This window comes from Marinobacter halodurans, assembly GCF_004327985.1.
Lineage (GTDB): Bacteria > Pseudomonadota > Gammaproteobacteria > Pseudomonadales > Oleiphilaceae > Marinobacter_A > Marinobacter_A halodurans.
In genome coordinates, this window is the sequence record NZ_SJDL01000007.1 from 57,457 (window position 1) to 115,127 (window position 57,671).

Consider the following 57,671-nt stretch of genomic DNA (forward strand, 5'->3'; position numbering starts at 1 on the left):
CATGCCATATATCACCAAAGTGCGTACTGCTGTTGCGGCAACGGCCCTCTCACTCGGCCTGGCGGTGGCTCAACCCGCTTCCGCCGGTCTGTTTGACAGTCTTTTTGGAAACGATGACTACACCAAGACCCAGTATCCCATCGTGCTGGTCCATGGCTTCGCCGGTTTTGATGAGTTGTTCGGGTTTGTGGAATATTTCAACGGTATTCCAGACGCCCTCGCTGACGGTGGTGCGGACGTGTACGTGGTTCAGATGTCCGCGTCCAACTCAACGGAGGTTCGGGGAGAGCAGCTGCTGGCACAGGTTGAAGAGATTGTCGCTGCTACAGGGGCCGAGAAGGTCAACCTCATTGGTCACAGCCATGGTGGACCGACATCCCGCTACGTGGCGGGAGTCCGCCCGGATCTGGTGGCCTCCGTGTCCACTGTCGGTGGCGTCAACTGGGGTTCGGTGCTTGCCGATCAGATGGTCGAGGATGACACCTTCAGCAGTGCTGGTGACTATCTTTTCGAGCTGCTGGATATGGCGTCGGGAGGAGGGTTGCCCCAGGATACCGACGCGGCGCTGAATTCCCTGACAACGGATTATGCCGTTGCCTTCAACAAGACATTCCCGGGTGGCGTTCCTTCCACCTACTGTGGTGACGACGGAGCCCACGAGGCGAATGGCGTCCGCTACTATTCCTGGGGCGGTAATGTGGTTGAGACCAATAGCTGGGACCCGAGCGATTGGCTGTTGGCCGAAACCGGGGCCGCCTTCGGCGAGCCTAATGATGGGCTGGTGTCGGCATGCAGCCAGAAGCTGGGGCAGGTGATCAGCGTCGAGTACCACCACAATCACCTGGACGAGATCAATCAGGTGTTTGGGCTGACGGCCCGCAACGTTGCGGATCCGGTGGAGCTTTACCGCCAGCAGGCCAACCGTCTGAAGCAAGCCGGGCTCTGAGTCTACCCCTCAACGGATGCCCGTCGGGGGCCGGCCTGGCCCCCGGTTACGGGTTAACGGAGATGTATCGCCATGGAGCAGAAGTCATCCCGTATCCTGGTGGCGGGTGGTTTGCTTGCGCTGGTGACCGCAGTCACCGTCGGCACGCTCGCATTTTTCCAGGGCTCCCAAGAGCGTGCGGAGAAAACCGTACACCTCAAGCCTCACGTTGTTGCCCAGCCCCAGGACCTTTCCCGCGAGGTGCCGACATCCGGGATCGGGAAGCCGGCGCCGACCAGCGCGGAGCTGAAAGACGCGTTGCTGGACCTGCCTTTGGGGCATACCGTCACCGACATTGATATCGACGGCAATGTCCGGATCGATATGAATGGCAACCTGATTTATGATGAGGACTTGCGCCGATTCCTGGATTTCTTCATTGGTCTGACGAAATCGCCGGAGGATGAGGCGGCCATGAGGGAGGCCATGGCTATGGTCATGGACCGCAGAGGCGTCCCGCGGCCGGTACAGGCCGAGGTGTTTGGCATTCTTGAAAACTACCTGGCTTATCTGGGCGCGGCTGACACGCTGATGTCGGAGAATGGTGCGCTACAGACCCATATGAAAGCGGTCTTTGACGAGCTGTATAGCCTGCGGCGCCGCCACCTGGGACAGGATGTCGCTGAAGGCTTCTTCGGAGCAGAGGAAGCTCGCCTTCGTGCCATGTTCGCGCGCCAGCAGGTTCTGGCCTCCCAGAGCGTGAGCGATGTGGAGCGCGAGCAGGCCCTGGCCGCAATCGATCAGAACCTGCCGGAGTCGGCCCGTGAAGTCGCGCGGCGATCCCACCGTATTGTGAACGTACGGCACCAGGTCCAGGACATGAGGGAGCAGGGGGCTACCGACCAGGAGGTGTTCGCAGTCAGGGCGGCCAGCTTCGGGGTTGAGGGTGCTGAGCGTCTCGCCAAGCTGGACGAGGAACGCGAGCGCTGGCAAGAGCAACTGCAACGCTACCGTCGGCAGAAGGCGCGTATCGACGCCCAGTCACAACTCTCCGATGCGGCTCGCCAGGAGGCCATCGAGCAACTCAGGCGGGAATACTTCAGCGAGCAGGAACAGAAGCGGGTCAGTATCCTGGACCGCATTGACGCCTCGGGAGACGGGTCGTGAGTATTTCGGGGGCTGCCGCAGGACCTGCGCTCTACGTGTGGCGGCACCGCGTCATGTACGTCGGGCCCAGCTATGAAGCCCGCAGCCGTAAGTATGGCTCTGCCGCCCTGGTGGCCGGGCTGGATGCCCCGTTGACCTTCAACCTCCCAGGGGGCGGGCAGGTTAAGACGCCGTTGGCACTGCTGCCACCCCAACTGCCGACATTCTTCGGTGCGCATCAAAGCCGTATTGCTGTCCTTTTCCTGGACATGTTCCGTCAGGACTACTTTAAACTGGCGGACTGTTTTCCATCGGAGGAAGAGAGTATCCGAACCGGACTGGAGCGCGAGGAGTCGGTTTGTGCCCTGTTTCGGGCCATCGCCGATAAGGGGCTGGCAGGGGCGGGCGGGCCGTCTGCCCTGTTCAGCCTCCTTGGTCTGCCGGCCAACCCCCTGGCCGGGGCTGGCGAGTCGATGGACCCACGTATCCTGCAGGCGATCAAGCTGATGACCGAGGCCTCTCCCCAATGCCTGGGAACCTCCGAGCTTGCCTCAAGACTGCATCTGTCCATTCCGCGGGTGATTCAACTGTTCCGGGACCAGCTGGGAATGAGTTTTGGCGCTTTCCAGCGCTGGTACCGGTTGCACCTGGTCACGCTGGCGGTCTCCACCGGGCAGACGCTTACCGATGCGGCGCAGACAGCGGGGTTTGTGGACCTGGCCCACTACGACAACCTCTTTAAGCGGACCTTTGGTGTGGCACCCTCCATTTTCCTTTCCTCCCGTGCCCGGGTGGAGGTGGATGCGTCACTGTTGCCGCCGGAGCACCAGCCGGCCCAGTCCAGGCCCAGTATGGTGCCAGGGTAGTTCTGTAGTCCCTGGTGTCCTACCGGATCAAGATGACACGTTGCGCCCTTCAGGTCGTAGGTTCTGTCGATTTTCTGTTTATAATTTTCTGATTTTTAATGTTTTTTTGGTGAGTATCAATTTTCCTGAGACTCCTGTCCCAAAATCCCTCCGACTATCATCCGGTACAAGTCTGCGCTGACTGCTTCCCTCTAAAGTGTGGATCACGAATCCAACTGTCGCAGCCTGTTCTGTTCCATGACACGCCTCCGTTCGTCCTGTCATGAACCGGGTTGTCCAGACTGCTCACGATAACGAGGGATAAGTTAATGAGCATGCGCCAACACCATCCAGACTCCGCTTCACGATCGTCGATCTATGCTCGCTATTGCCCAATCAACCGCATCAGCGTGTTGGAAATCCGGCAGATGTACGACGTTTTTCGCCAGTACTACGCTTATACCGACATGGATAGTTTCATCCGGGACCTGAACGGGAAACATGGGGCGATCCTGATTCGTACCCGGGGCGAAAACAGGGTGGTGGGTTTTTCCACGATCGTGAGTCTCGATATGGCCATCGGCCGCATGAGAGCGCGTGGCGTGTTCAGTGGCGACACCATCATCGAGCGGGAATACTGGGGGACCCGGACACTGCAGATCGCGTTTTTCCTGTACGTGCTGAAGGAGAAACTCAGAAAGCCGTTTCGCCCCCTGTTCTGGCTACTGATCAGCAAGGGCTACAAGACCTTCCTGTTGCTCGCCAACAACTTCCATCAGTACTACCCACATCCTGATGGCGACTGTCCCGAACTGGCGCCTGTCGTCCGACATTACTGTGAGCGGCTGTTCCCGGGCCACTATGACCCGGATACGGGCGTCCTGGATTTTGGCGAAAACGCCCAGCATCTCAAGGAGGATGTTGCCTCGATTACGCCCGAGCTGCGGCAGCAGGTCCCCAAGGTCCGCTTCTTCGAGGAGCGTAACCCGACCTGGCGCCGGGGCACCGAACTGCCTTGCGTCGGTGAAATTACCCTGAAGACCCTGATGGGGTTTGTCCTCAAGGCAGGACGGGGGGGCCGCAGCCGGGCGGACCGGCAGCCCATCCCGGCGACGCCGGGAACCTCTCCCGCGAGGCAGGCATGATGGGGGCCTCCGCCAGTGGCCACTGGTTGTTGCGGCAGTTGGTCAGGCCGGGAGCCTCCTCGTTCCGCCGCAGTAGCCAGGCGCTCGAGCAGGTACAACGGGCCAAGCTGGCGGGTATCCTCCGGCAGGTGGCGAACAGTCCGATGGGCAAGCTCAACGGCATCGAACCGGACTGGAGCTGGGAGAGCTTTTCAAGGCGGCAGGCGGTTACCGACTACGCCGATTGGTCCCGGCCCATCGACAGCCAGATTCAATGCGGCACCGGCGGTCTTACCCGTTCGCCGGTGGTGCGTTACCAGCCGACCAGCGGTTCCAGTTCGGCCATCAAGTGGATTCCCTATACCCGGCAGTTCCTCACCGAACTGGACGGCGCCATCTCGCCCTGGCTGGCCGATCTTTACCGCCACTATCCGGGCATCGGCACAGGCGTCCATTACTGGTCCCTATCCTGGTTACCTTCCGACATGCGCCAGAAAGCCAGTGGCCAACTGAACGATGACATGAAGCTGCTCAGTGCCGGGAAGCGGTGGTTGGCGGGCATGACCCAGGCGGTGGACGAAGGCGTGGCGTTGGCACCCACATCCGACGACTCGCTGTTTGCCACGGTGGCGCTCCTGGCGTCGCAACGGAACCTGACGGCGTTGTCGGTATGGAGCCCGACCTTTGCCCTGGGACTCCTGGACAAGCTGTCCCAATGGCGGGAACCGCTGGCCGAGGTACTGCAATCCGGCTCCTGGGGACCCTATGAAGCCGCACTGGAACACCTGCCGGCACCGCGTAATGCCGAGGTCGCGGCAATGCTGAGGGCCTGGGACGGTGCGGCCAGTTCGTCGTTCTACCGCGAGCTATGGCCCAGCCTGTCGCTGGTGAGTGCCTGGGATACCGCGGCGGCACAGCCCTGGGCGCTCAAGTTGCGGGCGGCCCTGCCCCAGAGCAGCTTCCAGGGTAAGGGATTATGGGCGACCGAGGGAGTGGTGACCATTCCCCTCAGGGCCCCAGACTCCGGGACGGAGGACGCCCATCATGTCCTGGCGGTCAACTCCCATGCCTACGAGTTTGAAGATGAAGCCACGGGCCGGATCCTGCCACCCTGGGAACTGGAGCGGGGGCAACGGGTTGCTCCCTTGCTGACAACGGGCTCCGGCCTGCTGCGCTACCGGCTTGGCGACCATCTCGAAGTCACCGGGTTTCATGGTGAGTTGCCCGCCCTGAGATTCCTCGGCCGGAACGGAACCACCGATATGGTCGGCGAGAAAATCAGTGCGGTCGTCGCCCAGGCCGTGTTGGACAGGCTGCCCTGGCCGGCGGGTGTCCGGCCGGTGGTCCTGCTGGCGGCCAGTGAGCCCGGCCCCGGCAGTAAACCCTGTTACGTGTTGATGGTTGAAGCCCCGGCCGATATCGGCGAAGCGTCCAGCGGGCCCTACAGCAAGAGGCTGGCCGATGCCCTGGAAACCGAGCTATGCGGCAACTTTCACTACCGACTGGCTCGTAATCTCGGCCAGCTGGCGCCGGCTCGCTGTCGTTGTGCATCCGGTATGGCCTGGGCATACCTGTCAGCCTGTCGGAAACGTGGAATGATTGTGGGTAATGTCAAAGTGGAAGCCCTAAGGCAATGGGCCGGTACGTTGCCCGGTGCGGATGACCTGTCCGGATTCACGGAGTCGGTTGGACCCGGCGAACCCGATGGGCGGGAAACGCCGCTCCGGGAGGTGTCCACATGAGTGCCATCGGCGCCCGCGCGTACCATGTACGGTCAGCGCGCGAGGATGACAACGAGGCCATTCTCTCGCTACTGGAAGATAACCCCCAGCCGGGGCCGGTGAGCCTGGCGTTCGAGCGCGCGCCGGATTACTTCCACAGTGCCGCCGTCAGTTGCCGGCAGGCGGATGTCTTCGTGGTGGAGCAGCACCGGCCAGGGCAGTCGGCGCCCCGCATGTCGGGTGTGTTCAATATTGGCCGCCGGGACCTGTACGTCAACGGGACGATCCAGCCGGTGCGGTATGCCCATGATTTCCGCATTGCCCACGCGGCACGGGGAGGGGAGGCGCTCTGGGCCGCCTATGAGGGTGGCCGCGCCATCCTGGATGGCCAACGCTGGATACAGGCCGTGGTACTGGCGGATAACCAACATTTCCTGAACGCCATCCGCCGGCGCAGGAAGGGCATGCCCGCCTTCTACCCGGCGGGCGATATCGAAACCAGTTTGCTGTGTGGATGGCGCCGGCGCCCGCGCAACACCGATGGCCTGACCATCCGCATGGCCAATCGGCAGGACCTGGCCATCATGCAGTCGTTCTATGACAGGCTGGCGCCCCGGCGCCAATTCGCTCCTGCCTATCGCTTTGCCGACCTGATCGCCGGGGATCCGTTCTATCGGGGGCTGGACATATCGGACTACTGGCTGGCGTTCGATGGCGATGAGCTGGTTGGATTGGCAGGTACCTGGGACCAGAAAGCCTTCCGGCAGACCCGGGTTAGCGGCTACAGCCTGCCGATGCGCCTGGCTCGTCCCTTCTACAACGGATGGAGCCGCATACGTGGCGGTATTCGCCTGCCTGGCAAGGGGGATTGCTTCAATTACCGGATGGTCCACACCTTGCTGGCCCGGCAGCAGGATCCCTTGATCCTGGAGGCTATGTTGTGCCATCTGCACCGCTGTTTCCGGCCCTACTATGACGCCCTGGTCTGCGGGTTCTTTGACAGCGATCCGGGTGCCGGGGTTGCCGCTGGGTTTTCACGACGGGTTTTGCGCAGTCATCACTTCCTGGTGAGCTGGTCCGGGACGGATCCGACCACCGGACTCGACGGCGGGTTGATCCCCTATGCCGAAGTGGCCCGGCTGTAAGGAGGGGATATGGCCAAGACTGCGTCCAGAACGCCTCTCCTGACCCCGGGCCGGGTTTCGGTACTGACCCTGGGGCTGCTGACAGCCCTGCTTATCGCCGTTTACCAGTCTGCACCGGAACAGAAACGGGCGGCGCCGGCGGTGAAGAGCCCCGAGTTCGAAGTGCTGGAAGTCCAGCCGCGAACCTTGGCGCTGACCCTGGCAAGCCAGGGTATTGCCGAGCCCCGGCGAAGGTTGCGTCTGGCATTCCGGACGGAAGGGGAAATTGTGGAAGTGTCACCCGCCTTCGAGAACGGTGGCTGGGTTGAGAAGGGGCAGGATCTGGCCCGGCAGGAGACCTTGCCCCTGGAATTGATGTTGAGCCAGCGCAAGCATGACCTGAGCTCGGCCCGACTGCACATGGAGCAGGCCCGGGCCAGGGCCCGTATGGCCAGGAGGGACGTTGCGCCGAATGCCACGGCCTTTGCCCGTCATGAACCCCAACTGGAGGAGGCCCAGGCCCGGGTTGAGGCTGCCCGGCTCGCGGTCAAGCGGGTGGCGGCGGACCTTGCCCGGGCAACACTGAAAGCGCCGTTCTCCGGGCGTCTTGAACAGGTGAACATCAGCGTCGGTGAGACCGTCGCAGCCGGGGAGGTGCTGGGTGAACTGTACAGTGCCGGTGACATGGAAGTGCGCCTGCCCCTGCGGGATCGCTGGTTGGTGCTGCTGGATGGCGACGGGGAAGTGCCCGGTTCCGGCAAGGAGCCGCTGTCGATTCCCGTCACGCTGGAAGGCCGGTTTGCCGGTCGGGTCCGATCCTGGCAGGGGGTGATTACCCGCCGGGAGGGAGGGGTAAGCCGCAACCAGATGAGTTGGCTGATCGCGGAGGTTCACCCCGACGCACACAGGGTTCCGCTGGAACCCGGCGTATTCGTGGAGGCGGGCATCCATGGCCGGCGGTTTGACGATATGGTGGTGCTGCCCCGTTCCGCCATGATCCCGGGCGAGGGGGTCTGGGTGGTCGATGAATCCGGTCGGTTGCAGCGGCGCCGGGTCAGCGTGGTATACAAGGAGGGTGACCGGGTATTTATCACCGGGGGACTGGCCGCTGGCGAGCGGGTCCTGCTCCGGGGCACCGACCTGCTGTCGGAGGGCATGAAAGTCCGGACCCGGTTACAGGATCCCTCCGGTGGCGTGGCGATGAGCACTGCGGGATCAAGGCGATGATCGAGCGCTCCATTGCCCTGTTCATCGACCGGCCGGCCGTCGCCAACCTGCTGGCGATACTCCTCCTGGCCGGCGGCTTGCTGGCCCTGCACCAGACCCGCCAGGAGACCCTGCCCAATGTGCCCCTGGAGCGGATTGGTGTGGTGAGCGAGCTCCCCGCAGCTTCCCCCAGGGAGGTGGAGCAGCGCTTGTGCTATCCCCTGGAAACGGCGCTGGCAACGGTCGAAGGGGTGACCAATATTCGCAGTGAGTCCCGGGAGGGGCTCTGTTCGATTACCGTGGATGTGGTGGAGGGCGAGTCCTCCTCCGATGTGCGTTCCCGAATGGCCGCCCGGGTCCAGACGCTGACTGACCTGCCCGGGGATGCGACGGTTCCCAAGGTCGAGGAGGTGGTATTCCGCAACCGGGTTGCCCGTCTGTTGGTGGTCGGTGACGTGGAGCCGAGGGTCCTGCATGAGGTGGCCTGGCGATTGCGTGGCGAGCTTCTCGCGGTCCCGGAGATTGCCGATGTTCGTTTGGAGGGATTGCCGGATCGGGAGATCAGCCTCACGGTAGGCAGGGACAGCCTGTACCGCCATGACCTGACCCTGACGGGCATTGCCCGTGCCCTGGAAAACGGGCTTGGCCGGATTCCGGGTGGGCTGATGCGCGGTCGCGACAGGGAGGCTCTGGTCTCCGCCGGGCATGCGGTCACCACGCCTGACGCCTATGCCGACGTGGTCATCCGACGGACTGACGATGGGGAAGAATTGCGCTTTGGTGATATTGGCCGGGTGGAGGACGGCTTTGGTCGCGACGCGATGGCGGCCTGGCTCGATGGCCACCGGGCCGCCGCCCTGGATGTCTACCGGATTGGCAACCAGGATGTGATGGACACGGCCGAGGCGGTGCACCGCTTCGTCGATGGGGCGAAACTGCCGGCTGGCATCTCCCTGCAACTCTGGCAGGACGACGCCCGCCAGTACCGGGATCGCTCCGGGCTGCTCTGGAGCAATGCACTGCAGGGGCTGGTGCTGCTGGTCTTGCTGTTGGGGCTGTTCCTGGGGTTGCGCCTGGCGTTCTGGGTCGGGGCCGGTATTCCGGTGGCCATGATTGGGGCCTGCATCATCCTCCCGCTCACCGGCGGCTCGCTCAATACCATTTCGCTCTTTGCCTTCATCCTGGTGCTGGGGATCGTGGTGGACGACGCCGTGATTGTCGGTGAAAGCATTGAGCATGAGGCTCGCCATCACGGGCATTCGACCACCGCAGTCAGGATAGGGGTGGTACGGGTCGCGTTGCCCATTGCCGTGGCCGTACTCACCACGGCCCTGAGTTTCGTGCCCATGCTGTTCCTGCCCGGCCCTGAAGGCGAATTCATGCGGGTGGTGCCCATCATCGCCATCACCGTGCTTGGTCTCTCCCTTGTCGAGTCGCTCTGGATTCTGCCCTCGCATCTCAATCACGCGGTACGGCGACGTACGGGCATGGCATCCGGGTGGAGCCAGCGGATGAACACCGGGTTCGATGCCGCCGTGAGCCGTTACCTCGGCGCGGCAGTGGCACCCATGTTGCGCTGGCGCTTGCCTATTGCACTGGTGTTCTTCGGCCTGTTCCTGTTCTGCGCATCGCTACTGCACAGCGGCTGGCTGGGCGTCACCATGTTCTCCAATGTGGCGGGAGACCGGGTGATGGCCGACCTCCGGTTCGCCGAGGGAACCAGTAGCCAGCAGATGCTTGAGGCGACCCGGGCGTTGCAACAGAGCGCGATGACGTTGCAGGAGGCGCTGGGTGACGAAGGGCGTGCCTCGCCGATTACCGCCATCCTTGCCGAGCAGGGGCGCCGGGATAATTACTCCACGGCCCGAGACCCTTCGGCCCACCTTCGTGTGCGGGTATCGCTGGCACTGCGTCCCGGTGACCGGGACCTGTCACCGGACGACATCGCCCGCCGCTGGCGGCGGGTATTCACGGCGCCGGAGGGTGTCGTCTCCGTGCGGTTCCATACCAGCCTCAACCGGATCCGGCCTGATATCCACATCAATCTCTACCACCCGGATCCCGACACGCTGATGACGATGGCCGGAGAGCTCGAGACAGCCTTGGGGCAGTTGGATGGGGTATTCGAGATAGACAACAACATGCGCTCCGGATTCACCGAAATTGGTTTGCAGGTCCGGCCGGGCGCCAGGTTGGGCGGGCTGACGGAGGAAGAACTGGGGCGCCAGGTTCAGGCTGCATTCCAGGGTACGCAGATCGACCGCTTGCCCCAGGGCGACCACGATGTGCCCGTGGTATTACGTTTGCCCCAGGAACAAAGCAGCAGTCTGTGGCAGCTTGGGCAACTGCCGGTGCATCTGGAGGGGGGCGCCGTAGCGCCGTTACAGGTGCTGGCGGAGCTGAAGGTACACAGGACATCGGCCATCATTCCCCACTATGACGGCAAGCCGGCGGCCACGGTAACCGCGTATGTCGACCCTGCGGTGTCCTCGCCAGGCCGGGTCATGGCCCGGTTGCAGGATGACCTGCTGGGGGAGTTGGCCCACCGCTGGCCAGGGGCGCGCTGGCAGCAGGCCGGCAAACCTGTGGCGATCAACCTGTTCCTGAATTATTTGACAACCAGCTACGTGTTGGCGCTGCTGGCCATGTTCTTCGTGTTGACCATGATGTTCGGAAACTACTCGCAACCGCTGCTGATCGTCGCTGCCATTCCGTTCGGGATGGTGGGCGCGATCCTGGGGCATGCCTTGCTTGGCCTGGATCTGACCCTGTGGTCTGTGATTGGAATGGTCGCCGTCAGTGGCGTCGTGATCAACGACAACCTGGTGCTGATCGACCGCATCAACCAGCTCCGGCTCGAGCGTACCGGAATGCGACAGGCCATTGCCCTGGCCCTTGCCCAGCGTATCCGGCCCATCCTGTTGACGACGTTGACAACCTTCCTGGCGGTGGCACCGCTGGCATTCGAGACCAACCCCCAGGCCGGCTTCCTGGTGCCAATGGCGGTATCCCTGGGCTTTGGCGTCCTGTTTGCCAGTGCCACCACGGTGATATTGGTGCCCTGCCTGATCGTCCTGGGGCAGGACGGAGCCGTATGGGTTCGCGGGCAGTGGTTCCGCCTGCGCCGGGCAACCGAGAAGGACTCGGTGGAACAGGCCTATAGAGCGGGTAAATTCGCCCGCCGTGGCGGGCAGATGGCGGGGAACCCCTATCGGGATGCGGTGTTGGCGGCCAGTTGGGAGGCTGGTTTCAATGATGCCGACCGCTCCGGTGGCAGCGCTTGAGCCGTGTGGTGGCCCGGACCAGGGCGGCTCTCCAGACTAAAGGGGGCCAGTTACGCCTTTTCCAATCACCCCGCAGCGGTATCTACTCGAATATTCAGGCTTTATAGTCTTCGATTCCCCCCCATCCATTAAAAGGTGGGCAAAGCCTTCATTCTGTGCTGTCTTTATAAGGGGGATCATTACGAGGCCTGATTGGGACGATTTATTTTCTGGAAGAACCATTCACCCAATACAGGCTTGCCCGCCAAGGTTGCTACACTGGTAATAGAGGCGCGCCGGGAGTCTTGCGTGCACAGGGAGTGAAGAGGGTCTGTAGTGAGGCGAGCCTGGAACATGATCATGTGGCGCTGTTGGACGCTGATTCTGGCGGGAGTAGGGTTCCTGGTGGTGTCAGTTGGTGTGGCGGCGCAGCCCGTACCGACGGAATCGCGTACCGTCACGGTGGTGACGGGCGACTGGCCGCCCTATGTCACCCAGGCGGAGCCCGATCATGGCCCCATGGCCCAAGTCATTAGCCGTGTGTTTAACGACGCCGGCTACCAGGTCAAATACATATTCCAGCCGTGGAAACGCAGTAAGGAGCAGGTCCTCAAGGGGGATGCTGACGTCCTCATGCCGGCCTACTGCTCACCGGATCGCGCCGATATCTATCTGTGCAGCGATACGGTCATTACCGGCAAACAGGTTCTGTTCCATCGCGTCGACACGCCCCTTCACTGGACATCCGTGGAGGACCTGCGTGGTTACATCATTGGGGGCACGCTCGGCTATTACTACGGCAACGACTTTGAGACCGCGGAAAAGCGGGGCGAGCTACAGATCGTGCGTGTCGCCAGCGATGCGACCAACATGCGGCTGCTGATGAAGGGGCGCATTCAGCTCTATCCCCAGGACAAGGCCGTCGGATTTGCCATGCTCCATGAGCTCTATCCTCCAGAGCGCTGGCCGGAAATTACGGCTGATGACAAACCGTTGCACAAACAGTCCCTGCACCTGCTGTTTACCCGGGAGACGCCCCGGGGGGCCAAACTGAAACGCGTCTTCGATAACGGCCTGACGCACTTGCGGCACACCGGCGAGTTGTCGCAGATCATGAGTAACCTGACCCGGAAAGACCAGATCATGCCTGTGGAGAAGGAGCCGGCAGACGCGGCCCAGACCTCCCGGCCCCCTCAGCTTGCGCCAGTCGAATAGACCCTGTCAGGCCAGAGGGGGCCGGAAACAGCGTCAGCCCCGATGCGCCGCCTCGATTGCCGCGATGTCAATCTTGCCCATCTGCATCATGGCCTCGAAAGCCCGCTTGGCGGCGACACGGCTTTTTCGCAACAATAAAAACCGAGTCCTTCTTCGGCTGCCACTCGTAATCGATGGCGAAGCCGGCGCGGGTCAGCATGGCGAGCAGCTCTGCCTTGCTGAATCGGCTTACGTGGGGGCAAGACCCAGCCGCTGCATGGTCGGGATCAGCAGCCGCCAATGGAGTTTCAGGTCGGCGATCAGAGCGCTACTGGACACGAAGATCCCACCCGGTTTCAGCGCGTCCCGGACCCGGCAGACGGTCGCCTCAACGTCTTCCAGGAGGTGCAGGATGTTGAGGCCGAGTACGGCATCGAAGCGTTCCCCCGCCAGGTCGAGGCTATCCAGGGTGCCCTGCTGGAAGCGGATATTGGTGATGCCGGCGTCCCGCGCTTTCTGCTCGGCGATCTCCAGCATCCTGCCGGAGATGTCGGTCGCCAGGATGTGCTGGATATGGGGCGCATGGTGGATGGCCGTACTGCCCGTACCACAGCCGAACTCCAGTACCTGCCAGTCCGGTCGGAAGTAGCCCTGGGTGACGGCCAACTTGCGTTGATAGGTCGGTTCATCCCTGACCGGGCTTCTGGCGTAGCGAGGCGCGGCTTTGTCCCAGAATTCCTTTGGTTTCTTCACATGAATGGTCCCGGATTGGCGCAGGCCTGTTTCAATGTAGTCGGAGGGTGTCCGGATGGCCAGTCGCTGTCCGGCTGGAGTCATGGCGTGTGGCGATACGGAACCAGGCATAGTAGCGTTTGATCATCGGGATCCGGCGGCAGGCATCGCCGGAACAGGAGGGGAATATGTCCGCTGCACTCATGATCAAGACACTGCTGGTTTGGCTGGGCATCCTGGCGTTGGCGATCGGCAATGGCGTCCTTCGCGAGGCGCTGCTGATGCCGGTGTTCGGCGCGCCGGCGGGGCTGGTGCTCAGCGGCGTCCTGTTGTCCGGCCTGATTCTCGGGGTCGCCTACGCGGTGCTGCCGTGGTTCGGGCGACTGCCGTTAACCCGGTATTGGGCCATCGGTATGACCTGGCTGTGCCTGACCCTGGTGTTTGAGTTTGGGTTTGGCTACCTCGTCCAGGGCAAGTCCTGGCCCCAGTTGTTCGAAGCCTATACCTTCCAGGGCGGCAATATCTGGCCCATTGTGCTTCTCGTCGTTGCGACGGCGCCGCGAGTGGCGGTCTGGCTCAGGCGCCCCTGAATGATGGCCGGGTAAGCGTATTGCGACGGGGAGGTGGTTGACTTACGGGCACAAAAAAAGGCAGCCGAAGCTGCCTTTCTCGAAGCGGGTTGTGTGCTAATCAGATAGCAACAACGTTTTCCGCCTGCGGGCCTTTCTGGCCCTGGGTTACGGTGAACTCAACCGCCTGGCCTTCTGCCAGGGTCTTGAAACCGCCGCCCTGAATGGCGCTGTAGTGAACGAAAACGTCCGGGCCGCTTTCGCGAGTGATAAAGCCAAAGCCTTTTGCTTCGTTGAAGAACTTAACGGTACCGTTAGTCGTAGACATAATAAATTATCCTGAACTCAATATTTTAAATGGCCCTCAGCGCATCGGTATGATGCCCGATCGGCGTTGTGCGGAAACAAAAAACACGCGGAATCAAAAACAGGACGGTGCACTACTGACTACGACAATGTAACGTCTTATTCTGAACGGCTTTGCTCTATCGTTTCTACCCGATGCACTCTACGCTGAAGTGCCAGGGAATGCCAAATATATTTTATAGGCATTAACCCTGAGCGGTCGGCGTTGGTTGCGGGCGGGATTCCGAGCCGCCCTTCGACACGCCAGGGCGATGGTCACCGGTGACGGCTTGGCCCCGCGTCCATTCACCGCTTTGCTATCCCGCCAGTGCCGCCCGGACCTTCTGGCTCAGGTGGCCCATTTCCACCCGGCCCAGCACCTGTGGGCGCAGTTGGTTCATGACCTTGCCCATGTCCTGCATGCCCTGGGCGTCGGTGGTGCTGATTGCCTTGTGGATGAGACCGTCCAGCTCGTCTTCGGTGAGGGCGGCCGGCATGAATTCTTCGATGATGACCATTTCAGCCCGTTCCCTGTCGGCCAGTTCTTCGCGGCCGGCATCGTCGTACTGGCTGGCGGCATCGCGGCGCTGCTTCAGCATCTTGTCCAGTACTTTCAGCACCTCGTCATCGCCCAGCTCGCGGCGTTCATCGATCTCGATCTGCTTGATCGCCGCCTGGGCCATGCGCAGGGTCGTCAGCCGGTCCTTGTCCCTGTTGCGCATGGCCTCCTTAACCGCACTGGTCAGCTGTTCCTTAAGTGATGGGGACGCCATAACTGTTCTCCTGTAGGGATGTTGGGAAAGCTACCTTAGCGTAAAACACATCCGCCGGGGCATACGAAGTGTCAAAAAACGCGAGGGTTTCCGCGTGCCGCATGGGTTCGACAGCCCCGGCCACCTGGTCGATACTGAACGGGCAGGTCCACCGTATCCGGTATTTGGCGGAAGGAGGAGAGCCGGGATGTCAGAAGGGGAGCCGCTGGTCGGCAGAGTCTGTGAGAACGGGATTACGACGCTCACCCTGAATCAGCCACAGCGCCGTAACAGCCTGTCGATGGCCATGCTGGAGGCCTTGTCTGCCGAACTGGACGCGCTTGCCGGTGACGCGGCGACCCGGGTCGTCGTCCTGGCGGCGCAGGGGCCGACCTTTTGCGCCGGGCACGACCTGCGGGAGATCCGGGAGCAGTTTGATCACCCGGACTTTCAGCTCGCCCTGTTCAACCAGTGCAGTAAGGTGATGCAGCAGATCGTGGCGCTGCCGAAACCGGTGATCGCCAGGATTATCGGTGTGGCAACGGCCGCGGGCTGCCAGCTTGTGGCCAGCTGCGACCTGGCCGTGGCGGCTGATACCGCCCGGTTCGCGACGCCCGGCGTCAACATCGGGCTGTTCTGCTCCACACCGATGGTGGCGCTGTCCCGGAACGTCTCTCGCAAGCACGCCATGGAAATGCTGCTGACCGGGGAGATGATCAGCGCCGCGAGGGCCGAGGAAATCGGCCTGGTGAACCGGGCTGTCGATGAACAGGTGCTGGATGAGACGGTATACCGGATGGCCCGGACCATTGCCGACAAATCCGGTCACACCCTCAGGATCGGCAAGGAGGCGTTCTACCGGCAGCTGGAAATGCCGTTGTCGGACGCCTATGCGTACACCTCCAGCGTGATGGCGGAAAACATACAGGCCCACGATGCCCGGGAGGGTATCTGCGCGTTCCTGGACAAGCGCAAACCGGATTGGAAGGATTGATAGTCAGGAAAAGTTCCGCGCTGGGAAGGCTTGGTGTGTTTCGCCCATCCGATTCATTCCGCTTCCTGTTTTTTTGATCCACAGAACACGCGAAAGGAGAACGCAATGGGCAACAAGATCCCGGTGGAATCGCCGCTGGTCATCCTCCACGGTGACGAGATGGCCCAGGTGGCTTTCGAGGCACTCCTGAAAACGTTCGTGACGTCGAGGCTGGACATCAAGCTCAAGGAGATTGACCTCTCCGCCGAGAACCGTCTGGCCACCAACGGCCAGGCGGTGACCGAAGCCATCGAGGCGATCAGGGAGTACGGCGTCGGCATCAAGAACGCGGGAATTACCGTCAACCGCAGCCAACTGGAAGAACTCCTCAAGAAGTACCCGGATGTCGACGGCGACGCCCTGGATCCGCTGGCCACCAAGTCGCCGAACGGGGCCATCCGCAAGGGCATTGGCGGCAACATCACCCGGGAGGACATCCAGTTCCGCAACCTCCGCGTGCGCCGGCCCGACTGGATTGGCCGGGACATCAAGGTGATGACCATGGACAACGGCGGCATCAAGGACAGCTTCAACGAACTGGCCCGCGCCACCGGCATCATCAAGCTGATGTTCGTGGGGAGCAGCGGCGACCCGGAAGAGTTGCACCGCCGCGAGATCAACAAGGGCGACCCGCTGCTGCTGGCCACCAACGACATGGCCGACGTCCGGGACTGGTCGCGCCAGTTTTTCCAGCATGCCATCGATGAGAAGCGGGACATCTACCTGGGCCTGAAGGACACGGTGATCCCGGGTTACGACGGTGCCATGCGCTCCGTCATCGAGGAGGTCTATAAAGACGAGTATCGGGACAGGGTGGAAGCCCTCGGCCTCAAGTTCCACTACGAGCTGATCGATGCCCAGGCGGCACGGCTGGTGTCCAATCCGCCGGAGCGGGCGTTGTGGGGCGTGCCGGACAACACCACCGGGCGCAAGCTGTTCAAGCTGGTCGATCAACTCAAGCGCTACGGCATTCCGGATCGCAACGCCCATGTCTCCATCTCCCGGATGAGCGCCGGCGGTGGCGACCAGTACGGCAGCTTCAACGCGCCGGCCCGGGAAGACGGCATCGTCAAGGTGGTCGTGGACGGCGAAGAGCGACATGCCCGGCACGTCAGGAAGGGCGACCCCATGCTGCTGATGTCCAACGACCGCGGGGCCATCAAGGACTGGGTCAGTCAGGTGTTCCGGGATGCCTCGCGCAAGGACAAGGAGGTGTATTTCGGCCTGAAGCGGGAATACATGGAGTACGACGAGGTCTTCAGCAACGTGATCACCGAAGTCCGCCGGGAGCTGGCCAAGGAAGACACGCCGCCGCCGTCGTTCATGATCATGCGGCCGTCCCGCCAGTTGATCAAGATGATCACCGACCCGCCCCGCAATGCCCTCTACCCCTCACAGAACCTGGACGGGGATATTTTCTCGGACATTTCCGCCGCCCTCGGGGGCAGTCTGGCCACCGCCAGTTCGATCATCGAGAGCAAGGACGGCGCCATGCTCTTCGAGGCGCCGCACGGCACCGCCCACGATCTCTATCTCAAGTACCGGGAGAGCGGCGGCAAGGAAGCCCATTTCAATCCATCGGCCCTGATCTATGCCCTGGGCAACGCCCTGGAAACCCTCGGCCACCGGGACGGCAACCGGGAGCTGACAGACTACGCGGGCCGGCTCAAGAAGGCCCTGAAGGACACCGTGGCCGATGGTGTGATCACCGCCGATCTCAAGGGTAAGATCACCAACCCGGAGTCGGAAAAGGTGGTGGACCTGTATGGGTTTATCGAGGCCCTCCAGGAGCGGCTCTGAGGTACGGCGTTGAACTATTGGACGGCGGGACGGTCTGCAATCGAGTTTGCTGCGGTGATGCTTCTCGCCCGTGTGCGCGTTTCTGTGGCCGGCCATTGGCGCTGGGCGCCAAGCCCCCCGGAACACGGACAGTTGCGTGACTTTGCCGGGAAACGGGTTGTAAAATAGTAGGTTAGGTTGAATCTGTAAGTGCTAAAAGGGTGAGTTCGGCAATAGGGATCATGCTAGAATAACCAGACAAGCACCAATTAAGTGCAGCAATAATAGCGTGTATGCATGACAGGGGGAGCGCCATTGAAGCCGTGGTTGCGGATGCTCGCCGGCCGTCTGCGTCTCAAGGCGTTGGGTGCTGCCTTGTGCGTGGTGCTGATTGCCTGTTTCGGCAGTTGGGTCAGCCTTCGCTATACCAAAACCGTCATGACCTCCGTCACCGATACGACGGAAACCTACCTTCCGCTGCTCACCCATGCAATCGACGCTTCCGATGCCATGCGCCGGCTGACGAGCCGGGCCCATGCGCTGTTGCTGTCCTGCGAAGCCGCCGATGGCGCCCGCCAGGTCTTGCCGGACGGATCCCTGTCGACAGAGTTCGAGGTCATCGAGAGACTCACCGCTTTCCTGCAAAGCGTGGGTATCCGGGAATATGAGGTCAAGGTCACGTCGGCCAAGGACGAGCTGGTCGATGCCTTCCGGGCGCTCTCCAACATCTGTGACACCCAGGCGGGACTGCAACGATCGTTTGAGGACCAACGGGCCCAGGCCATGGCCGCCATAGCCAGCCTGGGCGGCATCATCAACCGCTTGCGCCAGGACTACCGGCCGCCGTCCGGCGCAAGTGGGAATACCCAGGCGATCCTGCCATTTCTTGAGGTCCTGTCCGCAAGGCTCACCGAAGTCGAAAATGAGCTGGCCCAGTCCCATTCGAACTCGCAGGTCAAAGCAGGCGACGCTCTGGTGGTGAAGACACGCGATGCGGTGAGCGGACTCAGTGCGGCTTTCGAGGATGTCGGGCCCTTGCTGGACGACGACGGTCGCACCCGGGAGCGCGAGCAGATCCGCGGCCTTATCGACTCACTTTCACGGACCATACTGGGACCGGGCGGAATCCGTGAGATATGGAACCGGACGAGCCTGTTCTATTCCGGCACCGTCATTACCCGGATGGCCCTTACCCGGGCCGATATGGCATTGGCCTGGGCGCTGCAGGGAATGGAGAGTGAAGCTCGCAGCCGTTACCGGCACGCCCTTGATGAGACCCGCTCCACGACCGAAGAGGCACGTTGGGTGGTCTCCAGCGTTACGGTCGTGATCGCGCTTGTGCTGCTGGCTGCCGGTTGGATGGTGGCGGCAAGGTTGACGCGACCCATCGAGCGACTCAAGGCGTTTGTCATGAAGTTGCGTGGCTCGGAAGATCTCTCCCATGCGGTGCCGGAACAACTGCTGCGCAGGAAGGATGAGATCGGCGCGCTGGCCCAGACATTCAACAGCCTTATCGCTGACCTTGCTGATGCCCGTAAGCGCCTGCTGTCGGAATCCCGGGCGGAGATCCAGACCCAGTACGAGCGTTTGTCGGCTGCGATCGAGAGTATCCCGCAAGGTTTGTGCTTGATTGACGCCGACAGCCGGCTCCTGGTGAGCAACAGTCGGTTCATGTCCATCTACGACCTGTCTCCCGGTGACCTGAGGGTGGGCACGGCACTCAGCGATGTGATTGCGACCTGCCAGGAAAACGGTGCGATGCCGATGGATGGTGACAGCCCGCGCGGCCAGGCCGCAGACCCGGGGGCATCGATTTTCCAGCGGCCATTGCTCCTGCTCAATTTTCGCAATGAGCGCACCATTCTCATACGATCGGCCCGGACACCGGAAGGTGGCTGGGTATCGGTGCATGAGGACATCACCGAAAGGCGTCGGCAGGAGAAGCAGATTGAGCACCTGGCCTATCACGATACGCTGACCGGCCTGGCTAACCGTCGGCTGTTCAGGGACACCTTTGGCGAGCTGTTGGCCAGGGATCGTCGCCCATGTGGGGTTGTCCTGCTCTACATGGATCTCGATATGTTCAAGACGGTCAACGACACGCTGGGCCACCCGGTCGGCGACCAACTGCTCGTCGCGGTTGCGGAGCGGCTGCAGGCCTGTCTGCGTGATACGGACCATGTCGCCCGGGTGGGCGGTGATGAGTTTGCCGTGTTGCTGACCGATAACCCGACCAACGATGAGGCGATTCGCGTATCCGGCCGGATCATTGAAAAGATTGCCTTGCCGTTTGACATCAACGGCCATGAAATTGTCATCGGCATATCGGTTGGGATTGCCATCAGTCCGCGGGACGGGACTGATCCGGATCGGCTTATGAAGTGCGCGGATATGGCCATGTATCGGGCCAAGGGCGAAGGGCGCAACCGCTACTGTTTCTTCGAGCCGGAAATGGGCACCAAGATCCACGCCCGGCGAACCCTGGAGCTGGAACTCCGCAAGGCCGTTGAGATGGGAGATCTCGAACTCTATTACCAGCCGCAGGTTGAGAGTGGTAGTCGCCAGATAGCGGGATTCGAAGCCCTGATCCGCTGGCACCACAAAGAGCGGGGGGATATTCCCCCGGAAGAGTTCATCAGTGTGGCGGAGGATTCCGGGCTGATCACCGAAATCGGGCGCTGGGTGCTGGAACAGGCCTGCCTGGAGGCTATGAGCTGGCCGGATTCGATCCAGGTTGCCGTCAACGTCTCCCCCGTTCAGTTCCGGTCCGCCAAGGCGCTGCTGTCAGACGTGAGGTCGGCCCTGCTGTTATCGGGACTGCCGGCCCATCGGCTTGAGCTGGAGATTACCGAAGGTATCCTGATGCAGGATACGGCGGCAAATCTGGAATTGCTGGACTCGCTGCGTCGAATGGGCGTCCATATTGCGATGGATGACTTCGGCACCGGTTACTCAAGTCTTGGTTACATCCGCAGGTTCTGTTTCGACCGAATCAAGATCGATCGTTCCTTCATAAACGACGTCACGACCTCAAAGGACAGCCAGGCGGTGGTACAGGCGGTATGCGGTTTGTGCTCCACACTGGGTATCCAGACCGTGGCAGAAGGGGTCGAGAATGAGCAGCAGTTGCAGTTCCTTTTCGACGAAGGCTGCTCCCTGATACAGGGTTATTACATCGCCAGGCCCATGGCCGTGGCAGACCTTCAGCGACTCATCGTGGACTGGACCGCAGCGTTGTAACGTGACGGGCAGCAACGGGTGACCGGGAGGAGTAACTCCGATGGCTTCCAAACAGGTAAACCGGCGCGCGTTTCTCAGCATGGCTGCGAGTGTCGTCGGGCTCAGCTGTTGCCCGGCATTGCGGGCAGGCGGGATCCCGCTGCGGTTTATCTGGTGGGGAAGTGCCGAGCGGGCGGACATCACCCGGCGGGCCGTGTCGCTTTTCGAGGCAAATCATCCAGGCGTGACGGTCGAGACGGATTATCTGGAGTGGCTGGACTACTGGCAGCACTTTGTCACGTTGGTCGCCAAATCGCAGACGCCCGACCTGATTCAGATGGATTATCGATACCTGGCGCTCTATGCCCGGCATGGCGTGCTTCTGCCCCTGGACCGTTATCTGGGGAATCAACTGAACATTGCCTCTTTCGGCCCGCACAATATCGACGCCTGCCGGGTGGACGGAGATCTCTACGGCGTTAATCTCGGTATCAACTCGTCCGCCGCCATCCTGGATACCGGGGCGTGGGCGGATGCCGGTGTCGAACCGCCCGGTTTCGGGACCACCTGGGAGGCGTTTGCGCAGAAGTGCGAAGCGTTTGCCAAGGGAAACAGGCGCGACAACGTCTATGCCACGCCCGACGCCTCAGGGTCGCTGGCGGTGTTTGAGAACTGGCTGAGGCAGAAGGGCAAAGCGCTCTACGATGCCGATGGCCAGTTGGCCTTCACGGCCGCGGACGTCTCGGACTGGTTCGAATACTGGGCGGGGATACGCCGCGTCAATGGGTGCGTTCCGGCCGACATCCAGGTGTTGAGCAAGCACTCTTTCCAGTCGTCGCTTCTGATCCTGGGTTATACAGCGATGGATTATGCCCATTCGAACATGTTCCTCAACTACCAGGCACGGATGGCCCAGTCACTTGACCTTATCCCTTTTCCTGTCTTCGAGGGCGGGGCGCCCGGTCATTACCACAAGCCTTCCCAGATGCTCTCTGTTGGCGCCAGTTCGGCCAGTCCAGCCATCGCCGTCGAACTGGCCAACTTCCTGGTGATGTCGCCGCCGGCTGTCAGGATACTCGGTGTCGACCGGGGAATACCGGCTTCTCCGGCCATGCGCCAGATACTGCTGCCGCAGTTGGACGTGGCCGGCCGGAAGACGATCGCCTACATCGACAGACTGGATCCGTTCATCGGGCCGCTGCCGGACCTTCCACCCCCCAATGCCGGCGAGGTTGCCATTACATTCCAGAGCATCGGTCACGAAATCGCTTTCAGGCGCCTGTCCCCCCGCCAGGGCGGTGAACAGCTGTTCCGGCAGGCATCGGCCATATTGGCCCGTTGAACGGGCCCGCGTCAGGCCGACCGGTTCGATGTGCGGTGGGTCCCCTGTCCTCGTGGCTCCGCGCAGCGGTCCCGCCAGGAGGACTGAAAGCGTTGTCGAATTCCGGGACGGCCATTCGACGAATGGGTAGCTCTCGTCAGGAGAGATCCTCAAACAGCACAAGGAGATTCATTATGTCCGGTAATACGATCCGCCTGCATCGTGTTCTGAGCGGCAGTCCCGACCGCGTCTATCGTGCCTTTATCGATCCGGATGCCCTGGTGAAATGGCTTCCGCCCCACGGCTTCGCCGGCCACATCGACGAGATGGATGCGCGTGAGGGCGGCGGCTACCACATGGCCTTCACCAACTTCACGACCGGGAAGAAGCACGCCTTCCGGGTGCGTTACCTGGAACTCAAACCCGGCGAACTGATTCGCCACACCGACCAGTTCGACGACCCCAACCTGCCGGGGGAAATGCAGGTGACCATTCACCTGAAGCCTGTGCTGTGTGGGACGGAGCTGACCATCGAACAGGCCGGCGTGCCCGAGGTGATCCCGGTTGAGTTCTGCTACCAGGGATGGCAGGAATCGTTGAGCCTGCTGGCACTGCTGGTGGATCCGGAGATTCCGGACGAGGCCTGACGTGGCCGGGGCTGCCCTTCCCGCGGTGCTCCGGGTTCAGCCCCGCCTCCGGCGACGTCAGGGCTTGAACCGGTTGTCCGGCCCTGACGGGGGCCTGCACCGCTAAAACGGGCATTGGCCCCATGCCTGCCTGGCGTACCAACCTCCCGCCAGCCGCTCTCCGGCCCTGAGTAACCCGGCAGGCCAGTTCATCTTGAGTGGGACACCAGCGGGCCGGTTGCCCAACACGCCATTCAAGGCAATGTCGAACGGCGCACGGACCTCCATCTTAATGATGCCGAAAGCGGCATTGGCAAATTGTTGAAAGACCACCTAGGTTTAATGGTTAAGGGATTGCTCAAGCCGGAAGAGATGTTGCCCATGGATTTGGTCAGTTTTTGGCTGGATGACTACTGTTACGCATTGGAGCTACAGGGTGTGCGCCAGTCCTTCCGGGCCGTCGCGCCTCATCCTCTGCCCGAAGGCCCCAGTAGCATTACGGGCATTGTGAATGTTCACGGTCAGGCCATCCCCGTCGTCAACCTGCGTTCGAAGTTAAACCTCCCTCCCCGCAACCTGGCTCCCGAAGATAGCCTGATCTGGGTTGAAGCCGCGTCCCAGGATCTTTTGCTGGCGGTCGATCGAATGGGTGAGGTGTTGCAGGTGCCCGATGAACAGATCGTTGATGTGGCCCAGATGCCCGATGATGTTGAGCTGTTCAAGGGAATCGTGAGCCTGGAAGAGGGCATCCTGTTCATACCGGATTTGGGCCGGCTCCTCGATATCCGCGAGCGGGAGATCCTTCAGCATGCGATGGGGTCATGAGGTCATGCCGGTTGGCGTGGATCCTGATTTGCTGGCTGCCTGCCAGCGAACGGTGCGTCGTCGATGGGGGCTGGATTTCCCCGTCAAACGGTGGCCCGATCTGGAGCGCCAGTTGATCAACCTCGCATCGGCACTTGAACTGGGATGCCCGGCCACATTCGCCGCCCGCGTTGCCGAAGGGCAGCTCGTCGAACGGGAATGGCAGGCGTTGGCATCGGCACTGACGGTGGGCGAAACCTATTTTCTGCGTGACCAGGTGTTTTTCGAACACCTGATCCGTCATGCACTGACGCCTCTCATCGCCCGGCGACGGGCCGAGGGACATAAGCGATTGCGAATATGGAGTGCTGGCTGCTCCAGCGGCGAGGAAACCTACAGCCTTGCCATTTTCCTCCGGCAATTGCTGCCAGACATGGGTGACTGGTCCCTGCGGATTCTGGGGACCGATATTGACGAAAGGGCCCTGGCCAAGGCAAGAGCCGGGCGGTACGGCGCCTGGTCGTTCCGTCAGGTGGAACCGGCCTGGCGGTCCCGTTATTTTCGGGCCGTTGACGGGAAGTACTGGCAAATTGAGGACGACATCCGACAGTCGGTGGAGTTTGCCCACCTTAACTTGTCCGAGCGGGGGGATTTTGAGCGCGAGTGGGCAACGGCGGAGTGTGACCTGATCCTGTGCCGATATGTCCTGATGTATTTCCAGCCCGACCAGGCTCTTGCAGCGCTGCGACGACTCAAGGATTACCTGGCACGCGAAGGGGTGCTGGCGGTGGCCGCGGTCGAGAGTCTGCCGGTCGATGCTGCCGGACTTTCGGCGGTGCCCGTTCCCGGCGCGTTGCTGCTGCGCGCGGTGGATGCTCCTGGCACTCTCGCGCCGCCTGTTCATGGGGTGGCGGACCGACTGGACACGGCCGTTTCGGTTGCTCCCGCCGCACCGACTGCCCCGCCTTCGTCAACGGGGCCATCGCCGGTGAAGGAAGCGGTTTCCCGCCAGTCAGAAACGGCGCGTCCGGCTCTGCCGGTATCGGAGTCCGGGGGAGTGGCGGCGATGTTGCAGACAGCGCGGGAGTTGGCTGACCGGCATCAACTGAGTGCCGCCTTAAAGACGTTGGATGACGTTGTGGCCCGGGACCCCACCTGCCTGGATGCCTATTGGCTGTTGTCCGCGGTGCGACTGGAGCAAGGCGAGCGGGAAGACGCCCGTCGCCAACTCGGATTTGTGCTCTACCTGGCTCCGGATCTCGCATTGGCGCATTACCAGCACGGCCTGGTGTGCCAGGGGCTCGGCCGGCATGACGAAGGGCGGAGGTCCCTGAAAAACTGCCTGCGGCTGCTGGCTGATGCCTCGCCGGACGAGCCAGTACGGGAGGGCGAAGGCCTCACCGTCGGCGACCTGCGCACGCTGGTGGAAACCGCATTACGAGGATTCGACAGTGAGCAATGAACGGTCGGAATGGGATTGGGACGCCGTAAAGCACGCCTTACGGCGGGCGCTGGAGAACGAGGCTGTTGGGGGAGAGCCATCCGCCGAGTCAGCCCAGCAGGAGCTTCGGCGGCGTGCGCGCGAGTTGGCCCGGCCGTGGTCGCTGGAGGACAACGCCGAGACGCTGTCCCTGCTGCCCTTCGAGATCGAGGGGGCCTGCTATGCCCTGGAGCCGGACTATGTGCTGGAGGCCTTTGCCGCGGAGGCGTTAACGCCGATTCCCTGTACCCCTGGCCATGTGGCGGGCCTGATCGTGTTGCGGGGGCGGATGCTGCCGGTGTTGGACCTGCATGTGGTGCTGGGCATGGCGAGCCAGACCGGAGAAGGGCGCCGGAAGGTCATTGTGCTCAGCGACGGACGGATGGAATTCGGACTCCAGTGTGATCGAGTCCTGGGAACCTACGAGCTGCCGCTGGCCCAGTTGCAGACGGAGAACCGGGGCCACAGCCCCTATATCAAAGGCATTACAACGGATCAGTGGGCCGTCCTGGACGCTGGCGCGCTGCTGGGAGACGTTTCACTCGTGGTCGATAGAACGGTCTAGGATGATGTTATGAGTGCATTCAAGAACTTGAAGACACGCAACAAGCTGTTAGCCACCTTCGCGCTATTGGCACTGGTGTTCACGGTGGCACTGCTTCTGGCCTATCGCAATCTCCAGGAAATGCAGCAATCCCAGCAACGTCTCGTGGACGAGCAATTCGGGCTATTGCTCCACCTCAAGGACATGCGGGTCGACACCAACGCTCTGCGCGCCACGCTGGTCACCAGCGCCCTGGAACAGCGTATGCCCGAGACGCAAAGGGCTGGGCTGCGTGAGCGACTGAAGGACCAGACCGAGTCGGTCGACTTCCTGGTGCGCCAATCGGCCGGTGACAGCCGTGTTGCTGGTCTGGCGGAGACTTATAAGCAGGTCTGGGCGGAATTTGCGGCCGCCGCCACCGACGAGATCCTACCCCTGCTGGCAACGGGACAATATCGCCAGGCGCGAGAGGTGATCCTTGGCCCCCAATCCGATCGGGTGGAGCGGCTGCGTGAGTTGGGCGATCAGATCGTGGCGGTTGAGAATGCGCATATCGAGCAGTTGATGACCCAGAACAAGCAGCGGGTGGAGAGCCAGCGCAACGGCATGGTGGTGGTCTTCTGTGTGGTGCTTGTGCTGATGGTGCTGTTGGCCTGGGTGATGGCCCGGTTGATCGCGGGACCGTTGGAGAACCTGACTCGCTGGGCACATCAAATCGCCGATGGTGAAGTGTCGAGCCAGCGCCCCTCGGAGGCCCGCCGTGACGAAGTTGGCCTGCTCAGCGAAGCGTTCTTCGACATGAGTCGATACCTGTCCGACCTGGCCCGGAATGCGGAGCGGATCGCTGAAGGGGATTTACGCGAGGACCCGGAACCCAAGTCCGAACGGGACGCCTTGGGGAATGCGTTCTACCGCATGGTTACCAACTTGCGGGCCACCCTGCAGGACATCCAGGAGGGCAGCATGGTGTTGGGGGCCGCCAGCCAGGAAATCCTGGCCTCCACCTCACAGGTGGTTTCCAGCGCCCAGGAAACCGCCACTTCCATCAGTGAGATCACGACCACCGTCGAGGAAGTGAAACAAACGGCCAGCGTCGCCAGTGACAAGGCGCGGCATGTCAATGAGTCCGCTGAGCGTACCAAGCAGGTTTCGAAAGAAGGTCAGGCGGCCATCGCATCGTCCATGGACGGTATGCGCCAGATCCGCGAACAGATGCACGCGGTGGCCGGGAGCATCGTCAAGCTGAGCGAGCAGAGCCAGGCCATTGGCGAGGTGGTCGCCACGGTAAACGACCTCGCCGAGCAATCCAACCTGTTGGGCGTGAACGCGTCGATCGAAGCCATGCGCTCGGGCGAATACGGCAAGGGCTTTTCCGCCGTGGCGCAGGAGGTCAAGAGTCTCTCGGTACAGTCCAAGCAGGCGACGGCCCAGGTTCGTGCGATCCTCAATGACATTCAGAATGCGCTCAACAAGGCGGTCATGCTCGCCGAGCAGAGCAGTAAAGCAGTCGACAACGGTTATCAGCAGGCGGAGGCCTCGGCGCAGGCGATTCTCACCCTGAAGGAAAGTATCGAGGAATCGTCCGGTGCCGCGGTTCACATCGCCGCGTCCAGTCAGCAGCAACTGGTTGGTATGGACCAGGTGGCCACCGCCATGGAGAACATTAAACAGGCCAGCCAGGAGAACGTGGAAGGGACTCAGCAAGCAGAGCAGGCGGCCAGAAACCTCCACGACCTGGGCAAGAGACTCAAGGGGCGGGTCAGTCAGTTTCAACTGGGTACCGCCAGTGAATTGGACCCACTGTCTGAGGGGCGAATGATGACTTCGCCTCCTGTTGGGGACCTCAGCAAGAAGGTGTGAACCATGGCGAGTTCCAGGCGGGCCATTCAGGGCAGGCTTATTGCGGCTTTTCGTACCGAGGCGGGAGAGCGCATCACCGACATGGCGGATTGTCTGGCCCAGTTGGACCAGTCACACGACGAGGCCTTGCTGGAACAGCTTTTCCGGGATATCCATAGCCTCAAGGGGGCCGCCCGCGCGGTGTCTCTGTCGTCTATCGAGTCCTTGTGCCAGGCCTGGGAGGGCCTGCTGGCTGCCATACGCAAGGGGCGGCTGGAACTGAATGACGACCATATCGTGCTGGGTCGCAAAGCCTATCAGTGCCTGAGCCAGATGCTGAATGACCTGGACCAGCCCGAGCCGCAATCGTTACCGGCCCTGTGTCGCTCGTTACGGCTCGCAGGCGACGGACGGAAGGAAGCCGCACCGCCGGTAGCGGATGATGCCGCGGCGGTTCCCGGGGATCGTTCAGCAGTGTCGGCAGCAAGCCACCATCCTGCCAGGATCGGCGGCGACAGTCAGCTTAAGGTCAAGGCGGACCGCTTCGACCAACTGATCTACATCGCGGAGTCATTGCACCAGAGCAAGCTGGAGGCGGGGCAGTACCTTCAGATGGTGGAAGAGGCGCAAGGGCGTTTCAGCGAATGGCACAGGATGAGCCAGGAAATCGCCTCGGCGCGCCAACGGCTGGATCGGGGCAACGAGTCCGGTGATGTACAGGCCGTGAGTACGCTTGTCGCCTGCACCCAGCGGATGGAAACGTTCCTGGCTCGGTGGGAAAACCACCTGAACAAACTGGCCAGGCAATCGCGTCGTATGGAGCACAATGTCGCAGCGATTTCCGACCAGGTCCGGCAGGAGCTGCAGGAGATCCTGATGTTGCAGTGTTCGGAAATCGTGCATGGGGTTCCCGCCATGGTTCATGAGATTGCCAATGCCACAGGGAAAGCCGTCAACCTTGCCATCAGCGGTGAGTCCCTTCATGTCGACAAGCGGGTGCTCGATAGCCTCAAGAGCCCGCTGCACCATTTGCTGCGCAACGCGGTCGATCACGGTATCGAGACTCCCGAGGCACGCAGGCGTGCCGGAAAACAGGATAAAGGCAATATCAGCATTTCCTTCGTACATGGCAATGGCGGTCGTTTTTCGCTTGTGGTGGAGGATGACGGTCGTGGGTTGGACCCCGGCGAAATCAAGACAAAGGCTTTGGCTCTCGGCGTGATAGACCGGGAAATCAGCGAGGAAATGAGCAATGCCGAGGTGGCAAAACTGGCTTTCCGTTCGGGATTGAGTACCAGCAGCATCATCACCGACCTGTCCGGTCGTGGATTGGGCTTGGCGATCGTGCGTGATCATATCGAGGCGCTTGGAGGACAGGTGGACGTGGACAGCCAGCCAGGGCAGGGTTGCCGTTTCACGTTTCATCTCCCTACTACACTGGCCACCTATCGAGCCCTGCTCGTCCAGGTCTCGGGGCGGTCGTTGGCGATTCCGGCCACGCATGTGGAGCGGGTATTGAGACTGGCGCCTGAAGCGCTCAAGAGCGTCGAGGGGCGGCTCAATGTTCGGGTGGGGGATGCGGTGTTACCGGCCTGGCGTTTGCGGGATGTCCTTTCCCTGCCGGCACCGGATACGACACGCCAGTCATGGGTTCGTGTGGCGGTGCTGCAATGGGGCGATGTGCGATTCGGCCTGCTGGTCGACGAGGTCGAGGGTGACCAGGAAATCGTGATCAAAGCGTTGGGGCCTTTGTTGGCGCGGGTGCCCAATGTGATGGCCGCGACACAGCTGGGCGATGGTCGCATCGTGCCTATCCTGCATCCGCAGGACCTATACCAAACAGCGTGTGGCACCACATCGGCCCCCGTGGCCGAGCAGGAACAGGCTGGATTGCGCGAGCCGCCCAGCATTCTGGTGGCTGAGGACTCGGTGACGTCCCGGGGCTTGATCAAGACCATCCTGGAGAGTGTCGGTTATCGGGTTGAGACGGCGAGCGACGGCCGGGAAGCCTGGGAGCGGCTGCAGGAGGAGCCCTATACGGTGTTGGTGTCGGACATTGAAATGCCGCGCATGGACGGCTTCGAACTGACCGCACGTATTCGCGAACACCCTGATCTTGCCGAATTGCCCGTCGTGCTGGTTACGGCGCTGAAAAGCCGGGAGGACCAGGAAAAGGGGCGGCAGGTGGGGGCCAACGCCTACATCGTAAAGAGCAGTTTCGATCAGGGCAACCTGCTTGAGATTGTCCGTCAGTTCGTCTAGGGCGGCGGACTCTGGGAGGGAATGTGGATGTCTTAATCGTGGAAGACTCAGTGGTTGTCCGGCAACTGATCCGACACATTCTGGAGGAGGCGGATTGTCGTGTGATTGGCGAAGTGAGCAATGGCGAAGAGGCTGTTGCGTTCGTTGCCCGCCAACGCCCCGATGTCATCGCGATGGATATTCACATGCCGGGAATGAATGGCTACCAGGCTTCCCGGCGCATCATGGAGACGCGGCCCGTCCCCATCGTGGTGGTGACGTCCAGCGAAAATCTCGCTGATGGCACGACCGCCATGCGGGTGCTGGAAGCCGGGGCGATTACGGTCGTACAGAAACCCCAGGGGCCTGGCCATCCCGATTTTGAGCAACACGCCCGGGAACTGGTCAGGACCCTTCGCATTGCCTCTGAAGTGAAGCTGGTGCGTCGTATACCCCGGCGCGACGCAGTTCCGGAAGACACCTCCCTGAATGACAGGTTAACGCCCAAAGTGATTGCCATTGGTGCCTCCACGGGAGGGCCGCAGGCCATCAAGGCACTGCTGGGGCAGTTGCGGGCGGACCTGCCCTGGCCCGTGCTGATTGTCCAGCATATCGCGCCCGGCTTTCTGCCCAGTCTGCGCGAATGGCTCAACGAAACCTGCGCGTTGAACGTACGGATCGCGGAACAGGGAGAATCCCCGCAGGCGGGGCAGGTGTATTTGGCACCCGATGGCGCTCACATGACCCTGGATGCCCGCCAGCGCATCGCGTTGGTGAACTGTAATGGGGACGGTTACCTGTGCCCCTCGGTCGCAAGGCTTTTCGACAGCCTTGCGCGCCACGTTGGCGGGCGGGTGGTGGCGGTCCTGCTTTCCGGTATGGGCAGCGACGGCGCCGCGGAAATGCGAACCCTGCGACAACTGGGAGCATTGACCGTGGCACAGGACCCGACGACCGTGGTGGTCAACGGCATGCCGGGCGAAGCCGTCAGGCTGGAAGCTGCGGAGCAAGTGCTTACACCGAGCCAGATCGCTGAGTGGGTTGCAGGTCTCTACCGTACTCATGGTGAAAAAAGCCTGTAATGACGTTGTATGAGCTGAACCCAAGCCATTCATAACATTGTGATCAGGAGAAGATCGAGATGTTAAGCGGCACTGATATTCTGGTCGTTGAGGACAGTTTCACCCAGGCGTTAGAGCTTCAGGCCTTTCTGGAAGAGCATAACTGCCATGTGCGGTTGGCAGGCAATGGTATCGAGGCACTGGATGAGGTTTCGAATGCCCAGCCTGATGTCGTGATCAGTGATATCGTGATGCCGAAGATGGACGGCTATGAGCTGTGTCAGTCCCTGAAGGAAAACGCCGAAACACAAGCTATCCCAGTGATCCTGGTGACCTCCCTGATCGATGCGACGGACGTGGTCCATGGCTTGGCGTGTGGGGCGGATAACTTCATCACCAAGCCATACGACGAGAAGTACCTGCTGACGCGCCTGCGTTACCTGTTGGTCAATCGTGAATATAGGGCGCATGAGCGGGTCCAGGTAGGGATTGAGGTGGAACTGGAAGGTAAACGACACTTTATCACCGCCGCCCGTCAGCAAATCCTGGACCTGCTGATCTCGACATACGAGGAAGGTGTCCGGATCAACAGAGAACTCAAGAGCAAACACGAGGCCTTGAGTCAAAGCAACATCCTGATCCACAACCTGCTTGAATTCACATCCAATCTCAGCGCGGCCAGCAGCGAAAAGGATATTATCGATTGCGGGTTGAAGAAGGTCCTGGCGTTCTCCGGTGTGGAGGCCGCATGGCTGATGATACCCGGTCACAAATCCGGGAAAGGCGGCTGGGTGCTGGCAGGCTTTGCCAGCCATGGCATGGCACAGGAGGAGGTTGCTCTCTGCGTACAGGGATGCCCGTGCCACCATGCGTTCGGTCGTGACCGGATCGACGATGTGGTCGACACTGATCGGTGTCCGGCCCTGGCGCACCGCTTCGAAAAGCAACACCACGCCACGATTCCCCTTGTACTGGGCGCTGATCTGATCGGGTTGCTCAACGTGGTACAGGAGGGCGGCGAGTGCTGGGAGAGGCAGGATGTCCAGGCCATGCAGTCCATCGGATATCAATTCTCCACGGCCCTGGGCCGGGCCCGCCTGCACGATAACCTGGAAAGCCTGGTCGAGAAGCGGACCAGGGAGCTGGAGCAAAGCGAATCCTTGCTTCGCAATATCCTGGAAACGCTGCCGGTTGGGGTCTACGTTGCCAACCCGGATGGCACCATCCTGCTGCAGAACCCGGAAGCCGGAAGAATAGTCGGGGGGCAATCCTGGCAGCTTTGCCAGTACCTGAATGGGTGGAGCGCATCCGGCAAGCCGATCGACGATCGCCGTTGGCCGCTTGAGCGGTCCTTGGAGACCGGCGAATCGTACCTGAACGAAGTGGTGGCGTTGCGGGTTGCGGATGGCGCCGAAAAAACAGCGATGGTGTCCTCCGTGCCCCTGAACGACACGAATGGGGAAAAAGCCTCTCTGGGTGCCATTGGCGTCATCCAGGATGTTTCAGCGCAACGGAAGGCTGAAACCGAATTGCGATTGCGCAACCAGGCCATCGAGGCCAGCGTTAACGCGATTGTCATTACCGACGCCAATCAGGGCGATCACCCGATTGTATATGTCAACCCGGCATTTGAGCGCATCACGGGCTACACCTGCGAGGAGGTAATAGGGCGAAACATCAGGTTTCTCCGGCGTGATGAGGATCAACTGGGTGTTGAAAGCATTCAACATGCTATCCGGGCCGGTACCGAAGGTCACGCCCTGATACGCAATTACCGGAAAGACGGATCTATGTTCTGGAACGACTGGCGAGTGGCGCCGGTCGTCGACTCGGACGGGCATGTCACGCACTTTGTCAGCGTGTTCAATGACGTCACTGAATCCTACCGATACCAGGAGCAACTCGAATATGCAGCCAACTTTGATGAGCTGACAGGCCTGCCCAACCGCAACCTGCTGATGGATCGAATCCAGCAGGCCATCGCCGAATCCGGGCGGCAGGACAAGGGGTTTGCCCTGGCATTTGTGGACCTGGACAACTTCAAGTACATCAACGACAGCTTCGGACATGCGATGGGGGACCAACTCTTGCAGGAGGTTGCCCGGTCGCTACGAGACTGCTTGCGTCCGACCGACACGCTGGCCAGGCTGGGCGGTGACGAGTTCGTCGTTTTGCTGAAGAACAAGCCGGACGCGGATTCTGTCAGTGCGGTCTTAGCTCGGTTGTCATCGGCGATCGCTGAATCTAAGCGGGTAGACGGTCGCGAGGTGTTGGTGACTGCAAGCATGGGGTTCTGTTTGTACCCGCAGGATGGCAACGACGCAACCAACCTGCTCAAGCACGCCGATAATGCCATGTATCAGGCCAAGGATCTTGGTCGCAACCAGATATGCAGTTATACCAAGGAAATGAATGAACTGGTCCGGCATCGCGTCGAACTGGAGCACGCCTTGCGATACGGGATCGAGCGGGGTGAGCTGGAACTGTTCTATCAACCGCAGCTTGATGCGAAACGACAGCTCATTGTGGGGGTGGAGGCGCTGGTACGCTGGCGGCATGACGAGAAACTGATATCGCCTGGGGCGTTCATCCCGATTGCCGAGGAAACCGGCCTGATTCTCGACCTGGACGCTTGGGTTGTGCATGAAGCGTGCCGCCAGGCTAAGGCCTGGCAGGATCAAGGGCTTTCGCCGGTGACCATCTCTGTCAACCTGTCCGCCGGCCAGTTTCGACGGGCACGCTGTGTGCCTTTGATACGGGACGCCCTTGAGAGAAGTGGTCTGGAAGCGCGCTACCTGAAGGTGGAAGCAACTGAGAGCATGGTCATGAAGAATACCGAGGATGCTCTGGACACCATGCGACAGCTTAAGTCCATGGGCATTGAACTGGCCATGGATGATTTCGGGACTGGCTATTCCTCATTGAGCTATCTCAAGCGTTTCCCCTTCGACCAGATCAAGATCGACAAGAGTTTCGTCGACAATGTGACCGAAGACCCTGAAGGTGCTGCCATTCTCCGCTCCGTTATCAGCCTGGCTGACACCCTTGGCATGCAAACCGTAGCAGAAGGGGTGGAGACAATGGATCAGTTTGCCTACTTGACTCGTATCGGATGTGACCAGATTCAGGGCTATGTCTACTCTCCTCCGATACCGCGGGAGGCATTCGAGCACTTCCTGCAGGAAGATCGGAGCTGGGATACGAACAAGGGGTTTGTGCCGCAAACGGGGGAAGCGCGTACGCTCCTGATTGTCGACGAAGATGTCCATGTGCAAAACGCCATCCGGCGTGAATTGCGCAATGAACACTATGACCTGCTCACGGCAGCCGATCCGGAAACCGCTTTGAAACTCATGGCGAGACAGGATGTGCATGTCATCCTCGTGGATCAGCGTATGCAGCAAATGGACGGTATTACGTTCCTGCGCAAGGTGAAGTCAATTCATCCGGCAACGGTCCGCATGGTGTTGAGCGGGTATACGGAAGTGGAAAATCTGGTTAACGCGATCAACGAAGGGGCTGTCTTTCGATTCATCACCAAACCCTGGGAGCCGGACCACCTGCGCAACAGCTTGCGCCAGGCTTTCCGGGAAAACGAACTGGTTCAGGAGATCAACGCGCTACGGTCCAGGCTGGAAACCCTGGAGGGCAAACAGGGCCCGGCTCCTTAGTGTCCCGTTTGGTTAATTCGCTGATCTACTGAGCGCCTGAACGCTTTGAGAGCAAGGCGCGGTAGCGAAGGTTTGGTGGTTCCAAATCGAGCTGGCGCAACACCGCTATCAAAGCGTTCAGGCGCTCCCGAAGGGCGCACCGCTGGTGCCTCTGAACCGGTGTTGCCAGCCCTTGATGTGGAACCACCACACCGGCGGACTGGCGCCTTGGCCAGAGGCACCAGCGGTGCGCAGTAGGTCAACGAATTAACCAAACGGGACACTAATGTCCCGGCATCGTCCAGGCTGGTGCCCGGGACATGGTCTGCCTGGCGGCGACGAAGGACCACAAACCTGTCGCAGGAATCCGCCCTGAACCATACTGAGCCGTTACATACAGCGCAGTCTCCCCTTCGGACAGTCCCTTAAAGGCCCTCCCGGGCAACCAGACTGCTCCGGATCAATGGTTTGATGCTTGAACCCTGCACGATGATGGAGAAGATCACGACGATGTAGGTGATCAGCAGCAACAGGGTGTGCAGGTCCACGCCGTTGAAGAAGATCCTGCCGCTGGGAATGGACGCCGCCATGGCCAGTGCCAGGCCTCCCCGCAGACCGCCCCAGGTGAGGATCGCCACGGAGTGCTTGTCATAACGGCGGAAGCGCCGGAACGCGAGGTACGGTAGACCGACACTGACGAATCGGGCCAGGAGCACCGTGGGCACGGCCAGCAGTCCCAGCAGGATCTGTTGCCAGGTGACGGGCAGGGTGACCACCAGCAGGCCGATCAGCAGGAACAGGAACGCATTCAGCACGCCGTCCACCGCATGCCAGAAATTACGGATGTTGCGGATGCTGCTGAGGCGGGCCATCGACGCCGACTTGGCCCGGGTCACGTTGCCGACGAAGATGCCGGCAACCACCATCGCCAGCGCGCCGGAGACGCCCATTAAATTCGCCAGCGCAAAACCGGCGGTGGGGATGCAGAAGGTCAGCAGCAGGCGGATGTTGCCGTCGTTGCTCTTGATGAGCAGGAAATGCGCCACGATGGCCAGCAGCATACCGAACAGGATGCCGCCCAGGGCCTCGGTCAGGAACAGGTCGGCGATGTTGCCCAGCGTGGGCTCGGCGCGGGTAAAGGCCAGGGCAAAAATGGTGGTGAACACCACCAGGCCGACACCATCGTTGAACAGGGATTCGCCCTCCACCTGGATCGAGATGGACGGCGGCGCTTTCATCTGCTTGATGATGGCCAACACCGCGATCGGGTCCGTGGGGCTGATCAGCGCACCGAAGAGCAGGCAGTAGATCAGCGGCACGTCCCAGCCCATCAGCTGCATGACCCAGGAGATCAGGAAACCCACCAGGAAGGTGGAGGCCAGGGTGCCGAACAGGACCAGGACCGTGATTTCCCAGCGGTGCCGGCGCATGGTCCGCAGGTCGATTTCCAGCGCCCCCGCAAACAGCAGGGGCCCCAGCATCCCGTCCAGCAGCAGCGACTTGAAATCAATGGTGCCCAGCATCCGGGACACGGCGACGGCGGTCTGGTTGCCGAGCACTTTTACCGCAGCGATCAGCAGCAGTGAGATGACCACGGCACCGAAGGTGATGGCGATGGTCGTTTGCATGTTCAGGAAGAACTGATTGGCAAAGGCGACCAATACCGCAGTCGCGGAAAGGAAACACAGCAGATACCACGTATCCATGACTATCCCGGGTGAAAATCGGTGTATCGTTGGACGGTTCCGTCCGGTTATTCATCGTTGTCCAGCATTCGGTACGAACCGAGCGGCAGGGCGGGGCAACCGGCGCCAGCTGCGGGCGCCGTATTGGCGAATGCCGATACAGGTTCATCAACGATCAGAACGCCGGGTGTGGATCGAGACCGGGTGTGCTTCCCGGCGCAACAAATCCGGCGAGGGCCATGATACCGGATCGGACCAATCCTGGGTTCATCCATCATGACCTGGCTGAACATTGCGGATTCCTGCCATTTCCGCAGGTATCTGCGCTGGACGATGCGCCGTGATGTCCAGCCCGTGCCGGTCGTGATTGTAGGGGAGCTGTGGGGCGGCTGTGGTTGATTAAAATCAATCAGGGGCACGATGTTGGGTATCGCTTCGGGTTCAACGCATTCTCAGGAACGGATCAAGCGGCCATAATTCCCCTTTCCACGAACCGTTCCGCCGTCCCTCATTTCACAGGCGTCGGTTTCCTGCTGCTTGCCCGTACCGACAAGGCGAATGATGACCCGATCAATCCATGAACCCAGTGCCCACGGACTGAAAGGCGGAAAAGGATTCACCCGCATCCTGAATTCGGCCCGCTATTCCATGCAGGGGCTCAAGGCGGCGTTTCTCAACGAAGCGGCCTTCCGCCAACTGGTGTTGATGAACCTGATCCTGATTCCGATCGCCTGCTGGGCGGATGTGTCCCGCGCTGAACGGGCCATCCTGATCGCGGCACCGCTGCTGTCCCTCGCCATCGAACTGCTGAACTCGGCCATCGAGAACATTGTCGATCGGGTGTCGATGGAGCTGCACCCACTCTCCAAGCAGGCCAAGGATATGGGCAGCGCGGCCCAGTTTGTGGGGCTCGTCATCATTACCGTGTGCTGGGGGGTGATTCTGCTTTAAGGCATTGTCGCGGTTCGGGGGCTTCCGGGCTGCGCCGTCGACGGATCCCGCCAGTGGCGACGGGGGCGGCCTCGCGAACCGGGTGAATCACTGACCTTTGCCAGCCTTCTCATCGACGGTGTGTTGTAACGCCCAGCGACAGAACTCGTCCACCGGCATCGGTTTGGCGAACAGGTAACCCTGAACCCGGTGGCAACCCAGTTCGCTGAGGCGCTCCAGGGTGGCCGCATCCTCCACGCCCTCGGCCACGGTCTCCAGGTTCAGGGTGCGGGCCAGCTTCAGGGTGTTCTTGACGATCTCCAGGTCATTGCGGCTGGAGGTCATCTTGTTGATGAAGCTGCGATCGATCTTCAGTTCGTGGATGGGCAGGCGGCTCAGATAGGCCAGGGACGAGTAGCCCGTGCCGAAATCATCCAGCGCAATTCGGCAGCCATGGTTGGCAATGAGCAGCAGGGAATCGATGACCGACTCCATGTTGTGCATCATCGCGGTTTCCGTCATCTCGAAAATCACGCGATCCACCGGGATGGCGTGTTCCTTGATGCTTGCCAGGGCATCGGGCACGAAGTGACTGTCGGTCAGGTTCTGGACCGACAGGTTGATGCTGCAGGTGATGTCCAGATTCCGTTCCCTTAGCAGGTGCATGGTTTTCCAGGCCTGGGCGATGACGTAGCGGGACAGCAGGTCCATCAGGCCGGCATTCTCCGCGATCTCGATGACCTCCCAGGTGGGTACCGGCCCAAACCGCGAACTGTGCCAACGCAGCAATACCTCGGCGCCGACGAGTTCCAGGCCAATGCTGTTCATCTGCGGTTGCAGGTAGAGTTCGATTTCTCCGTCCTCGATGGCCTGCGGCAGGGCGGTCAGCAGATCCAGCCGTCGCCGGGCGAAGTCGGAAATCTCCTCGCTGTAGACCTGCACCGGAACCTTCCTCGACTCGCTTCGGTCCCGTGCGGCGGATGCATGCTGGTAGAGGATCTCCGTGCTCTCGCCGTGATCCGGGGCGACCGCCACGCCGCAATGCAGGTTCATGAGCACGGGCAGCCTGACGGAACGGAACGACACCTCGTGGTGCCCGACCACCTGTTCGATAAAGGGGGGCAGCGCACCTTGCAGTTGGTTGACGTCGATCAGGAACGCGGCCGAGCCGAACTCCGGAATGGCGATGTAGGCGGGTTGTTTGGTCTCCAGGCAGATCCCGCCACCCAGCATGGCCAGCGTATGGTTCAGTTTCTTCATCAATTGGCAGAACATGTCTTCCGCCAGGTTATGGCCCATGCTCGACGCGATGTCCTTGACCTGCGGGTAGTGGACCAGTGCAAGTGCGACCCTTTGGCCCTGGCTGATCACGGTTTGCAGCTGCTGGTTAAGCAGGGTGCCGTTGGGTAGCTTGGTCGCCGAGTCGTGCATGGCCTGGTCGAGGGACTGCATTTCCAGGTCCCGGACCTGGCGCTCGGCCATTTGCTGGCTGTGGAGGGCGGCCAGCTTGCGTGCCCGTTCGTCCTTGATGCGGTGGGCCAGGGCGAATGACAGCAACAGCACTTCCGCGGCGGAGCCGGCCTGCATGGCGTGGTTGGTGAGGAGGTTCACCGGGAGAAGGTTGAACACGTTCATCAGGTAGAGAGAGGCCCCCAGGGCAAAGGCCGTCCAGGCCATGACGAAATAGCGGGCGCTGGCGACGCCGGCCGTCAGGGCCGCCAGTCCCACCGAAATGACCAGCACAATCACCAGGGTGCCCAGCAGGCCGGCAAGGAGAGCTCCATGGATGGGGTCGATCCAGGTGTAGACAATCAAGACCCCGGCCAGGCCGGCCGCGATATTCAGGACGCGCTCCCAGCCTCCTGAAATCTCCTGCCACTTCAGGAAGCTGCGAGCAAACATCAGGGCGAACAGGGAGACCAGCGCGGTGCTTGTGGGCAGGGCATAGCGGGTCAGCAGCGGCTGTCCACTCCAGATCCAGGCGCTGCCGACACCGGAAATACAGAGCATCAGCAGGCTGATGGAGCCGATGTAAAGCACGTAGTAGCCGTAGGCCGGATCCCGGATGGAAAGAAACAGGAACAGGTTGTAGGTGGCCATGGCAACCAGGATGCCGAAATAGATGCCCCAGTAGAGACTCTCCCGGGAAAAGTCATTCGTGAGGCGCTCTTTGCTCCACAGCTCCACCGGCACCTGCAGCGATGTGGCTGACTGCGCCCGCAGGAGAAGGCTCACCGGGCCGCTGAGATCCTGCGGCAGGGGAAGCGCCACCTGGTAGCTCTGGGCCTGCCCCCTTGGGTTTAGGGTCTGCTGGCGGCTGATGTGGTAGATCGGCGGCAGTTGGCCGTCACGCAGGATGTAGAGGTCCGCCTCTTCCAGCAGGGGATAGGGAATCACCAGATACCAGGGTTGGTCCAGGGGCTGCGGGATATCCAGGGATGCCTTGATCCAGACGGGCTGATCGGTGAATCCCAAATTCAGCACGCTGTCATCGCTTTTTTCCTGCCATGTCCCCTGTTGCACGACCTGCTCAAGGGGCTGGCCAGGGCCCAGCCGATAGGCGATGCGATCGTTCAGGCTGTACTGGCCGGTTCCCCCCAGAACGGTCAGTCCCGCAGCGCTGGCAGACAGGGCGCACAGGAGCAGCGCCGCCATCAGTGTTGTTGTCCATCGGCAGAGATTCACCATGGGGCGGTCCCGTTTATCCTACTCATCCAGCGGCCTGACCAGGCGGCCGGTGAAACCGAGAAATTCCGCTTCCTGACAAAATCCGGAAAAGCTGCCTTCCGCCACATCCGGCCGGCGAAGGAGCACCAGGGCTTCGACCAGACACCCCGGGATATCCCGGTTGTTCCAGTCCGGCATGCGTGGCCACATCATGAATTGATCGTGTGACAGCACAATCTTCTCCACCTCAATCTGGTTTTCCCGCAGGCGTTCCCTGACCTTCAGGCTGATGCAGGGATGGGTGTCGTCCGCAATCAGGGCCCCCTCGGGCATATGCTGGTAAAGGTCCAGCACCGCATCGCCTTGATGGGTGAGGGCAATGTAGAGTGTCTCGTCGTGCAATCGCTCCAGGGACGAGGTCTGCAGGACTTTACCCTGATCCGTGTTGATTTCCTGATCCTCCTCGTAGCGTGGATCAAGTCCGATGACGGTTTCAAACAGACTGGTGAGATCCCGGCAGACGGCATTGCCGATTCGTCCGGCGCCGCCCAGGACCACGATGCTGTCCTGATGACGGTACTGTGGCCGCTCGTGCATCTGCCGCGCGATGTCCCAGATCATGTAACGCGTTCCCAGACTGCCCTCGACCAGCGGTCTTTTAATCTCGATGCCTGCCTTCTTTACGAAGTTGGGGAGCCGGCCGACCAGTGCGATCCGTTGCGCCCGGGGAAAGTCCTGTTGCAGGCGCTCCATGTAGAGGCGGACCTTGTCGGAATCGGCCTGCAGTTCGTGCTCCAGGAACTGCGAGGCCACCATCAGACCGCGCATGTCCTCGTTGCGGATAAAACCCAGTATCAGGTTGGACGGCATGCGCCGGACCATATCGGGAGAAAAATAGGACCCGGCCTGCTTCTCGTTACCGTACACCGCGAAGATAAATTGCGGTCTGACCAGGGCGATGACGAGCGGGCGCAGGTAGGTGTTGACAACCAGGACCGCCAGGCGACGGCTTTTTTTCCAGAGGGTGCGTTTGCTGGCGGCACTCAGGCGCTGCCAGAACGGGGCGACGTCGTACAGTGCTTTCAGCTCGTCTCCGGAAAAACGGCGGTCATAGAGCTGCAGGCCGATGTGGGTCTTGCCGATGTGCATCACGGTCGCGGCGACCTTGGTACCCACCTTGTCGCGGAACTCGATGTCGATCGTTTCGCCAGGGCGTATATACACATGCTCCGGGCGCTTCAGGCGCAAACCACTGGTGGATATGTCCAGCGTTGTGGTCTCGAAGGTGCGACGGGCATGGCTGATAATCACCGGTATCCGGATCCCTGACCGCAGATGCCTGCGGTATTCCCCATGCATCCTTATCATGGCTGTTCCCTGAGAGACTGAAAAACGGGCCAAATGTCCTGCCTACAGCATGGTTCAATCTGCCGAAGGTCGCCATCTATAGCATTGAATCAGTCCGTTAAATGCCCCGGTGTGAACCCGTCTGCCCGGAATGGCATCAGGGATTGAGTTCACGTTGCAGCCATTCGGCAAGTTGTGTGCCTCGCCGGTGCGCCACGTAATGGGGCAGCAGCAGACACAGTCGGCCGCTTGTTCCCACCGAACCCCAGGGCGCTACCAGCCGCCCATGGGTCAGGTCATCCTGCACCAGCAACCGCGGTGCGATGGCTACGCCCAGCCCGGCCAGGGCCGCTTCGATCAGGTAATAGAGGTGGTCGAAGCCCCGGCCTTCTTCCAGCGCCTGTTCCAGGCGAGCCCCTTCGAGCCCGTGGGCCTGGGCCCATTGCGGCCAGGCCTGGGGGCGAGAACGGGTATAGAGCAGGGGCGCGGTGAATATCGTGGCGGGGTCATCGGGATCGAAATGTTCGGCCCGATCGGGCCTGGCCACGGCGCAGATGTTTTCCGGGGCAAGTTCGATCACGTCCAGTTCAGGCGGAAAGGGCGGTTCGGAGAAAAGCAGGGTGGCGCCGGCCTCGTTGCGCCGGGGATCCAGCTCGCTGTCACTGTCGCTGACCTGCAGTTTGATGTCCGGCAGCTCACGGTGCAGACGCTCCAGGCGGGGAATGAACCAACGGGCCAGGAGGCTGCCGGGGCAGTTCAGCACAAAGGGCGCCTCTTTCGTACTGCGTTTGAGTTCGGCGCAGCTCTCGCGCAGTCGGGCGAAGGCGTCGCCCACACCCTGTTGCAGTTGTTCGCCCTGCGGCGTAAGCCGGATGCCCCTTCCCGCCTTGGCAAACAGGGGCGTTCCGAAGTGCCCGTCGAGGCTGCGCAGCTGGCGGCTGACCGCACCGTGGGTGACGTGCAGTTCCCGTGCGGCGGCGGTGACACTGCCCCGTCGTGCTGTCGCCTCGAACGCCCGCAGCGCGCTTAGAGGTGGCATGTCCTGACTCATGAAATGGTGACTCCAGATCACATATGGTTGCAATTCTATCGATTTTTTTCGGCGCGTGCCTTCGTTAGTCTCACCCTTATTCACTCAGGTAAAAAGCAGGCAAATTCGCTATGAGCGTATATTCCATGCAGCCCGATGCCAATGGCTTCTTCGGCCGGTTCGGTGGTCGCTTTGTGGCTGAGACGTTGATACCACTGATCGAAGCGCTTCAAACCTGTTACAAAGAGGCACGGGATGACCGCGAATTCCAGAGCCGGCTGGCGTATTTCCAGCGCGATTACGTAGGCCGCCCCAGTCCGCTGTACCGGGCGGACCGGCTGACGGACTATTTCGGCGGCGCGACGATCTATTTCAAGCGTGAAGAGCTCAATCACACCGGCGCGCACAAGATCAACAACTGCATTGGCCAGGTCCTGTTGGCGCAGCGCATGGGCAAGACCCGCATTATCGCCGAGACCGGGGCCGGGATGCATGGCGTCGCCACGGCGGCGGTCGCAGCACGGCTGGGCATGTCCTGCATCGTCTACATGGGCGAGACCGACATGGAACGCCAGCAGCCCAATGTGTTCCGCATGCAACTGCTGGGTGCCGAGATCATCCCGGTCAGCAGCGGCACCGGTACCCTCAAGGACGCCATGAACGAGGCCCTGCGTGACTGGGTGACCAACATCGACGACACCTTCTACGTCATCGGCACCGTGGCGGGACCGCATCCGTACCCGGCCATGGTGCGGGATTTCCAGTCGGTGATTGGTCGGGAGACCCGGGAACAAATGCTGGACCAGGAGGGGCGCCTGCCGGACTCGCTGGTGGCGTGTATCGGTGGCGGCTCCAACGCGATGGGCCTGTTCCATCCGTTCCTGGCGGATGACGGGGTGCAGATGATTGGCGTTGAAGCCGGCGGGCATGGGGTTGAGAGCGGCAAGCACGCAGCCAGCCTGAGCGGTGGGACGCCGGGTGTGTTGCACGGCAATCGCACCTACCTGTTGCAGGACGAGGACGGCCAGATCACCGACGCCCACTCCATCTCGGCGGGTCTGGATTATCCGGGCATTGGCCCCGAGCACGCCTGGTTACACGAACAGGGGCGCGTGGAGTACGTTTCGATCACCGACCGGGAAGCCATGGAGGCGTTCCAGCTGTGTTGCCGGCAGGAAGGGATCATTCCTGCCCTGGAAACGGCCCATGCGTTGGCGGAGGTGGCCCGGCGGGCACCTGCGCTTCCGAGGGAGCACCTGATGGTGGTGAACCTGAGCGGTCGTGGTGACAAGGACATGGCCAGCGTCGCCGAGTATCTCGGCGGCCCATCCCGATAATCGCCAGCGAGGACTTCAGCATGAACAGCACTTCCCGACTCGATACGCGCCTTGCGGCCACGAAAGCCGACAAACGGCCGGCACTGGTGACCTACATCACCGCGGGCGATCCCGACCCGGACACGTCCCTGGACATCCTTCGGGGGTTGCCGGAAGCCGGTGCGGACATCATCGAACTGGGTATGCCGTTTACCGATCCCATGGCGGACGGTCCGGCGATCCAGAAATCATCGCTACGGGCCCTCAACGGCGGCCAGACCCAGAAAAAGACGCTGGCGATGGTGCAGCGGTTTCGCGAGCACGACCGTGACACCCCGCTGGTGCTCATGGGCTATTACAACCCCATCTATCGCTACGGCGCCGACCGGTTTCTGCGCGATGCGGCGGAAGCCGGGGTGGATGGCCTCATCATCGTCGACCTGCCGCCCGATCACGACCAGGCCTTTTTCGATGCGGCCCGGGATGCGGGCATTCACATCATCCGGCTGGTGACGCCAACCACGAAAGGCGAGCGGCTGAAGCAGGTGCTGCGTGATGCCTCAGGCTTCGTCTACTACGTTTCGGTGGCTGGCGTCACGGGGGCCGCCCCGCCCACCCAGGACAGCGTGGCGACGACGCTGGCAGCCATTCGCGAGCACACGGATCTTCCGGTCGGCGTGGGCTTTGGCATCCGCACCGCCGAAGACGCCGCGGCGATTGGCCGGTTCAGCGATGCGGTGATTGTGGGCTCGGCATTGGTGGACTGCGTGGAACGGGCAGAATCCCCGGCTGCGGCCAGGCAAGCGCTTCACGAACGGGTGCGGGACTTGGCGGCCGGTTTGCGATGTAGGACATGCCCGTAATGTACCTGCCCCTGCTCGCGCCTTAAAAGGGGAATGGCAAATCCGCCTTCAGGCGCCCAGTAGATCAGCGAATTGGCCAAGCCGAGCGCTAGTTGCTTGCCGTGTTTCCTATTAACGTAATAGCATCCCCATGGTTGTAATAGGACCCAAGGACAATACTGGACAAGGAAGGAGTCGCGATGTCCTACCAGATCTATGTGACGGGAGGCCATGGCTTTACCGAAGCCATACTGCCAACCCTGTTGCATCCCTCAACCGCTGTGGACATGGCCCGGGATTATTTCACCCGGGGTTACCAGGGCCACCATATCGACCTGCCGCCGGATGCGGACTTTTCGCAAAGCGGCAACCTGACCGATACCCAGAGACAAAAGCTGCTGGATGACTTGCGGGATGGGCGCCTGGTGCTCTCCAGCCGTTATGGGCGGCCGGGCTTTGCGCTGTTCAGCGAATCTGAAGCCAGCCCGGACACCCTGCGCAATGACTTGCCTCCCGCATTTCGGCAGCGCCTCCAGCAGCAATGGCCTGGCCGATCGCGGGGCGGTGCAGCGATCTCCGACTCCCTGGCACCGGCCAACGAACCCACCACCCACTCGCCCGAGGCCCCGGTGCCCGACATCCTCGTGCTGGGAGCCGGGCCTTACCACGTCAAGCTGGCCTATCGCTGGCCTGATGGCACTGGTGTGGCAGGGTTGCCTTTCACCATTGGTACGGACGATGAAAACGTAAAAGGGACCCTGGATCACAACGGCGAGGCTCAGGTTGCGGGACTCCATGGTCGGTTCGCCTCCGTCCGCCTGAGTTCCGACGTCTCGGACGGCGACGTCGATCACCAACGCCGTGGCATTCAGCATGTGCTGGGCGAAATACTGAAGCGTGAACAAAAAGAGGCTGAGGACCTGGCCCATGAGTACCGGCAGCTTCCCTGGTATCAGCGCGCTGCCGTTAGCAGTGGCGCTGTATTCCAGGGGGTCGCGGACGCCGGTATCAGCCTATTCCGGTTTGTCGACGGCATGGGTGACTTGTCTTCCCCCACCCAGACCCTTTTGGACGGCTTGAAGTCGGCCTGGGCCGCCAGTGATGGCAGCCCGGACACATCCTGGTACGCGTCCTTTCTGGCCCATTACAACGAAGCCCGCCACCAGCGCTGGGTCGAGGCCCTGGGCTTCAGCCCCTCGGACATCAGCCGAGAAGATGTGGCCGAGGCCTATGACCTCGCCAGCCTGGTGATGGCGGACCCTCAACTCCGGGAAAGCCTGACCGACTTTGCCGCCGACTACGCGGAAACACAGCACCACACCGAAGTCAGTTATTTTGCCGGGTCTGTCGCCTTCGACCTGATATTGGCGGGCCTGCTGGCCGTAGCCACCGGAGGTGTTGGGGTGGCTGGGGCTGCGGGCAGCCGGATCCGCCATACGGGGCTGCTGATCCACCTGGGCAAGGTTGTTAAAGCCTATGCCAACGCCGTGCGCAAACAGCGCTTGAGGCGCCTATGGCGCACCGTTGACCTGAACAAACAGGATTACCTTGAGGCCACGGCCCCCAACCGGGTGGATGGGCTGGACCTGAAGCCTGCCAAGAATGTTCCAAACAAAGTGAATCCAAGCGCTCAAGTGTTATTGGCCCGGCAACGGCAGGCTCGAATGCTTGAGGAAAATGTTGGACTTAATATCAGTCCAACGGCGTGGGACAGCTATCCGACTATTGGTAGAAATGGAACATTCATTTCTGACAGACAAGGGATTACTGACATAATCGGAGATTTTTCTGGGCAATCACAGTTGACTCTTGATAAGACTAAGGTTCTTCAGTTGGAAGAAGCATTTGGCCTCGAAAGAGGAGCGTTACAAGAAGGGTTTAAGATTAGGCAGGTCGATAATGTCGTTGATCGTATGACCAGAAGCCCGATGGAAGGAAACCAATATTTCTTGGGGCCTGGTAATCATTTGCCAGGTGGAGCGCCAGAAATGGTGATCGATTCTATTCCGACTGTAGATGCCAATGGTGTGACAACCTTGTTGGAGGTGTTAGTCAAATGAGCGAAGAATTGGTCAAAGCATTCGTAACCAAAGCAGACGGCAAGGTTGTTCGTGTTAAGTTAATAGACAGCTCGTTTCAAAGCGAGCTGTCTAATTTGGGTTTCGTATACGATTCGGACTTATCGGAATACACTTTTTCAGTGTCAGGAAACCAGGAAAAAGCAGAACTGTTCGATAAGTTGCGAATTCTGGATGTGAGTTTTTCTGGTGGTAAAGAGTGGTGTCCTGCAGAAGTTTTTGAATATCTAAGGGAAACGGGACTGTTGAGTGGCAGCTTTAAGAAAATTAGCTGGAGTGGTCCGGGAAATTATCATCTGACAGTTGGTTAGTTGTTCCAAACAGCAAAACCATACCGGGACAGGTTTTTCCGGGCAATTACCGCTCTTTCAGGGATGTCCTGCTGGCATGTTCCCCTGGGGAAATCGCCTCGGTGGAGTGAGTCGTCAGGGTGGGATTATGAACGTTACCGAAAGCCGCATGATGGAAGGTGCGGCTTTCGTTTTTTCGGCATCGGCGTGCGACGTGCTCTGTCTCCGCCGTATTGTCAGTTCGGGGCTAGAGCCCGTATGCCCGGGAGATGGCGTCCTTCTCGCCGGACTCAACCAGCTTCCGGTAGGCCTCATTGAGGGCGTTCAGAATGTCCGGATCGGAGTCCTTGTTGACTGCCAGGTACATGGGCGTCTCTTTGAAGACCAATACGCGTTTGAGATTGGCGACATCCGCCGCATCCGCCGCCAGGTAGGGGCCGGCCAGGCCATCGGCGACCCACAGGTCGATCTGGTCTTCCACCAGCCGGCGGGCGTTCAGGCCGTTGTTGCTGATGGCCAGCACGTCGAAGCCCTTGTCCTTCAGGTAGCTGGTCATGACATCGCCCTTGTAGCCGCCGATGCGGTACTTGCGGGCGTCGTCCAGGTCATCCAGCTCGATGGACGATCCCGGCTTGGCGAACAGGGTCCACTTGATGGACGACAGCGGACCGACCCAATTAAAGAACGGCGCGCGCTCATCGGTCTTGGAGACGCAGTAGATCGCGTGGTTGGGATGCTCTTCCGTCCGGTTCAGGCCGTAGCTGAGATCCCGCAGCTTGATGCTGTGCTTGAGGTCGGTCTTGGAGAGCAGGGCTTTGAGCACATCCGTGCACAGGCCGGTGATGTCCTCCGCCGAGTGGGCAAACGGCATGCCGTTGTTGGTCATGTTGTAAGGCGGGTATTGTTCGGTGTAGACCCGAAGTTCCTCGGTGGCGGTGGCGCAGCCGGTCATCAGCAACAGGCCCAGTATCAGCCCGACTCTTCCTTTCATGTCCTCGCTCCAATGATGAAATGACAGTAATGGGAGCGCGGCATGATATTGAACCGATCCCCAGCCGGATAGGTCGGTTTCTGCTTCTTTACATTTCCACAACACGCTGAAACGCAAGGGAAATGGTGCATTAGGCGGGTGGTCGGTCAATTCGTAGAAACCAGAATGGGCTGGGTTTTTCAGCGAAGGAACCGGTGTCCGGAGGTGGCCCGGGAAAATCGGGTGTCCCGGCCCACCATCTATCGGTGGATGCAGCAACAGGGCATTGTCCAGCCACGCTACGCCGGCAAGTAGGGAGCGCTACCGGGCGTCCTCCGTCAACGCCGCGGCCCGCTCGATCACGGCATGCCAATCCGGCGACACCGGCAGCCTGAAGGTTTCCCGCAGTGTGGTCTCGATACCCCGGGCATCCAGGGTCTCGCGCCGGCTGTCGCCGTTGGCAAGGTGCGCCGAAAACCGGCCATTGAGCAGGGTGTAGCGGGCCTCCGGGGTCGTGCGGGCCACCATCAGGTTTTTCCGGAAGTGTGAGCCGGGATGGGTAGAGGTGTACCAGTTCGCCATCTCGTAATCGCTATGGACGCGGGGCTCGCCGGACAGTTCGTACACCGGCCGCCATTGATCGTCCATCCAGACCTGCAACAACAGACCCGGACCAAACGGGACCAGCCTGAACGTCTCGTGCTGGGTGGGCTGGGGTTCGGTGGTGTCCATGCGCAGTGGTGCTGTCAGGACGTTGCCGCCAAAGCCCACGTCGACGAGCCAGGGTTCGTGGTCCACAAAGACCCGCAGGGCCATGTGGGTATGGGGGGTGGGCAGCATGCCGGGCGCCGCATTCCAGCGTACACGGGCGGACAGCCCCTCGACATGAAAACCAACGGTCTCCAGCACCCGCTTGAACAGGTTGTTGTGCTCGAAGCAGTAGCCGCCCCGCCCGGCATGGATCAGCTTGTTGTCCACCGCGTCCGGCTGGATGCTGATGCCGCGGTCCAGAAGCACGTCGATCGCCTCGAATGGAATGGCGTCGGGATGCCGTTCGTGCAGGTGTCTCAGGGTGTCGAGGTCCGGGTGCAGTGGGCCGCTGTATCCGATTCGACGGCTGTAGGCGTCCAGGTCAACGACCGGCCCGGGCCGTGTGTTCATGACCTCGATGATCTGGTGGGCGGCAAATGGGGCGTAGGTGTCGACGAATTGCACAGCCGGATGACGCTCCCGAAAACGGGCCTTCAGCGCCTCACCGGCCTGGCCCAGCAGGCCGCGTCCCAGGGCAATGAAATCGAAATCCCGGGCGTCGTAATTGTCCGGCGCGGCTTCCGGTGACGTCGTGCCTTCGGCATCTACGTGGGCGGCTTTCAATTCGTCCAGCACCGTTTGCATGACGACGTCCGCACGTCCCAGAACCAGTACTCTCCCTTTTGTCCCGCTCTCTGTCATGGCGGTCTCCCTGCGCTTGAGTGGATTTGATGGGATGTTATAGGACCTCAAGTTAGGTTGAGGTCAAGCCCTGTGCCCGTTCCGGTTCTGTGGACGAGCGATCCCCCAGCAGGATAGTGCCATAACCGCGCGTTCCAGGTTCGGTCGGCCATCAGGTGCGCCACCGCCAGGAACAGCCATCCGGATGCCCTGGCGGACGGCCTCTTATTGCAGCTTGAACTTCGTCACCAGTCTATCCAGCGTCTGCGAGAGTTGCTGCAGTTCGCCGCTGGACTCGGTGAGCTGATCGGCGATCTGCGCTGTTTCCACGGTCAACTGGTTGATGTCGTGGATGTTCTGGTTGATCTCGCCGACCACAGCGGATTGTTCCTCGGTAGCGGTTGCCACCTGGACGTTCATGTCGCTGATCTGACCGATGTGGGACGTGATCTGCTGCAGCGCCCGGTTGGCTTCATCGGTCTGGCTGACCACGGATTGACTCTGTTCCTGGCCGCGCTTGATGGCAGAGACGGTCCGTGCCGATTGCTCCTGGAGCTGGTCGATCATCTTCTGGATTTCATTGGTTGAGCTCGCTGACCGGCTGGCCAGGTTGCGCACTTCATCCGCGACAACGGCGAAGCCCCGCCCCTGCTCACCGGCACGTGCCGCCTCGATGGCGGCGTTCAGGGCGAGCAGGTTGGTCTGCTCGGAGATCCCGCGAATGGTGTCCAGGATACTGCCGATGGAATCGGTCTGGGTGGCCAGCGAACTGACGTCCTGGCTGACCTGGTCGATCTCCCTCGACAGCGTTGCAACGCCCTGGCTGGCCAGTTCGACCAGTTTCGCACCCTGATGGGAGGTCTCATCCGCTTCCCTGGCAGCCTGTGCAGCCTCGGAGGCATTACCGGCAATGCTCTCGACGGTCGAGCCCATCTCGTTGATCGCCGTGGCAATCTGCGTGGAACGGTCCTGCTCGTGGATGCAGTTGCGGTGCGTCGATTCCGCCTTGCTGGCGACCGCATTGGCGGTGGCCGCCAGTTGGCGTGAGTTGTCGGCAACCGCCTCGATGGCCAAGCGGATCTGGCCGACGAACTGATTAAAGTTGGCTGCAATATCGCTCAGTTCGTCGCGGCCGCTCAATTCGATCGACGATCCCAGGTCCAGCGTATCGGCTGCGGTGCTGATATGGCGCTGGAGTCGGTCCACACGGCGGTTGAGGCGGCGCAGGAACAGCAGGGCCATTGCGATGGACGCCGCCAGGGCAATGGCGATCAGGATCATCATCTGGTTACGGCTGTTCTGGTAATTCACCTTGCTGGCCTCATAGCTGGCGTTGCCCTGGGCGAGCAGCCGGTCCAGCAGGTCGTTCACGATCTTGCGCATCTCGCCGTAGCTGGCGGCGTAGTCGTCCTGGTAGATGCGGTAGGCCGAAGCCATGTCGTTGCTCTCGATGGCTTTGAGCATCGGCGTTAGTTCATCGCGTTTGACGGCGGTGAAGGTGTCGGTCAGCCTCTGTACCTCGGCCCGGATCTCCGGATTGACCTGGGCATCCAGGGCCTGTTGCAGGGCACCGTCCATTTCCGGGATGTCCTCGGTGCGGGTTTCCTTGACGCGGGTCATCACGCCTTTCTGGTCCTGCAGGGCCGGTACGGCCTGCAGCAGGATCATATCGAGCCCCACGCGAATCCGCGGGATCCGTGAATTGACTTCCGCCAGGGCCCGCAGCGGAGCGCTGGTATTCTCGGTCAGACGCTCGGTCTGGTCCTGCATGCCGGACAGCCCCCGCAGCCCCGCCCAGCTGACCAGCAGTAACACCAGACAGGGGAGGGTGACGACGGCGACGAATTGGGTCTTCAGGGTCATTTTGTCGAAGATCAAAGCGCGCTTCCTCGAAATGGGGTCGTCGGATCGGACGACCGATCAACAAACAATGCTCGCTCACCGGGTCGCCGGGAGCCTGGGTCATGAAAAGAAGGTTTGGACTGTCGGCGGTGTCTATGGCGTGACGGAGTGCCCGTATACGCCCGCCGGTTATGTCTGGAGGGACCAGTACTGTTGTGCGAAGTAAACTAACCGGTTGTTCGGTGCGAATATGCAGTTGATTTGTTAACGCGTCTGGTCAGCCGGCCGCTGTCGCCTACAATGAGAAAAACGCAAAAGTATGTGATAGCTGGGGATCGGCGATCTTCCGGCTGATGCTCTTGTGGGGGGTGATAAGTAGTATTACGAACTTTAAGGGGCGCCGATTCACGCGGAATCGGCGCCGCCTCGAGCCGGCGTCCATGGAGATTCGTCACGGATCAGGTAGGGTGCGGAACCTGCGAGGGATGTCAGGCGTACTGAAAGCAATCTAGCGAGAGGCCACGCTATGAAGATCAAGTCGAAGCTGCTGACGGCGCTTCTTGGCACAACCCTCCTCCCTGTTCTGATTGTTTCCTCGCTCACTGTCTATAACGCCCTCGAACGGGCCGAGCAGGACTTCATCGAGAACAGCACCACCAATATTTCCATCGTCGAGGATTCCTTCAGCAACTTCTTTGATGTGATGGGATACGAGGTGTCGTTCCTGGCGGATTCCCCGGCGGTCAGGAATGCGCAGCAGGGCTCGATATCCAAGTACTTCGGCGAAAAACAGCGCCCCGCCGAGGTGGCTCGTCGGAATGGCGGTCGGGAAAAGGCCATTTTCGATCTGTTCAGTGGCATTGGCGACAACAACCCCATGCTTGGCTATGTCTACATGGGCGATAAGGATGGCGGGTATCTCGAGTGGCCCGGGACCGCGGGTTACGGCGACTGGGATCCCCGCAAGAGGCCCTGGTTCGATATGGGCAAGGACGGCAACTACAAGCTCGTCCGCCGCGATGGCTACTACTGGGAGCCTGATGATGCGGTCTACGTGTCCGTGATCAAGGGCTTCAAGAACATGGAGGGCGAGTTCGAAGGGGTCGTTGCCATGGACGTGTCCCTCAAGTCCCTGACCGACATGGTCCAGAAGGTCAAGCTGGGAAAAACCGGCTATCTGATGATGATCCAGGGAGACGGCAAGATCCTGGTGGATGGCGGTAACCCCGACAACAACTTCAAGGCCCTGTCCGATATGGATGCGGACTATTTCTCCCGCATTGCCCAAACCGATTCCGGCGTTATCGATGTCAGCATCGATGGTGTGGACTATGAGGCCAACGTCTACCAGTCGCCGTCCCTGGGTTGGAAGATTGTTGGCCTGAAGCAGTCCAGCGAGATCTTTGCCAGCGCCCGGGAAGTGGGACGCAACACGGCCATCATCAGCGGCATTCTGGTGGTCCTCTTCGGTCTGCTCGGGCTCTACATCGCCCGCCGTATCGTCACACCGATCAACGAGGTCAAGGATAACCTGAAGACGATCGCCCAGGGCGAGGGGGATCTGACAACGCGCATCAGCGTCGAATCCCGGGATGAAGTGGGTGAGCTGGCTGAATGGTTCAACCATTACATCGAGTCGACGCGCAAGATGATAGAAGACATCAAGGCCACTTCCCAGGAGATGGAGGGCGTCTCAACCCGGACCAATTCCAAATCCGTCGAACTGTCCGAGAGTGTCTCCACTCAGCTGTCCTCGATTGAACAGATCGTGACGGCCGTCACCGAGATGGCCGCGGCTGCCAATGAGGTGGCGACCAATTGCGTCGATACGGCCTCGATATCGGAACAGGGACTGGCGTCGACGCTTTCCGGCAAGGAGGTTATCAAACGGAGCGCGGCCAGTGTGGAAACGCTGGGCGAGCGGATCCGCTCTTCCAACGAAATGATCGGGGAGCTGGAGAAAGAGACCGGCAACATCAACAGCATCCTGTCCGCCATCCAGGATATTGCCGAGCAGACGAACCTGCTGGCACTCAACGCCGCGATCGAGGCCGCGCGGGCCGGCGAGCAGGGGCGCGGTTTTGCCGTGGTTGCCGACGAGGTCCGGAACCTGGCCAGGCGCACCCAGACGTCCACGGAGGAGGTCAACCAGATACTCGGCAACCTGGTTCGCCGGACCAATGACGTGTCTTCGGCGATGACCCTGAGTGCCGAGGAGTCGTCGACCGCCGTCGCCCTGTCGGGCGAGGCATTGCAGGCGTTCAATAGCATCGAGGATGCCGTCGAGCGGATCCGCGATGTCTCGACCCAGACCGCAAGCGCCGCGGAAGAGCAGCACTCCGTCACCGAGGAGATCAACCGCAACATCGTGACCATCAACGATTCGGCCAACGAGGTGACTGAGGTTTCCAGGAGCGTCGAATCGCTCTGCTCGGACCAGGCGGAACTGAATCTTCGCCTGACCCAACTGGTTTCGCGCTTCAAGACCTGAGGCGGAGGCCGTCAACGCCCAAAACCATGACCTGTCGGCCGCTGCCCTGATGGCGGCTGACTGGCGACGGCGGCTGATTGGATGGTTAGGGCGTGTGCTGTCGTATCACCGCATTGAAGCGTTCCACGACGGCGTCGGGAACGTCCCTGGAAAAGAGGTAGTGCAGCGGGTCGGTAACCTGTTCCTGGATGATCAGCCGCCTCAGGGGGTAGTCTGAGTTCTTTATCAGCATCTGGGCAACCCCGTCCTCGATAATGAACCCATCCAGCCGTCCCCGGGCCAGCATCTCCACCATCTGTTCGTTGCTGCCAAGTTGGATCGGTTTTACCGCCGACTGGTTATTTTCGAGGACGCGCTCCATTTTCTTGCCATAGAAGTCGCCGCGGAACAGTCCCAGGTGACGGACCCCGTCGTCGGGGGCGGACTGGATCCATTTTTCCAGGGACACTGACCTTGTCGTGGATGGCGTGTCATCCAGGGTCATCAATACGAACTGTTCCTGCCGATAGGGCACGGAATACTTGGCGAATGCGGCGCGCTCTTCGGAATAGCCGGCCCCGTAAAGGAGGTCCAGCGATTGGTTCTCCAGCATCTTCAGTGCCCGTGCCCAGGGCACGTGGAGCATGACGATCTTGCATCCGGCTGCATCGGCGGTCGAGATCAGGCGATCGTATTCGAGCCCTCGAAATTGGCCGTTTTCGTAAACAATGTAGGGCGGCCAGTCATCCCAGCCGACCCGCAGGCGACACTCAGCGTGGGAGGTGGCGGCAAGGAGGCACAACCCCAAGCCCACCAGGCTGGTCAGTAATCGAAGGAGCCAAATGTGAGTTCGCATTGCCTTTCCCATCAATAGCGAATGCACTCATTTTAAGTGTAGTCTTTCCTGTCGGGTCACACCACGCCATGTCGTGCACTCTTGGGCGTGGCCGTTCGTCCCGTGACACCGGACAAAAGACATCGCAGGGCTGCTCTCTCGTTGGCGTAAAGATTTCCCGTTGGTTTCGTCAGGCGATACCCTGCACAGCCTGTTGTGTCAGGGCGCCACGTTTAAGCCCGTACCCGGTGCTGCAGGTGCGGCTCCCTCTATTCAGAGCCTCAGGCGAGTTCGCTAAACTCTTTGACCTGGGACACGAAGTCGCTGAATCGTTCGCCCTGGATCAGGACGTGTTCCTTCAGCGCTTTCTCAGCCAGTGCTGCATCACCCGCTTCAATGGCCTTGAAGATCTCCCGATGCTCGTCAATCGAGTTGTTGACCCGGTTCCGAACCTGTAACTGCAAGCGCCGATAGGGTTTCAGTCTCTGCTTCAGTTGCCGGGTCTCCGCCGCCAGATAGTCGTTGTGGCTGGCGGAGTAGATGCAGTTGTGGAATTCCTCGTTCTCGTAATAGTACTCATCCGGGTCTGCCATGACGGCCGGATCCTCGCAGCGTTTCAGGGCCGCTTCCAGAGCCGCCAGCTCCGATGGCCGGATACGCCGGGCGGCCAGGCGGCCGCACATCCCTTCGAGCTCAGCCATGACCTCAAACATCTCGATGAGCTGATCAATGCCGACCTTGGCGACAAACGAGCCCTTCTTGGGCTGCACCGTCACCAGGCCACTGACCACCAGTTGCTGGATCGCCTCGCGAATCGGTGTGCGGGAGACGTCGTACTGCTTCGCCAGGGCTTCATGGTCGAGCTTGGCGCCAGGTAGCAGGCGCCCGTTGATGATGTCGTTTTCCAGGATGTCTTTCAGCTTCTGTGCGTTCGAGCGTTTCATTGTTGTGGGTCCGTGGTCGACATTTTCTGATCATTCTTTATTCAGTTTGCATTGACAGCAGTATACAACAAAACTAATGATATATATATCAGAGCGGACTGATGAATATTACAAAAACAAGACTGGAGAAAAAATGATGAAGATGCCCTTCGTGAAGCTGGCTTTGGCGGCTTCTCTCTCGATTCTCTGTACCGGCGTGGTTGCCGATACCGTCCTGCGCGTTTCTCACCAGTTCCCCGGCGGTAAAGGGGACGTGCGGGACGAGATGGTTCAGTTGATGGCCCGCGAAGTGAAGGCCGCGGATGTTGGCCTGGAGCTGCAGATCTATCCGGGCCAGTCGCTCTTCAAGGCCAAGGAACAGTGGGGAGCCCTGGTACGCGGTCGGGTTGACATGATTTCTCTGCCCCTGGATTACGCCAGCGGCCGTCACCCGGAGTTTTCCGCGACCCTGATGCCGGGGCTGGTTCGCAACCACGAGCGCGCCCAGCGCCTGAACGACTCGAAGTTCATGGACATGATCAAAAAGGTGATCAACGACGCCGGTGCGCGTGTTCTGGCGGATGCCTGGCTTGCCGGTGGCTTTGCCTCCAACAAGGAGTGCATCACCTCGCCCGACACCGTGAAAGGCCAGACCCTGCGCGCTGCCGGTCCCGCCTTCGACGAGATGCTGGCAACGGCCGGGGCGTCCATATCGTCCATGCCGTCCTCTGAAATCTACACCGCGATGCAGACCGGGGTGTTGGATGGCGCCAACACGTCTTCCGGATCTTTCGTGTCCTACCGGATCTACGAGCAGGTGACGTGCTTGACCGCACCGGGGGAGAACGCGCTCTGGTTCATGTATGAGCCGGTGCTGATCTCGGAGCAAAGCTGGAACAAGCTCAACGAGGAACAGCAGGCCGCCCTGACTGCCGCCGGTGAAAAGGCCGAAGCCTACTTCTCGAATGAAGTGGCCGGGCTCGACCAGAAGATGGTGGATGTCTTCAAGAAGAACGGCGTCAAGGTTGTCCAGATGTCGCCGGAAGATTACAAGGCGTGGCTGGATATCGCCAAGAAGAGCTCCTACAAGACCTTCGCCGAAAACGTGCCCAATGGTCAGGCTCTGATCGATGCCGCCCTGGCAGTGGAGTAACGCAGGCACGCCTGAGTCATATCCACAACGGCCACATGCCCGCCGCGTGCGGGTGTGGCCGGCCCAATCATTTCCTGGGGTTGAGCCATGTCCCAAACTTCTAGTCTTTCCCGTGCTTCAGGCCGGGGGCTCGTCGGCGGGTATATCCGCTGCATGGACGCCCTCTCTTTAGCCGCTGCGTTACTGGCCGGCGTGCTGCTTGCGCTAGGCGTACTGTCCGTTGTTGAGATGGTATTCGTCCGCTACATCCTGGGCGAGAGTACGGTCTGGCAGACCGAGTTCACGACGTTCGCCATCACCGCGGCGATGCTGCTGGGCGCGCCCTATGTGCTGAAAAGCGGCGGCCACGTTGCCGTTACCGTTCTTCCCGATGCCCTGCAGGGATTACCGAAGCGCATCATGACGCTGCTGGCCTCGCTGGTCGGACTCGCGTTCTGCCTGGCCCTGACCTATGGCTGCTGGTACTACCTGTACGAGGCCTACACCGGCGGCTGGAATACCGGCACCGTTTGGAACCCACCGCTGTGGCCCGCCATCCTGCCGGTCACCGTCGGCGCCAGCCTGCTTTCCCTGCAGTACATCGCCGAAATTCTGCGGGGGGAGCTGTAGTCATGGATCCCGTCACAAGTGGCATTCTTGTCGTTGTCGTCCTGCTGATCCTCATGGCGATCGGCACCCCGATTGCCTTTGCCCTGGGCGCCGTGTCGCTGGGCGCGCTGGTTATGGATCGGGGGATGACCGAGCTGGTTTATTTTGGTGAAACGTTTTTTGGCAACCTGGCCTCGTTTGGTTTTGTCGCCATACCGATGTTCATATTGATGGGGGCGGCCGTTGCGTCATCGCCCACAGGCCGGGACCTGTATCGATCACTGGATCTCTGGATGGGCCGACTGCCGGGCGGTCTGGCGATTTCCAACATCGCGGCCTGTTCCATTTTTGCGGCCCTGTCCGGCTCGTCGCCAGCCACCAGTGCGGCGATCGGCAAGCTCGGCATTCCTGAAATGCGCAAGCGTGGCTATCCCGATGGGGTGGCAGCGGGCTGTATTGCCGCGGGCGGCACCCTGGGTATCCTGATCCCTCCCTCGGTCACCATGATCGTCTACGGTATCTCGACCGAAACCTCGATTGGCCGGCTGTTCATTGCCGGCGCTATGCCGGGCCTGATGTTGGCAGCGCTGTTCATGGTCTGGACGTTGATTGCCTGCAAGCTGTCGGGCGGCTACGACACACCGAATCCGGTGGCTGAAGTGGCCGGGCAGATCAAGCAAAACGTGGAGGGTAACCTGAAAGCGCTGGTCCGGGTGCTGCCGTTCCTGCTG

Annotated in this window: 43 protein-coding genes and 1 pseudogene (1 of these 44 running past the window's edge); 31 read left to right on the forward strand and 13 right to left on the reverse strand. The window is 60.9% G+C overall.

The features are described 5' to 3' along the window. Position 1: 1 nt before the first annotated feature. From EZI54_RS06215 to EZI54_RS06255, 9 genes are all read left to right on the forward strand, one after another. Positions 2-946 (forward strand): esterase/lipase family protein, encoded by a 945-nt coding sequence (locus EZI54_RS06215; RefSeq protein WP_131480120.1) that lies wholly within the window; start codon positions 2-4, stop codon positions 944-946. A 72-nt stretch (positions 947-1,018) separates the two neighbouring features. Next, entirely contained in the window at positions 1,019-2,092 is a 1,074-nt protein-coding gene (locus EZI54_RS06220) for a lipase secretion chaperone (RefSeq protein ID WP_131480122.1), read from the forward strand. After that, a complete protein-coding gene (locus tag EZI54_RS06225; RefSeq protein WP_131480124.1) occupies positions 2,089-2,937 on the forward strand; it encodes a helix-turn-helix domain-containing protein in 849 nt (282 codons plus the stop codon). Before EZI54_RS06220 ends, EZI54_RS06225 begins: the two co-directional genes overlap by 4 nt. 407 nt (positions 2,938-3,344) lie before the next feature. Next, positions 3,345-4,061 carry a hypothetical protein gene (locus tag EZI54_RS06230; RefSeq protein ID WP_131480126.1) on the forward strand — a complete coding sequence of 239 codons (717 nt, stop codon included), beginning with the start codon at positions 3,345-3,347 and terminating at the stop codon, positions 4,059-4,061. Then, entirely contained in the window at positions 4,058-5,782 is a 1,725-nt protein-coding gene (locus EZI54_RS06235) for a GH3 family acyl-acid amido synthetase (protein ID WP_207389161.1), read from the forward strand. Before EZI54_RS06230 ends, EZI54_RS06235 begins: the two co-directional genes overlap by 4 nt. Continuing rightward, a complete protein-coding gene (locus EZI54_RS06240; RefSeq protein WP_131480128.1) occupies positions 5,779-6,906 on the forward strand; it encodes a hypothetical protein in 1,128 nt (375 codons plus the stop codon). Before EZI54_RS06235 ends, EZI54_RS06240 begins: the two co-directional genes overlap by 4 nt. A gap of 9 nt (positions 6,907-6,915) precedes the next feature. After that, complete coding sequence (locus EZI54_RS06245; RefSeq protein ID WP_131480130.1) at positions 6,916-8,112, forward strand: efflux RND transporter periplasmic adaptor subunit; 1,197 nt, start codon at positions 6,916-6,918, stop codon at positions 8,110-8,112. Beyond that, complete coding sequence (locus tag EZI54_RS06250) at positions 8,109-11,375, forward strand: efflux RND transporter permease subunit (RefSeq protein WP_131480132.1); 3,267 nt, start codon at positions 8,109-8,111, stop codon at positions 11,373-11,375. The genes EZI54_RS06245 and EZI54_RS06250 overlap by 4 nt, the downstream gene beginning before the upstream one ends. Positions 11,376-11,714: 339 nt before the next feature. Further along, positions 11,715-12,569 (forward strand): substrate-binding periplasmic protein, encoded by an 855-nt coding sequence (locus EZI54_RS06255; RefSeq protein WP_165495690.1) that lies wholly within the window; start codon positions 11,715-11,717, stop codon positions 12,567-12,569. A gap of 33 nt (positions 12,570-12,602) precedes the next feature. Here the strand turns inward: EZI54_RS06255 and EZI54_RS06260 are convergent. After that, positions 12,603-12,689: pseudogene (locus EZI54_RS06260) on the reverse strand (VOC family protein); the annotation flags it as partial. A 108-nt stretch (positions 12,690-12,797) separates the two neighbouring features. Next, a complete protein-coding gene (locus tag EZI54_RS06265) occupies positions 12,798-13,301 on the reverse strand; it encodes a class I SAM-dependent methyltransferase (RefSeq protein WP_165495686.1) in 504 nt (167 codons plus the stop codon). A 167-nt stretch (positions 13,302-13,468) separates the two neighbouring features. On the opposite strand from EZI54_RS06265, the gene EZI54_RS06270 reads away from it, so the two are divergent. Further along, on the forward strand, positions 13,469-13,870 hold the full coding sequence (locus EZI54_RS06270; RefSeq protein ID WP_131480136.1) for a hypothetical protein: 402 nt from the start codon (positions 13,469-13,471) through the stop codon (positions 13,868-13,870). A gap of 100 nt (positions 13,871-13,970) precedes the next feature. On the opposite strand, the gene EZI54_RS06275 is transcribed toward EZI54_RS06270, so the two are convergent. Then, on the reverse strand, positions 13,971-14,177 hold the full coding sequence (locus EZI54_RS06275) for a cold-shock protein (RefSeq protein WP_131480138.1): 207 nt from the start codon (positions 14,175-14,177) through the stop codon (positions 13,971-13,973). 334 nt (positions 14,178-14,511) lie between these two features. After that, positions 14,512-14,967 (reverse strand): GatB/YqeY domain-containing protein, encoded by a 456-nt coding sequence (locus EZI54_RS06280; protein ID WP_131480140.1) that lies wholly within the window; start codon positions 14,965-14,967, stop codon positions 14,512-14,514. A gap of 187 nt (positions 14,968-15,154) precedes the next feature. Here EZI54_RS06280 and EZI54_RS06285 point away from each other — a divergent pair, with 187 nt between their 5' ends. The 12 genes from EZI54_RS06285 (at position 15,155) to EZI54_RS06340 (ending at position 34,564) form a co-directional block, all read left to right on the forward strand. Further along, positions 15,155-15,940, forward strand: a complete 786-nt coding sequence (locus EZI54_RS06285) for an enoyl-CoA hydratase (RefSeq protein ID WP_131480142.1) — start codon at positions 15,155-15,157, stop codon at positions 15,938-15,940. Positions 15,941-16,045: 105 nt separating this feature from the next. Next, the gene (locus EZI54_RS06290) at positions 16,046-17,779 is read left to right on the forward strand and encodes an isocitrate/isopropylmalate family dehydrogenase (protein WP_131480144.1); all 1,734 of its coding nucleotides are present in this window, start codon (positions 16,046-16,048) and stop codon (positions 17,777-17,779) included. A gap of 294 nt (positions 17,780-18,073) precedes the next feature. Continuing rightward, the gene (locus tag EZI54_RS06295; protein WP_165495691.1) at positions 18,074-20,998 is read left to right on the forward strand and encodes an EAL domain-containing protein; all 2,925 of its coding nucleotides are present in this window, start codon (positions 18,074-18,076) and stop codon (positions 20,996-20,998) included. 40 nt (positions 20,999-21,038) lie between these two features. Continuing rightward, on the forward strand, positions 21,039-22,319 hold the full coding sequence (locus EZI54_RS06300) for an ABC transporter substrate-binding protein (protein ID WP_131480148.1): 1,281 nt from the start codon (positions 21,039-21,041) through the stop codon (positions 22,317-22,319). A 173-nt stretch (positions 22,320-22,492) separates the two neighbouring features. Beyond that, positions 22,493-22,945: an SRPBCC family protein gene (locus EZI54_RS06305; RefSeq protein WP_131480150.1), complete on the forward strand. Its 453-nt coding sequence runs from the start codon at positions 22,493-22,495 to the stop codon at positions 22,943-22,945. A gap of 300 nt (positions 22,946-23,245) precedes the next feature. Further along, on the forward strand, positions 23,246-23,749 hold the full coding sequence (locus EZI54_RS06310; protein WP_131480152.1) for a chemotaxis protein CheW: 504 nt from the start codon (positions 23,246-23,248) through the stop codon (positions 23,747-23,749). Then, entirely contained in the window at positions 23,733-25,190 is a 1,458-nt protein-coding gene (locus EZI54_RS06315; protein WP_131480154.1) for a CheR family methyltransferase, read from the forward strand. Before EZI54_RS06310 ends, EZI54_RS06315 begins: the two co-directional genes overlap by 17 nt. After that, positions 25,180-25,773 carry a chemotaxis protein CheW gene (locus EZI54_RS06320; RefSeq protein ID WP_165495692.1) on the forward strand — a complete coding sequence of 198 codons (594 nt, stop codon included), beginning with the start codon at positions 25,180-25,182 and terminating at the stop codon, positions 25,771-25,773. Before EZI54_RS06315 ends, EZI54_RS06320 begins: the two co-directional genes overlap by 11 nt. A gap of 9 nt (positions 25,774-25,782) precedes the next feature. Next, entirely contained in the window at positions 25,783-27,612 is a 1,830-nt protein-coding gene (locus EZI54_RS06325) for a methyl-accepting chemotaxis protein (protein ID WP_131480158.1), read from the forward strand. A 3-nt stretch (positions 27,613-27,615) separates the two neighbouring features. Next, complete coding sequence (locus tag EZI54_RS06330) at positions 27,616-29,853, forward strand: hybrid sensor histidine kinase/response regulator (RefSeq protein WP_131480160.1); 2,238 nt, start codon at positions 27,616-27,618, stop codon at positions 29,851-29,853. A gap of 23 nt (positions 29,854-29,876) precedes the next feature. After that, a complete protein-coding gene (cheB, locus tag EZI54_RS06335; protein ID WP_131480162.1) occupies positions 29,877-30,914 on the forward strand; it encodes a chemotaxis-specific protein-glutamate methyltransferase CheB in 1,038 nt (345 codons plus the stop codon). 59 nt (positions 30,915-30,973) lie between these two features. Next, a complete protein-coding gene (locus tag EZI54_RS06340; RefSeq protein WP_131480163.1) occupies positions 30,974-34,564 on the forward strand; it encodes an EAL domain-containing protein in 3,591 nt (1,196 codons plus the stop codon). A 404-nt stretch (positions 34,565-34,968) separates the two neighbouring features. Here the strand turns inward: EZI54_RS06340 and EZI54_RS06345 are convergent, their stop codons facing one another. Then, on the reverse strand, positions 34,969-36,249 hold the full coding sequence (locus EZI54_RS06345) for a cation:proton antiporter (RefSeq protein WP_131480165.1): 1,281 nt from the start codon (positions 36,247-36,249) through the stop codon (positions 34,969-34,971). A gap of 537 nt (positions 36,250-36,786) precedes the next feature. On the opposite strand from EZI54_RS06345, the gene EZI54_RS06350 reads away from it, so the two are divergent. Beyond that, complete coding sequence (locus EZI54_RS06350; protein ID WP_423226987.1) at positions 36,787-37,179, forward strand: diacylglycerol kinase; 393 nt, start codon at positions 36,787-36,789, stop codon at positions 37,177-37,179. Positions 37,180-37,266: 87 nt separating this feature from the next. On the opposite strand, the gene EZI54_RS06355 is transcribed toward EZI54_RS06350, so the two are convergent. The 3 genes from EZI54_RS06355 to EZI54_RS06365 form a co-directional block, all read right to left on the reverse strand. After that, the gene (locus EZI54_RS06355) at positions 37,267-39,813 is read right to left on the reverse strand and encodes an EAL domain-containing protein (RefSeq protein ID WP_165495693.1); all 2,547 of its coding nucleotides are present in this window, start codon (positions 39,811-39,813) and stop codon (positions 37,267-37,269) included. Between the two features lie 51 nt (positions 39,814-39,864). After that, on the reverse strand, positions 39,865-41,193 hold the full coding sequence (locus tag EZI54_RS06360; RefSeq protein ID WP_131480169.1) for a PilZ domain-containing protein: 1,329 nt from the start codon (positions 41,191-41,193) through the stop codon (positions 39,865-39,867). Positions 41,194-41,329: 136 nt separating this feature from the next. Then, the gene (locus EZI54_RS06365) at positions 41,330-42,223 is read right to left on the reverse strand and encodes a LysR family transcriptional regulator (RefSeq protein ID WP_131480171.1); all 894 of its coding nucleotides are present in this window, start codon (positions 42,221-42,223) and stop codon (positions 41,330-41,332) included. Positions 42,224-42,333: 110 nt separating this feature from the next. On the opposite strand from EZI54_RS06365, the gene trpB reads away from it, so the two are divergent. The 4 genes from trpB to EZI54_RS06385 all read left to right on the forward strand — a co-directional run bounded on the left by trpB (position 42,334) and on the right by EZI54_RS06385 (position 46,749). Then, positions 42,334-43,539 carry a tryptophan synthase subunit beta gene (trpB, locus tag EZI54_RS06370; protein WP_131480173.1) on the forward strand — a complete coding sequence of 402 codons (1,206 nt, stop codon included), beginning with the start codon at positions 42,334-42,336 and terminating at the stop codon, positions 43,537-43,539. A 20-nt stretch (positions 43,540-43,559) separates the two neighbouring features. Then, positions 43,560-44,381, forward strand: coding sequence for a tryptophan synthase subunit alpha (trpA, locus tag EZI54_RS06375; protein ID WP_131480175.1), 822 nt, complete (start codon positions 43,560-43,562; stop codon positions 44,379-44,381). A 179-nt stretch (positions 44,382-44,560) separates the two neighbouring features. After that, positions 44,561-46,420 (forward strand): hypothetical protein, encoded by a 1,860-nt coding sequence (locus EZI54_RS24815; protein ID WP_207389162.1) that lies wholly within the window; start codon positions 44,561-44,563, stop codon positions 46,418-46,420. Continuing rightward, positions 46,417-46,749, forward strand: coding sequence for a hypothetical protein (locus tag EZI54_RS06385; protein ID WP_131480177.1), 333 nt, complete (start codon positions 46,417-46,419; stop codon positions 46,747-46,749). The genes EZI54_RS24815 and EZI54_RS06385 overlap by 4 nt, the downstream gene beginning before the upstream one ends. A gap of 226 nt (positions 46,750-46,975) precedes the next feature. Here EZI54_RS06385 and EZI54_RS06390 read toward each other — a convergent pair whose 3' ends face one another. The 3 genes from EZI54_RS06390 to EZI54_RS06400 form a co-directional block, all read right to left on the reverse strand. After that, positions 46,976-47,719, reverse strand: a complete 744-nt coding sequence (locus EZI54_RS06390; protein WP_131480179.1) for a substrate-binding periplasmic protein — start codon at positions 47,717-47,719, stop codon at positions 46,976-46,978. 300 nt (positions 47,720-48,019) lie between these two features. Then, complete coding sequence (locus tag EZI54_RS06395) at positions 48,020-49,093, reverse strand: arylamine N-acetyltransferase family protein (protein WP_207389163.1); 1,074 nt, start codon at positions 49,091-49,093, stop codon at positions 48,020-48,022. A gap of 261 nt (positions 49,094-49,354) precedes the next feature. Beyond that, a complete protein-coding gene (locus EZI54_RS06400; protein WP_242674361.1) occupies positions 49,355-51,007 on the reverse strand; it encodes a methyl-accepting chemotaxis protein in 1,653 nt (550 codons plus the stop codon). Between the two features lie 490 nt (positions 51,008-51,497). Between EZI54_RS06400 and EZI54_RS06405 the strand changes: the two genes are divergently transcribed. Then, on the forward strand, positions 51,498-53,462 hold the full coding sequence (locus EZI54_RS06405; protein ID WP_131480183.1) for a methyl-accepting chemotaxis protein: 1,965 nt from the start codon (positions 51,498-51,500) through the stop codon (positions 53,460-53,462). Between the two features lie 85 nt (positions 53,463-53,547). Here the strand turns inward: EZI54_RS06405 and EZI54_RS06410 are convergent, their stop codons facing one another. Together EZI54_RS06410 and EZI54_RS06415 are read right to left on the reverse strand one after the other, a co-directional pair. Continuing rightward, complete coding sequence (locus EZI54_RS06410) at positions 53,548-54,297, reverse strand: substrate-binding periplasmic protein (protein ID WP_165495695.1); 750 nt, start codon at positions 54,295-54,297, stop codon at positions 53,548-53,550. Between the two features lie 260 nt (positions 54,298-54,557). Then, entirely contained in the window at positions 54,558-55,220 is a 663-nt protein-coding gene (locus EZI54_RS06415) for a GntR family transcriptional regulator (RefSeq protein ID WP_131480186.1), read from the reverse strand. Between the two features lie 133 nt (positions 55,221-55,353). On the opposite strand from EZI54_RS06415, the gene EZI54_RS06420 reads away from it, so the two are divergent. From EZI54_RS06420 to EZI54_RS06430, 3 genes are all read left to right on the forward strand, one after another. Continuing rightward, the gene (locus EZI54_RS06420; RefSeq protein WP_242674362.1) at positions 55,354-56,352 is read left to right on the forward strand and encodes a TRAP transporter substrate-binding protein; all 999 of its coding nucleotides are present in this window, start codon (positions 55,354-55,356) and stop codon (positions 56,350-56,352) included. Between the two features lie 87 nt (positions 56,353-56,439). Continuing rightward, entirely contained in the window at positions 56,440-56,961 is a 522-nt protein-coding gene (locus EZI54_RS06425) for a TRAP transporter small permease subunit (protein WP_242674363.1), read from the forward strand. Positions 56,962-56,963: 2 nt separating this feature from the next. Next, on the forward strand, positions 56,964-57,671 hold the 5' portion of the coding sequence (locus EZI54_RS06430; RefSeq protein WP_131480188.1) for a TRAP transporter large permease. Its footprint extends 630 nt past the window's final position; the window shows 708 of its 1,338 coding nt (coding positions 1-708); it begins with the start codon at positions 56,964-56,966; its stop codon lies off the right edge, out of view.

Coding starts and splice junctions, on each gene's coding strand:
- EZI54_RS06215 (WP_131480120.1), top strand. CDS start 2: ATGCCATATATCACCAAAGTGCGTACTGCTGTTGCGGCAACGGCCCTC.
- EZI54_RS06220 (WP_131480122.1), top strand. CDS start 1,019: ATGGAGCAGAAGTCATCCCGTATCCTGGTGGCGGGTGGTTTGCTTGCG.
- EZI54_RS06230 (WP_131480126.1), top strand. CDS start 3,345: ATGTACGACGTTTTTCGCCAGTACTACGCTTATACCGACATGGATAGT.
- EZI54_RS06235 (WP_207389161.1), top strand. CDS start 4,058: ATGATGGGGGCCTCCGCCAGTGGCCACTGGTTGTTGCGGCAGTTGGTC.
- EZI54_RS06240 (WP_131480128.1), top strand. CDS start 5,779: ATGAGTGCCATCGGCGCCCGCGCGTACCATGTACGGTCAGCGCGCGAG.
- EZI54_RS06245 (WP_131480130.1), top strand. CDS start 6,916: ATGGCCAAGACTGCGTCCAGAACGCCTCTCCTGACCCCGGGCCGGGTT.
- EZI54_RS06250 (WP_131480132.1), top strand. CDS start 8,109: ATGATCGAGCGCTCCATTGCCCTGTTCATCGACCGGCCGGCCGTCGCC.
- EZI54_RS06255 (WP_165495690.1), top strand. CDS start 11,715: ATGTGGCGCTGTTGGACGCTGATTCTGGCGGGAGTAGGGTTCCTGGTG.
- EZI54_RS06270 (WP_131480136.1), top strand. CDS start 13,469: ATGTCCGCTGCACTCATGATCAAGACACTGCTGGTTTGGCTGGGCATC.
- EZI54_RS06275 (WP_131480138.1), bottom strand. CDS start 14,177: ATGTCTACGACTAACGGTACCGTTAAGTTCTTCAACGAAGCAAAAGGC.
- EZI54_RS06280 (WP_131480140.1), bottom strand. CDS start 14,967: ATGGCGTCCCCATCACTTAAGGAACAGCTGACCAGTGCGGTTAAGGAG.
- EZI54_RS06285 (WP_131480142.1), top strand. CDS start 15,155: ATGTCAGAAGGGGAGCCGCTGGTCGGCAGAGTCTGTGAGAACGGGATT.
- EZI54_RS06290 (WP_131480144.1), top strand. CDS start 16,046: ATGGGCAACAAGATCCCGGTGGAATCGCCGCTGGTCATCCTCCACGGT.
- EZI54_RS06300 (WP_131480148.1), top strand. CDS start 21,039: ATGGCTTCCAAACAGGTAAACCGGCGCGCGTTTCTCAGCATGGCTGCG.
- EZI54_RS06305 (WP_131480150.1), top strand. CDS start 22,493: ATGTCCGGTAATACGATCCGCCTGCATCGTGTTCTGAGCGGCAGTCCC.
- EZI54_RS06315 (WP_131480154.1), top strand. CDS start 23,733: ATGCGATGGGGTCATGAGGTCATGCCGGTTGGCGTGGATCCTGATTTG.
- EZI54_RS06325 (WP_131480158.1), top strand. CDS start 25,783: ATGAGTGCATTCAAGAACTTGAAGACACGCAACAAGCTGTTAGCCACC.
- EZI54_RS06330 (WP_131480160.1), top strand. CDS start 27,616: ATGGCGAGTTCCAGGCGGGCCATTCAGGGCAGGCTTATTGCGGCTTTT.
- EZI54_RS06340 (WP_131480163.1), top strand. CDS start 30,974: ATGTTAAGCGGCACTGATATTCTGGTCGTTGAGGACAGTTTCACCCAG.
- EZI54_RS06345 (WP_131480165.1), bottom strand. CDS start 36,249: ATGGATACGTGGTATCTGCTGTGTTTCCTTTCCGCGACTGCGGTATTG.
- EZI54_RS06350 (WP_423226987.1), top strand. CDS start 36,787: ATGATGACCCGATCAATCCATGAACCCAGTGCCCACGGACTGAAAGGC.
- EZI54_RS06355 (WP_165495693.1), bottom strand. CDS start 39,813: ATGGCGGCGCTGCTCCTGTGCGCCCTGTCTGCCAGCGCTGCGGGACTG.
- EZI54_RS06360 (WP_131480169.1), bottom strand. CDS start 41,193: ATGATAAGGATGCATGGGGAATACCGCAGGCATCTGCGGTCAGGGATC.
- EZI54_RS06365 (WP_131480171.1), bottom strand. CDS start 42,223: ATGAGTCAGGACATGCCACCTCTAAGCGCGCTGCGGGCGTTCGAGGCG.
- trpB (WP_131480173.1), top strand. CDS start 42,334: ATGAGCGTATATTCCATGCAGCCCGATGCCAATGGCTTCTTCGGCCGG.
- trpA (WP_131480175.1), top strand. CDS start 43,560: ATGAACAGCACTTCCCGACTCGATACGCGCCTTGCGGCCACGAAAGCC.
- EZI54_RS24815 (WP_207389162.1), top strand. CDS start 44,561: ATGTCCTACCAGATCTATGTGACGGGAGGCCATGGCTTTACCGAAGCC.
- EZI54_RS06385 (WP_131480177.1), top strand. CDS start 46,417: ATGAGCGAAGAATTGGTCAAAGCATTCGTAACCAAAGCAGACGGCAAG.
- EZI54_RS06390 (WP_131480179.1), bottom strand. CDS start 47,719: ATGAAAGGAAGAGTCGGGCTGATACTGGGCCTGTTGCTGATGACCGGC.
- EZI54_RS06395 (WP_207389163.1), bottom strand. CDS start 49,093: ATGCAAACGGTGCTGGACGAATTGAAAGCCGCCCACGTAGATGCCGAA.
- EZI54_RS06405 (WP_131480183.1), top strand. CDS start 51,498: ATGAAGATCAAGTCGAAGCTGCTGACGGCGCTTCTTGGCACAACCCTC.
- EZI54_RS06410 (WP_165495695.1), bottom strand. CDS start 54,297: ATGCGAACTCACATTTGGCTCCTTCGATTACTGACCAGCCTGGTGGGC.
- EZI54_RS06415 (WP_131480186.1), bottom strand. CDS start 55,220: ATGAAACGCTCGAACGCACAGAAGCTGAAAGACATCCTGGAAAACGAC.
- EZI54_RS06420 (WP_242674362.1), top strand. CDS start 55,354: ATGATGAAGATGCCCTTCGTGAAGCTGGCTTTGGCGGCTTCTCTCTCG.
- EZI54_RS06425 (WP_242674363.1), top strand. CDS start 56,440: ATGTCCCAAACTTCTAGTCTTTCCCGTGCTTCAGGCCGGGGGCTCGTC.